The organism is Stenotrophomonas sp. 115C5, from assembly GCF_056861055.1.
Window position 1 is genome coordinate 224,075 of record NZ_JBSPUQ010000004.1, and the last position, 56,020, is coordinate 280,094.

Annotated in this window: 53 protein-coding genes (2 of these 53 cut by a window edge); 33 read left to right on the forward strand and 20 right to left on the reverse strand. The window is 65.8% G+C overall.

Annotated features, from left to right (window positions below; genetic code table 11):
• Positions 1–155 carry the 5' portion of a lasso peptide biosynthesis B2 protein gene (locus tag AC13FN_RS07925; RefSeq protein WP_010485615.1) on the reverse strand. The gene continues 547 nt to the left of window position 1, outside the view, so the window shows 155 of its 702 coding nt (coding positions 1–155); the start codon lies at positions 153–155; its stop codon lies beyond the left edge, outside the window.
• 84 nt (positions 156–239) lie between these two features.
• Positions 240–392 carry a hypothetical protein gene (locus AC13FN_RS07930; protein ID WP_162531805.1) on the reverse strand — a complete coding sequence of 51 codons (153 nt, stop codon included), beginning with the start codon at positions 390–392 and terminating at the stop codon, positions 240–242.
• A gap of 192 nt (positions 393–584) precedes the next feature.
• On the opposite strand from AC13FN_RS07930, the gene AC13FN_RS07935 reads away from it, so the two are divergent.
• A complete protein-coding gene (locus AC13FN_RS07935; protein WP_329764435.1) occupies positions 585–1,511 on the forward strand; it encodes a hypothetical protein in 927 nt (308 codons plus the stop codon).
• A gap of 68 nt (positions 1,512–1,579) precedes the next feature.
• Here the strand turns inward: AC13FN_RS07935 and AC13FN_RS07940 are convergent, their stop codons facing one another.
• Complete coding sequence (locus tag AC13FN_RS07940) at positions 1,580–2,323, reverse strand: FadR/GntR family transcriptional regulator (protein WP_032127248.1); 744 nt, start codon at positions 2,321–2,323, stop codon at positions 1,580–1,582.
• 102 nt (positions 2,324–2,425) lie between these two features.
• A complete protein-coding gene (locus AC13FN_RS07945; RefSeq protein ID WP_413408130.1) occupies positions 2,426–5,317 on the reverse strand; it encodes a TonB-dependent receptor in 2,892 nt (963 codons plus the stop codon).
• A 241-nt stretch (positions 5,318–5,558) separates the two neighbouring features.
• Between AC13FN_RS07945 and AC13FN_RS07950 the strand changes: the two genes are divergently transcribed.
• From AC13FN_RS07950 to AC13FN_RS07975, 6 genes are read left to right on the forward strand one after another with little or no spacing between them, the layout of a single operon-like run.
• Entirely contained in the window at positions 5,559–6,998 is a 1,440-nt protein-coding gene (locus AC13FN_RS07950; RefSeq protein ID WP_482984448.1) for a polysaccharide lyase 6 family protein, read from the forward strand.
• On the forward strand, positions 6,995–9,223 hold the full coding sequence (locus tag AC13FN_RS07955) for an oligoalginate lyase (RefSeq protein WP_478412561.1): 2,229 nt from the start codon (positions 6,995–6,997) through the stop codon (positions 9,221–9,223). The genes AC13FN_RS07950 and AC13FN_RS07955 overlap by 4 nt, the downstream gene beginning before the upstream one ends.
• Positions 9,220–10,524, forward strand: a complete 1,305-nt coding sequence (locus AC13FN_RS07960; RefSeq protein WP_049409651.1) for an MFS transporter — start codon at positions 9,220–9,222, stop codon at positions 10,522–10,524. Before AC13FN_RS07955 ends, AC13FN_RS07960 begins: the two co-directional genes overlap by 4 nt.
• Before the next feature lie 60 nt (positions 10,525–10,584).
• Positions 10,585–11,337 (forward strand): SDR family NAD(P)-dependent oxidoreductase, encoded by a 753-nt coding sequence (locus tag AC13FN_RS07965; protein WP_049409649.1) that lies wholly within the window; start codon positions 10,585–10,587, stop codon positions 11,335–11,337.
• Between the two features lie 14 nt (positions 11,338–11,351).
• Positions 11,352–12,539 (forward strand): GDSL-type esterase/lipase family protein, encoded by a 1,188-nt coding sequence (locus tag AC13FN_RS07970; protein WP_482984447.1) that lies wholly within the window; start codon positions 11,352–11,354, stop codon positions 12,537–12,539.
• A 10-nt stretch (positions 12,540–12,549) separates the two neighbouring features.
• Positions 12,550–13,569, forward strand: a complete 1,020-nt coding sequence (locus AC13FN_RS07975) for a sugar kinase (RefSeq protein WP_482984446.1) — start codon at positions 12,550–12,552, stop codon at positions 13,567–13,569.
• 10 nt (positions 13,570–13,579) lie between these two features.
• Here the strand turns inward: AC13FN_RS07975 and AC13FN_RS07980 are convergent, their stop codons facing one another.
• The 3 genes from AC13FN_RS07980 to AC13FN_RS07990 form a co-directional block, all read right to left on the reverse strand.
• The gene (locus tag AC13FN_RS07980) at positions 13,580–14,437 is read right to left on the reverse strand and encodes a retropepsin-like aspartic protease (RefSeq protein WP_482984445.1); all 858 of its coding nucleotides are present in this window, start codon (positions 14,435–14,437) and stop codon (positions 13,580–13,582) included.
• Positions 14,438–14,596: 159 nt separating this feature from the next.
• Entirely contained in the window at positions 14,597–16,048 is a 1,452-nt protein-coding gene (locus AC13FN_RS07985) for a S41 family peptidase (protein WP_482984444.1), read from the reverse strand.
• 87 nt (positions 16,049–16,135) lie between these two features.
• Positions 16,136–17,710, reverse strand: a complete 1,575-nt coding sequence (locus tag AC13FN_RS07990; protein ID WP_482984443.1) for a S15 peptidase family protein — start codon at positions 17,708–17,710, stop codon at positions 16,136–16,138.
• Between the two features lie 187 nt (positions 17,711–17,897).
• On the opposite strand from AC13FN_RS07990, the gene AC13FN_RS07995 reads away from it, so the two are divergent.
• The 3 genes from AC13FN_RS07995 (at position 17,898) to AC13FN_RS08005 (ending at position 21,001) form a co-directional block, all read left to right on the forward strand.
• Complete coding sequence (locus tag AC13FN_RS07995) at positions 17,898–19,169, forward strand: hypothetical protein (protein WP_482995104.1); 1,272 nt, start codon at positions 17,898–17,900, stop codon at positions 19,167–19,169.
• A gap of 291 nt (positions 19,170–19,460) precedes the next feature.
• Entirely contained in the window at positions 19,461–20,201 is a 741-nt protein-coding gene (locus tag AC13FN_RS08000) for a DNA/RNA non-specific endonuclease (RefSeq protein ID WP_049433772.1), read from the forward strand.
• Positions 20,202–20,305: 104 nt separating this feature from the next.
• The gene (locus AC13FN_RS08005; RefSeq protein WP_482984442.1) at positions 20,306–21,001 is read left to right on the forward strand and encodes an HAD family hydrolase; all 696 of its coding nucleotides are present in this window, start codon (positions 20,306–20,308) and stop codon (positions 20,999–21,001) included.
• Between the two features lie 7 nt (positions 21,002–21,008).
• Here the strand turns inward: AC13FN_RS08005 and AC13FN_RS08010 are convergent, their stop codons facing one another.
• Genes AC13FN_RS08010 through AC13FN_RS08025 form a run of 4 tightly spaced genes read right to left on the reverse strand, consistent with a single transcriptional unit; the run spans position 21,009 to position 23,056 of the window.
• A complete protein-coding gene (locus tag AC13FN_RS08010) occupies positions 21,009–21,239 on the reverse strand; it encodes a hypothetical protein (protein WP_010485559.1) in 231 nt (76 codons plus the stop codon).
• Positions 21,236–21,661: a VOC family protein gene (locus AC13FN_RS08015; protein WP_460132575.1), complete on the reverse strand. Its 426-nt coding sequence runs from the start codon at positions 21,659–21,661 to the stop codon at positions 21,236–21,238. The genes AC13FN_RS08010 and AC13FN_RS08015 overlap by 4 nt, the downstream gene beginning before the upstream one ends.
• Before the next feature lie 10 nt (positions 21,662–21,671).
• A complete protein-coding gene (locus AC13FN_RS08020; RefSeq protein ID WP_482984441.1) occupies positions 21,672–22,133 on the reverse strand; it encodes a helix-turn-helix domain-containing protein in 462 nt (153 codons plus the stop codon).
• Positions 22,130–23,056 carry a LysR substrate-binding domain-containing protein gene (locus AC13FN_RS08025; RefSeq protein ID WP_054171811.1) on the reverse strand — a complete coding sequence of 309 codons (927 nt, stop codon included), beginning with the start codon at positions 23,054–23,056 and terminating at the stop codon, positions 22,130–22,132. The genes AC13FN_RS08020 and AC13FN_RS08025 overlap by 4 nt, the downstream gene beginning before the upstream one ends.
• 92 nt (positions 23,057–23,148) lie before the next feature.
• Here AC13FN_RS08025 and AC13FN_RS08030 point away from each other — a divergent pair, with 92 nt between their 5' ends.
• The 5 genes from AC13FN_RS08030 (at position 23,149) to AC13FN_RS08050 (ending at position 25,973) form a co-directional block, all read left to right on the forward strand.
• The gene (locus tag AC13FN_RS08030) at positions 23,149–24,189 is read left to right on the forward strand and encodes a hypothetical protein (protein WP_049433775.1); all 1,041 of its coding nucleotides are present in this window, start codon (positions 23,149–23,151) and stop codon (positions 24,187–24,189) included.
• Positions 24,186–25,067 (forward strand): TolB family protein, encoded by an 882-nt coding sequence (locus tag AC13FN_RS08035; RefSeq protein WP_049433776.1) that lies wholly within the window; start codon positions 24,186–24,188, stop codon positions 25,065–25,067. Before AC13FN_RS08030 ends, AC13FN_RS08035 begins: the two co-directional genes overlap by 4 nt.
• 68 nt (positions 25,068–25,135) lie before the next feature.
• Positions 25,136–25,489, forward strand: a complete 354-nt coding sequence (locus AC13FN_RS08040) for a GFA family protein (protein WP_482984440.1) — start codon at positions 25,136–25,138, stop codon at positions 25,487–25,489.
• Between the two features lie 27 nt (positions 25,490–25,516).
• A complete protein-coding gene (locus AC13FN_RS08045) occupies positions 25,517–25,672 on the forward strand; it encodes a hypothetical protein (RefSeq protein WP_482984439.1) in 156 nt (51 codons plus the stop codon).
• Entirely contained in the window at positions 25,665–25,973 is a 309-nt protein-coding gene (locus tag AC13FN_RS08050) for a DUF6958 family protein (RefSeq protein ID WP_049433778.1), read from the forward strand. The genes AC13FN_RS08045 and AC13FN_RS08050 overlap by 8 nt, the downstream gene beginning before the upstream one ends.
• Here AC13FN_RS08050 and AC13FN_RS08055 read toward each other — a convergent pair whose 3' ends face one another.
• Positions 25,974–27,329: a sigma-54 interaction domain-containing protein gene (locus AC13FN_RS08055; RefSeq protein ID WP_312383216.1), complete on the reverse strand. Its 1,356-nt coding sequence runs from the start codon at positions 27,327–27,329 to the stop codon at positions 25,974–25,976.
• A gap of 397 nt (positions 27,330–27,726) precedes the next feature.
• On the opposite strand from AC13FN_RS08055, the gene AC13FN_RS08060 reads away from it, so the two are divergent.
• The 6 genes from AC13FN_RS08060 to AC13FN_RS08085 all read left to right on the forward strand — a co-directional run bounded on the left by AC13FN_RS08060 (position 27,727) and on the right by AC13FN_RS08085 (position 33,137).
• Entirely contained in the window at positions 27,727–28,257 is a 531-nt protein-coding gene (locus tag AC13FN_RS08060; protein WP_482984438.1) for a hypothetical protein, read from the forward strand.
• A complete protein-coding gene (locus tag AC13FN_RS08065) occupies positions 28,254–28,871 on the forward strand; it encodes a hypothetical protein (RefSeq protein ID WP_217013414.1) in 618 nt (205 codons plus the stop codon). Before AC13FN_RS08060 ends, AC13FN_RS08065 begins: the two co-directional genes overlap by 4 nt.
• Positions 28,872–28,914: 43 nt before the next feature.
• Positions 28,915–30,231: a hypothetical protein gene (locus tag AC13FN_RS08070; RefSeq protein WP_053443090.1), complete on the forward strand. Its 1,317-nt coding sequence runs from the start codon at positions 28,915–28,917 to the stop codon at positions 30,229–30,231.
• Positions 30,232–30,331: 100 nt separating this feature from the next.
• Positions 30,332–31,036, forward strand: coding sequence for a C39 family peptidase (locus AC13FN_RS08075; RefSeq protein WP_053443091.1), 705 nt, complete (start codon positions 30,332–30,334; stop codon positions 31,034–31,036).
• A gap of 12 nt (positions 31,037–31,048) precedes the next feature.
• Positions 31,049–31,798 carry a hypothetical protein gene (locus tag AC13FN_RS08080; RefSeq protein ID WP_053443092.1) on the forward strand — a complete coding sequence of 250 codons (750 nt, stop codon included), beginning with the start codon at positions 31,049–31,051 and terminating at the stop codon, positions 31,796–31,798.
• A gap of 46 nt (positions 31,799–31,844) precedes the next feature.
• Positions 31,845–33,137: a transporter gene (locus AC13FN_RS08085; RefSeq protein WP_482984437.1), complete on the forward strand. Its 1,293-nt coding sequence runs from the start codon at positions 31,845–31,847 to the stop codon at positions 33,135–33,137.
• Between the two features lie 61 nt (positions 33,138–33,198).
• On the opposite strand, the gene AC13FN_RS08090 is transcribed toward AC13FN_RS08085, so the two are convergent.
• Positions 33,199–34,458: a phage exclusion protein Lit family protein gene (locus AC13FN_RS08090; RefSeq protein ID WP_049433519.1), complete on the reverse strand. Its 1,260-nt coding sequence runs from the start codon at positions 34,456–34,458 to the stop codon at positions 33,199–33,201.
• Positions 34,459–34,462: 4 nt separating this feature from the next.
• Entirely contained in the window at positions 34,463–34,771 is a 309-nt protein-coding gene (locus AC13FN_RS08095) for a Pepco domain-containing protein (RefSeq protein ID WP_049433520.1), read from the reverse strand.
• Between the two features lie 251 nt (positions 34,772–35,022).
• Here AC13FN_RS08095 and AC13FN_RS08100 point away from each other — a divergent pair, with 251 nt between their 5' ends.
• From AC13FN_RS08100 to AC13FN_RS08110, 3 genes are read left to right on the forward strand one after another with little or no spacing between them, the layout of a single operon-like run.
• Positions 35,023–36,162 (forward strand): SPFH domain-containing protein, encoded by a 1,140-nt coding sequence (locus AC13FN_RS08100; RefSeq protein WP_049433787.1) that lies wholly within the window; start codon positions 35,023–35,025, stop codon positions 36,160–36,162.
• Positions 36,163–36,182: 20 nt separating this feature from the next.
• Complete coding sequence (locus tag AC13FN_RS08105; protein ID WP_401740448.1) at positions 36,183–37,535, forward strand: TFIIB-type zinc ribbon-containing protein; 1,353 nt, start codon at positions 36,183–36,185, stop codon at positions 37,533–37,535.
• The gene (locus AC13FN_RS08110; protein WP_049409605.1) at positions 37,532–37,789 is read left to right on the forward strand and encodes a hypothetical protein; all 258 of its coding nucleotides are present in this window, start codon (positions 37,532–37,534) and stop codon (positions 37,787–37,789) included. The genes AC13FN_RS08105 and AC13FN_RS08110 overlap by 4 nt, the downstream gene beginning before the upstream one ends.
• A gap of 98 nt (positions 37,790–37,887) precedes the next feature.
• Here AC13FN_RS08110 and AC13FN_RS08115 read toward each other — a convergent pair whose 3' ends face one another.
• On the reverse strand, positions 37,888–38,784 hold the full coding sequence (locus tag AC13FN_RS08115; protein WP_049487021.1) for a tyrosine-protein phosphatase: 897 nt from the start codon (positions 38,782–38,784) through the stop codon (positions 37,888–37,890).
• 17 nt (positions 38,785–38,801) lie between these two features.
• Entirely contained in the window at positions 38,802–41,090 is a 2,289-nt protein-coding gene (locus AC13FN_RS08120) for a TonB-dependent receptor (protein WP_482995105.1), read from the reverse strand.
• 123 nt (positions 41,091–41,213) lie between these two features.
• Between AC13FN_RS08120 and AC13FN_RS08125 the strand changes: the two genes are divergently transcribed.
• A complete protein-coding gene (locus AC13FN_RS08125; RefSeq protein ID WP_482984435.1) occupies positions 41,214–41,858 on the forward strand; it encodes a TetR/AcrR family transcriptional regulator in 645 nt (214 codons plus the stop codon).
• A gap of 47 nt (positions 41,859–41,905) precedes the next feature.
• Here the strand turns inward: AC13FN_RS08125 and AC13FN_RS08130 are convergent, their stop codons facing one another.
• Positions 41,906–42,160, reverse strand: coding sequence for a hypothetical protein (locus AC13FN_RS08130; protein ID WP_109814193.1), 255 nt, complete (start codon positions 42,158–42,160; stop codon positions 41,906–41,908).
• A 226-nt stretch (positions 42,161–42,386) separates the two neighbouring features.
• Here AC13FN_RS08130 and AC13FN_RS08135 point away from each other — a divergent pair, with 226 nt between their 5' ends.
• A complete protein-coding gene (locus AC13FN_RS08135) occupies positions 42,387–43,346 on the forward strand; it encodes a cation diffusion facilitator family transporter (RefSeq protein WP_482984434.1) in 960 nt (319 codons plus the stop codon).
• A 233-nt stretch (positions 43,347–43,579) separates the two neighbouring features.
• A complete protein-coding gene (locus AC13FN_RS08140) occupies positions 43,580–45,289 on the forward strand; it encodes a sensor domain-containing diguanylate cyclase (protein ID WP_482984433.1) in 1,710 nt (569 codons plus the stop codon).
• 25 nt (positions 45,290–45,314) lie between these two features.
• Here AC13FN_RS08140 and AC13FN_RS08145 read toward each other — a convergent pair whose 3' ends face one another.
• Positions 45,315–47,258: a MacB family efflux pump subunit gene (locus tag AC13FN_RS08145; RefSeq protein WP_312391301.1), complete on the reverse strand. Its 1,944-nt coding sequence runs from the start codon at positions 47,256–47,258 to the stop codon at positions 45,315–45,317.
• A gap of 2 nt (positions 47,259–47,260) precedes the next feature.
• Positions 47,261–48,442 carry an efflux RND transporter periplasmic adaptor subunit gene (locus AC13FN_RS08150; RefSeq protein ID WP_312391300.1) on the reverse strand — a complete coding sequence of 394 codons (1,182 nt, stop codon included), beginning with the start codon at positions 48,440–48,442 and terminating at the stop codon, positions 47,261–47,263.
• A gap of 350 nt (positions 48,443–48,792) precedes the next feature.
• Here AC13FN_RS08150 and AC13FN_RS08155 point away from each other — a divergent pair, with 350 nt between their 5' ends.
• The 4 genes from AC13FN_RS08155 (at position 48,793) to AC13FN_RS08170 (ending at position 52,209) form a co-directional block, all read left to right on the forward strand.
• Positions 48,793–49,236 (forward strand): hypothetical protein, encoded by a 444-nt coding sequence (locus AC13FN_RS08155; RefSeq protein ID WP_228354556.1) that lies wholly within the window; start codon positions 48,793–48,795, stop codon positions 49,234–49,236.
• 47 nt (positions 49,237–49,283) lie between these two features.
• Entirely contained in the window at positions 49,284–50,000 is a 717-nt protein-coding gene (locus AC13FN_RS08160) for a response regulator (protein WP_482984432.1), read from the forward strand.
• A 4-nt stretch (positions 50,001–50,004) separates the two neighbouring features.
• Positions 50,005–51,081: an ATP-binding protein gene (locus AC13FN_RS08165; RefSeq protein ID WP_482984431.1), complete on the forward strand. Its 1,077-nt coding sequence runs from the start codon at positions 50,005–50,007 to the stop codon at positions 51,079–51,081.
• Between the two features lie 201 nt (positions 51,082–51,282).
• Positions 51,283–52,209, forward strand: a complete 927-nt coding sequence (locus AC13FN_RS08170) for an ABC transporter six-transmembrane domain-containing protein (RefSeq protein ID WP_049437428.1) — start codon at positions 51,283–51,285, stop codon at positions 52,207–52,209.
• A 93-nt stretch (positions 52,210–52,302) separates the two neighbouring features.
• On the opposite strand, the gene AC13FN_RS08175 is transcribed toward AC13FN_RS08170, so the two are convergent.
• Positions 52,303–52,917: a TetR/AcrR family transcriptional regulator gene (locus AC13FN_RS08175; protein ID WP_049437431.1), complete on the reverse strand. Its 615-nt coding sequence runs from the start codon at positions 52,915–52,917 to the stop codon at positions 52,303–52,305.
• 170 nt (positions 52,918–53,087) lie between these two features.
• Between AC13FN_RS08175 and AC13FN_RS08180 the strand changes: the two genes are divergently transcribed.
• Both AC13FN_RS08180 and AC13FN_RS08185 read left to right on the forward strand, forming a co-directional pair.
• The gene (locus AC13FN_RS08180; protein ID WP_482984430.1) at positions 53,088–53,924 is read left to right on the forward strand and encodes a siderophore-interacting protein; all 837 of its coding nucleotides are present in this window, start codon (positions 53,088–53,090) and stop codon (positions 53,922–53,924) included.
• A 194-nt stretch (positions 53,925–54,118) separates the two neighbouring features.
• Positions 54,119–56,020: the 5' portion of a TonB-dependent receptor gene (locus AC13FN_RS08185; protein ID WP_482984429.1), read on the forward strand. It continues 276 nt past the right edge of the window; the window shows 1,902 of its 2,178 coding nt (coding positions 1–1,902); the start codon lies at positions 54,119–54,121; the stop codon falls past the right edge of the window.

Consider the following 56,020-nt stretch of genomic DNA (forward strand, 5'->3'; position numbering starts at 1 on the left):
GGCCAGTCCTGCACCAGCCCGCCAAGCGCCGCCGCTCCGCGCCGATCGATGGAGAGATAGCTGCCGGAGGCCTGATCAAGAATGACCATTGCGTCACCGGTCACACAGACATGTGCGTGCTTCGAAAGAAAGTAGGTGGTTTCAGGCTGGTCCATCGCGAGCGTGATCTCATGCTGCTGCAGGCATCAGAGCGGTGCATGCGGGGGGCATGCACCGCAGGTCATGCAGGGTGCGATGGATCAGGGCGAGGTGGTCGGGAAGACGCCATCCCACAACGTGCCGTGGTTGTGCGCCTTCGTTTCGGAAACCACCGAGCCCAGCTCGATCAGTTCACTCTGATCTTCGTGATTCTGCTCACCAGCCACTACGCCCAGCTCAATCAGTTCGTTCATGAACATCTCCTCTAGTCAGTGGATGCACCCACGCGATGCAGCGAATGCACAGCGGCCAAGCCAGCGTCGCCCTGCGTGTTTCAGGACGATTGCCGCCAAGGCACGTAAATGTTACGATATAACATATTATTTTGGTGTGACGGCCGACCGTGATCGGGCGTCGCTGCAGCGACTCCCAAGAGAGCGAGATGGATGCCCACCGAGATCAATGACGATGGCCTTGATTCCACCCTTCTGCTGAAGGGCCTGTTTCCGCTGCCGAAGTTCATCCGCTTCGTCAGGGAGCGTTGCCCACCAGGAAGCTTTGACGAAGCGATGCTGGTGGAGCAGTGGCGGGAAGCCCGCGCCCTGGTGCGTCGCCTTCATCACGACGAAGCAGACCACGCCGATGCCATGGACGTCCTCGCCCTGCCGGAAGAGATGCGGCCACTGGCCGAGCAGGCGCTTCGCCAACCCTCGATGCACCGCATGACGAGCGTGGTGCCCCGCAGTTGGCAGATGGTGGAGATCGACCGGCTGGTGGTCTTCCAGGAGTGCATCAACCTGCGCCACATCGATCAGCTTGCAGCGGCCACGGCCGCGTCACCCGATGCATGCGAGATCATGGAACTGGTGGCGCGACGTGGACGCCACGCACATCCGGAGGTGCGCTTTACCCAGTCCGATGGCAGCTACACTTTCGCATCTGCGTCCAATGACCTGCGGTTCCTCGACGTGGCGACGATCGACCCTCGCACCATCGCCGGTTACGAGCCGTTCGGCGCGGCCAGCCACGCCCTTGTCATCTATCTCGGTTTCAGCGACAACCTGATCAGCGCCACACGTATTGGCCGCCGGATCATCCTGACCAACGGCTCGCACCGGCTGTACCTGCTGCGCAGGCTCGGCTTCCGCCATGCCCCCTGCCTGGTGACCGATGCGTCCGACAGTGATCTGTCCGACGTGTTGCTGCCAGCCGCAGTGAAGCAGGATCGGCCGTTCTATCTGGGCGCTTCGCGACCGCCGATGTTCAAGGACTACCTGGATCCAAGCCTGACCTGCACCGTGCCGGTCACCCGCAAGCACTATGCGCTCAGGGCCAAGCTGGATCTGCAGCGGATCACGGTTCCAGCGGTGTAGAAAGGCCGTGGGCATCAAGCCCGACGGCGGTAGCCAGCCACATCAGGTCGTCGCCCGCAGAACGCCTTTCAGATACGCGTCGTCGCCATGAACCGTTCGCGGTCCTGCTGCGTGCGGCGGCGGATCTCCTCCAGCGCCTGGCTTTCGGTCGCCTGCAGCATGGCTTCGAACAGGCGCTGGAAGTGATGGCGCATGGCATTGCGCGCGGCCACCGGATCACGCGCACGCAAGGCTTCGAAGATCGCCATGTGCTCGTCGGCACGGCTGGCGCCATCATCATGGCAGACCCGTGCATAGACCTCGGTCACCCGCGGCAGTTCGCTGCGCATGCGCCAGATCTGCTGCACGAAAAACTCCACCACCGGGTTACCGGAAAGCCGTGCGATGGCCAGGTGGAAACGGCGATCGTACTCGCCTGCTTCCGCATCGCTCAGGTCGCGACGGCACAGCGCTTCGGCCAACGCCTGCAACTCGGCAATGCCGGCATCATCCAGATTGCTGGCAGCCAGCGCGGCAGCCTCGGCTTCGAATACCGCGCGAGCAGCGGTGAGGTCAAAGGCGCTGACATCCGGCAGCCCGCCGGACGCCTGCGTCGGACGCGGCTTCACATGCACGCCCGATCCGATGCGGATGGCGATCCAGCCCTGTGCTTCCAGTGCGATCTCGGCTTCGCGGATGGTGACCCGGCTGACACCGAACCGTTCGGCCAGTTCACGCTCGCCCGGCAGCCGCGAGCCCGGCGGAAATTCGCCGTCCTCTATCAGCTTGCGGAGCTTGGCGGCGATGGTCTGGTAAAGGCGGTTGGCGGACATGCGGCTGACCCTTGGCGATTCCCTCCGGGTCCCTGCCCTGCCACCGCGGCCGGCAAGGGTCCGGTTGGAGCGACGGCGCGACCACTGGCCGCGCCGCCCTGTTCAGAACTTGTATCGTACACCGAAATACGCACGCCGCCCGTAGGTCACCACTTCGCGGAAGTTCCCATAAAGCGGCTGGTAGGCCACGCGCGGCTCATTGGTCAGGTTCATCATCTCCAGCGACAGCGACAACTGCTTGTTCACCCGGTAGCGCAGGCGCAGGTCCACGCTGGTGTTGTCATCGTAGTAGCGGTTCTGCTGCGCGGTATTGCCGGTGAAGTCCTGGTAGTAGTGCGAGCGGAACTTGCCGATGGCCTGAATGTTGAAACGTCCGACGTCCCAGTAGATCGAACCTGACAGGACGTGCCGCGAGAAGCCACTGAGACCCGCCGGCGGCACGATCGCCGGAATGATCGTGCCATCACTGGCCAGCTGCTCGCCCAGTCGCGAGTCCTGGGTCCGGTAGTCGGCATCGGCGTAGTTGTAACTGACCTTGAAGCCCAGCCCGTCGAACGGCTTGGGCAGGTACGACAGTCGATGGGTGGCGGTCAGCTCGAAGCCGGTCAGCGTGCTGTCCTCGTCGGTGGTTACCTGCTGGCGCACCGGCACGGTCACGCTCTGGCCGTCGATGGTGTAGGTCTCCGGCACCAGCGCCGTGGCGGTGCCGCCGTTGAACTGCTTCCAGTACACCGCGCCGGCCAGCATCGTGTCCGGGTTCGGGTACCACTCCAGGGAGAGGTCACCGTTCCAGGACATCAGCGGCTGCGCAGCGGGGTTGCCACTGGCGCTGATGTCATCGAGCGCGTCGGCCAGATTGCCGTAGGTGGCATCACTGCTCACGTTGATGGTGCGCCCGGCACCCAGCGCGGCGATGTCCGGCCGTGACATCGCGCGGTATGCACCGACCCGCAGCAATACGTCCGGGCGGAGTTCGAAGGCCGCGTTGAGGCTGGGCAGCAGCTTGTCGTTGCCCGCCTTGAACACCTGCGTGCTGTACTCGCCGGTGGGTTGCAGGCGGATCGTCCCGTCACCGTTGTCCTCGATACGCAGACCGGTACGCACGCCTTCGGAGCGGACATCGGTCTTGACCCAGCGCAGGCCGAGGTTGCCGGTCACCGGCAAACCGAACAGGCTGCTGCTGAACTCGCCCATCAGATAGAGCGCGCGCGTCTTCTCGGTGATATCGACATTGTTCGGATCCTGGAAACCCGGATCCAGCCCGCTGTCGAGGCTGCCACGGAACGACTGGTACAGGCAGTTCGGATCGAAGTACGCCCACGAGGAGATCGTGTTGCCGCTGGCGGCATCCATGAAGTCATCCTGGGGGAATGGTGCACGGCAAGCTTGATTGGCAGCGATGATCTTCGCCTTGTCGGTCGCCACGCGCTGGTCGTAGTCGGTTACCAGGGTGTTGTCGCGCAGGCGGTAGTCTGCCTGGCTGGCGCGCACGCCGCCCTTGATGCGGGTGAAGAAACCGGACTCGGGCATGAAACTGGCATCGAAGCGGCCGGCCTTGATCTTATGGTCGTTCTCCGTTGCGCTTGAGGTCACCCGCGCCGCCCCGGTGTAGGCGTCCCAGTTGGTGGGGTCGAAGTTCGGCGCCAGGGCAACACTGGGCACTTCGCCGTGCCAGTCCCAGTCATAGTCCACGTAGCCGGTGGCACCACTGCTGATGCCGGGCACGACGGCATTGTTGACGTCGCGCTGGTTGGCGCGCAGGCGGGTCATGCGCTCGCTGTCGAGGCGATTGGTGTGGGAGTACGAAAGATCGGTGGACAGCTCCCAGGCCGGGGTCGGTCGCAGGATCAGGTTCAGCCCACCCCCGGTGTATTCCTCGCCACGCCAGTAGCGGTTTGAGGTGGAATCAATCGAGGTGCTGCCGTGCAGGTGGCGCACGATACCGTCCTCGTCAACCTCGCGCTGGGTGATGCCGCGGCGAGCATTGGACAGGCTCAGATCGCTGCGGTTCTCGTACCAGTTGCGCTCGGTGTGTTCGAAGTCGAGGTTCACTTCAACCACATCATTGGGCCGCCACTGCAGTGCGGCGAACTCGCTCTGCCGGTCGTTGCGCTCCTGCTTGAGCCGGTAGATGCGGCTGCTTGGCACCAGGTAGTACGGCGCGCCGTTGGCGATGGCCTGCGCGGACACTTCATTGCAGTTGGCATTGCCCACGTTCTGCGTGCCATCGCAGGCATACCAGGTGGAACCGCTGGTGATGCTCTCTTCCGGATCAGTACCGTCCAGACGCTGGAAACCCAGCGAAATGCCCAGCTTCTGCCCGTTGCCGAACTCGAACTGGTCGATGTAGCTGGCGGTGCCGCGGTAGCCGATGCCGTCGTCGTCGCGGTACTTCTTGTCATACTCGGCCCAGCTGCCACGCAGATCGATCTGCGCCGAGCGCTTGCCGTATTCCAATGGCCGTACTGTTTCCAGGCCGATGGTACCGGCCACGCCGCCTTCGATGATGTCGGCGCGCTGGGTCTTGTAGATGGCCACCGTATTGATCAGCTCGGCGGGGAACATGTTGAAGTTCACCGAGCGGTCGCCGCTGCCGTTGGTGATTTCGCGGCCATTGAAATTGGTACTGCTGAGGAAGGCGCCGAGGCCGCGGATGGAGATTTCCGAGGCGCCGGTCTTGTCGCGGGTCGAAGCGGCGCCGGTCAGGGTCTCGATCGCATCGGCCAGCGAGGGCGCCGGCAGGTCGCCGATGTCATCGGCCGAGAGCACATCTGCAATGACGGTGTCGTCGCGCTTCTTGTTGATCGAACTCTGCATCGATTCGCGGATGCCGGTGACCTGCACCTGGTCCAGCGTGGTGGGATCCTGTCCTGCCGCGTCCCTGCTGGATTGCGCCTGGGCCGCGGGCAGGCCCGCCAGCACGGCGAGCAACGCCACGATCAGGGGTGTGGGGGACAACGAGATGCTGTGCACTGCTCCGGCGGATCGCCGCATGGTTTCCTCCTCCCAAAGGATCGCCTGCATGCCAGGCGTGGGACGCAGCTTCGGCACGGTGACATGAAAATGTCAACCAATTGGTATGCAAATGTTTAAATGCCTTTGATCCATACCAGTTGATCGCAATTTAATGTGCTTCTGCAGCATGACTTTGCGCGAAGGCTGGCTTACAACAGACCCGAAAGTGGTATGCAGACCCACCCTGAAACGACGGCCGGGCCGTCCCTGGAAGGATTTCATGCGCATTCACTCGCTGGCGCGTCACCCGTCCAACAATCCATCACTGTTTTGCCTGGCCACTGGTCTGGTCATGTGCCTGACCACTTCAGCTGCAAGTGCAACCAGCTGGCTCGTCCACGATGTTGCTGAGTTCACTACAGCCGCCTCGACGCTGCAGCCCGGCGATGAGATCGTGTTGGCTGACGGCATCTGGACCGACGCCCGGTTGCTGCTGAAGGGCCAGGGCACGGCAGCCGCGCCGATCGTGCTGCGCGCGCAGACCGCCGGCGAGGTCGTGCTCAGCGGGCGCTCGGACCTGCGCCTGGCAGGGAGCTACCTTCAGGTGTCCAACCTGGTGTTCCGCAACGGCTACGCACCGGGTGATGCGGTGGTGGCATTCCGCGAGTCGAGCAAGGCCGTCGCCAGCAACAGCCGCGTCACCGGCCTGGTGATCGACGACTACACCAACCCCGATGCCAGCGACCAGGACTACTGGGTTTCCTTCTATGGCAGCCACAACCGCCTCGATCACAGCCAGCTGCGCGGCAAGACCAATGCCGGGCCGACCGTGGTGGTGGTGCGCGATGCCACCCAGGGCCTGGACAACCAGCACCGCATCGACCACAACTGGTTCGGCCCACGCCCAGCGCTGGGCGTCAACGGCGGTGAAACGATTCGCGTCGGCACCAGTGACACCTCACTGAGCAATTCCAACAGCACGGTGGAGAACAACTGGTTCGAAGGCTGCGACGGCGAGACCGAAATCGTCTCCAACAAGTCTGGCGGCAATACCTACCGCGGCAACGTGTTCTATCGTTCGGCCGGCGCATTGACCCTGCGCCACGGCAATGGCAACCGGGTGATCGACAATGTCTTCCTCGGCGATGACAAGGCCGGCACCGGCGGCGTACGCATCATCAACGCCGACCAGACCGTCAGCAACAACTACTTCGAACGACTGGCCGGGTCCAGCAACCGTTCGGCACTGGCGGTGATGGATGCGCAGGCCAATCCGCCGCTGTCCGGCTATGCGCCGGTGGTGAATGCCACGATCAGCCGCAACACCTTCGTGGACGTGGCGAAGATCAGTTTCGGCGTCGGCCATGATGAGGCGAAGGGCATCGTGGTGGCCGCCAGCAACAGCCGCTTCACCGGCAACCTGATCGTCAACCGCACCAGCAGGAACCCGCCCAACGCCGCCAGTTCGCTGGCCGGTATCGACTTCAGTGGCAACGTGCAGTCGCCGGCAGCCAGCACTGTGTTCCCGGGAGGCGTAGAGAGCCGTGGTGTCAGCCTGCAGCAGGCTGATAGCGGATTGTGGGTTGCCACGCCTGCCCTGCCCGCCGTGGGTGCCGATCCTGCCCTGGCGATGACCGCGCGCGAGGCGACCGGCGTTGCCTGGTATCCCAAGGCGGGCGAAGTTGCCCTGTCACGCACCCGCAATGGAGTTGATCGATGAGGTTGCAGCCGCTGTTCGTTTCCCTGGCTTTGGCCGCCCCCTTCGCCCTGCTGCCGAGCGCATCGCTGTTCGCAGCCCCCACTGCTGCCGTGCGACAGGCCGAGGCCGCGCCGGTGCTGGTCACCGCCGCACAGTGGCAGCAGATGGCCAGCGAAGGCCGCCGCTACCCGTGGTTTTCCAAGGAACAGGCGCGCACCGAGGCGACGCTGAAGAAGATGATGAAAGCCGGTATCGACGTGCCGGTACCCAAGGACAAGGGCGGCGGGCGCACCCATGAACAGCACAAGCGCAACTACCAGGCGCTGCTGGCGGCGGGCACGCTGTACCGGCTGACCGGCGACAGGGCCTACGTGGACTATGCGCGCGACATGCTGCTGCAGTATGCCCAGCTCTACCCGACGCTGGGCCCGCACCCGGAAGGCCGTGGGCAGATTCCCGGGCGCGTGTTCTGGCAGGTGCTCAACGATTCGGTATGGCTGGTCAACGCCATCCAGGGCTACGACGCGATCCGCGACGCGCTGTCCGCCAACGACCGCAACACCATCGAATCGAAGGTGTTCCGGCCAATGGCCGAGTTCCTCGTCAGTGAGCCGAAGAACTACGACCAGATCCACAACCACGCCACCTGGGCGGTGGCCGCCACCGGCATGACCGGCTACGTGCTGCGCGACCCTGAGCTGGTGGAGAAATCCCTGCGCGGCAGCCGGAAGGACGATCAATTCGGCTTCCTTCGGCAGATCGACCTGCTGTTCTCGCCCGATGGTTACTACGAGGAAGGCCCCTACTACCAGCGCTATGCACTGGCGCCGTTCCTGCTGTTCGCCAATGCCATAGAACGCAACGAACCGCAGCGGAAAATCTTCGCGCGCCGTGACGGCGTGCTGTTGAAGGCCGTGGATGTGCTGGTGCAGTCCAGCTACAACGGCTTGTTCTTCCCGATCAACGACGCCATCCTGGACAAAGGCATCGACACCGAAGAGCTGGTGGCCGGCATCGGCATCGCCTATGCGCGTACCGGTGATGACCGCCTGCTGTCGGTGGCCCAGCAGCAGAAGCGCCTGCTGCTTTCGCCCGAAGGGCTGGAGGTGGCGCAGGCGCTGGCGGCGAACAAGGCCAAGCCTTTCGACTACAGGCCGATGCTGCTGCGCGACGGCCCTGACGGCGACCGCGGCGGCTTGGCCATTCTGCGCATGAACGGCGAGCGCGGCCAGGCGCTGGTGCAGAAGGACACCATGCAGGGCATGGGACACGGCCACTTCGACAAGCTCAACTGGCTGTTCTACGACAACGGCAACCCGGTGGTGACCGACTACGGCGCGGCCCGCTTCCTCAACGTGGAAGCCAAGCGTGGTGGCATCTACCTGGCCGAGAACCGCAGCTGGGCCAAGCAGACCGTGGCCCACAACACCCTGGTGGTGGACGAGCAGAGCCACTTCAAGGGCGACTGGAAGCGCGGCGAGGAGCATGCCCCGCAGATGCGCTTCTTCCAGGCCGATGCCGATACCCAGATCGCCTCGGCAACGATGCGCGATGCGTATCCAGGCGTGATCTTCACCCGCATCCAGGCGCTGCTGCGCCACCCCGACCTGGGCCTGCCAGTGGTGCTGGATCTGTTGCAGGTACACGGCGACAAGGCCGCCCGCTACGACCTGCCGCTGCACTTCAACGGCCACATCATCACCACCGGCTTCGAGGCCGAACACTTCCCCGCCCAGCGCCCGGTGCTGGGCAAGGACAACGGCTACCAGCACCTGTGGCTGGATGCACGCAGCAAACCCGGCAGCGAACCGCGTTCGCTGGCCTGGCTGTTGGATGGCCGCTTCTACACCTACCGCTTTGCCAGCAGTGCGCCAGCGCAGGCGCTGCTGGTGGAAAGCGGCGCCAACGACCCGGAATTCAACCTGCGCCGCGAACCCGCCCTGCTGCAGCGCGTGGAAGGCCAGAAGGACGTGACCTTCTTCAGCGTGCTGGAGCCTCATGGCGAGTACAACGGCACCGCCGAGTACGTGCACGGCGCCGACAGCCGCATCAAGGATATCGTTCGCGCCCGCAGCAGCGATGCCGAGGTGATCGAGCTGCGCCTTGCCAGTGGAGCCCGCATCGCGCTGGGCGTGGCCGATGACAGCAGCGCCAAGGGCGAGCACAGCGTGACCGTCGACGGCCATGCCTACCGCTGGAGCGGCAGCCACGCGCGCATGGACCGCAGCAAGGGGGACGCGAAATGAACGGCCCTGCGGTGGTGGCCAACCTGCGCAAGGTGCCGGTGCGTTCAGCAGTGCGCTGGCTGATCGTGGGCCTGATCGCCGTGGCTACGGTCATCAACTACATCGACCGCAACGCACTGGCAGTGATGTGGCCGGAAATCGCCAAGGAAGTGGGCGCGACCAAGGATGACTACGCCCTGCTGGTGACGGTGTTCATGCTGTTCTATGCCGCCGGCCAGTTCCTGTTCGGGCGCCTGTTCGACATGATCGGAACGCGCCTCGGTTTCGCCCTGTCGATCAGCGTGTGGTCGATCTCCATTGCGCTGCACTCGATCACCCATTCGATGCTGTCTTTCAGCCTGGTGCGGGCGATGCTCGGCATCAGCGAAGCGGGTGCGTGGCCCGGCGCGGTCAAGGCCAATGCCGAGTGGTTCCCGGCACGCGAGCGCGCATTGGCGCAGGGCGTGTTCAACGCGGGTGCGTCGATCGGCGCGATTGTCTCCGCACCGGCCATCGCCGGCCTGTACCTGTGGCTGGGCTGGCGCGGCACCTTCGTGCTGGTCGGTGCGATCGGCTTCCTGTGGCTGCTGCCGTGGCTGTTTGTCTACCGCGCCGGCCCGGACAAGCACCCGTGGGTGAGCGATGCGGAACGCCGCTTGATCATGGAAGACCAGACCGGGCAGCAGGATGTCGCCGCGCCGAAGGTGAGCGTGCGTTCGCTGCTGGCCCATCGGCAGAGCTGGGGCATGCTCGCCTGCCGCTTCCTGCTGGACCCGATCTGGTGGTTGTTCGTGTCCTGGCTGCCGATCTACCTGGCCGAAACCTTCGGCTTCGACATCAAGCAGATCGGCCTGTTCGCCTGGGTGCCGTTTGTCGGCGCGATGCTGGGCAGCCTCAGCGGCGGCTGGCTGTCCGGGCGGATGATCCGTGCCGGGCACAGCGTGGACCGCGCCCGCAAGCTGGCCATCACGCTGGGCTGCGTGATCATGGCCCCTGCCCTGCTGGCTGCCGTGCTGGCCAACCAGCCGCTACTGGCGGTGCTGGCGATCGCCGCCGTGCTGTTCGGCTTCCAGGTGGCCATCGGCAACATCCAGACCCTCCCCGGCGATCTGTTCGACGGCCGCTCGGTGGGCACGCTGGCGGGCCTGGGGGGCCTGGCCGCCGTGGCCGGCACCTTGATCACCACCTGGCTGGTGCCGGTGCTGACCCGCCACTCCTACGCCCCGATCTTCATCCTCGTTGCCGCGCTGGTGCCGCTGTCGCTGGCTGCGCTGTGGGGGTGGACCGGGCCTATCCAGAAGCTCGACCGCCGCGGCGGCTGAGCCTGGGTCACCTTCTCTTCCAAGTACATCCATTCCCCCGCAAACCAAGGAGTTTTCCGCATGTCGTTCCAGGACAAGGTGGCCATTGTCACCGGCGGTGGCCGCGATATCGGCCGCGCCGTTTCGATCAAACTGGCTGCCGCCGGTGCACGCGTCTGCATCAACTACGCCAATGATGAAGCCAGTGCCCAGGAAACGCTGGCACAGATCCAGGCGGCCGGTGGCCAGGCCATCGTGCATCGCGCCGATGTCACCGATGCCGCTGCCGTCGCCGGCCTGGTCGCTGCGGCACAGGCCGCGTTTGGTGAGCGCATCGACCTGCTGGTGAACGTTGCCGGTGGCATGGTGCAGCGTCGCCCGCTGGCCGAGATCGACCCGGCGTTCTTCCACACGGTGATGGACCTCAACATCACCTCCACCTATCTCACCACGCACGCGGTGGTGCCGCACATGCGCGAAGGCGCGGCCATCGTCAACTTCGCTTCGCAGGCAGGGCGTGATGGTGGCGGCCCGGGCGCATCGATCTACGCCACCGCCAAGGCGGCGGTGATGACCTTCACCCGTGCCATGGCCAAGGAGCTGGGGCCGAAGGGTATCCGGGTAAACGCACTGTGCTGCGGCATGATCGCCACCCGCTTCCACGACGAGTTCACCAAACCGGAAGTGCGCACGGCCGTTGCCGGCGCCACCCCGCTGCGCCGCCAGGGTGCGCCGGACGAGGCCGCTGACGCCGCTGTATTCCTGGCTTCGGATGCGGCGGCGTTCATTACCGGTGCGAATCTGGACGTCAACGGCGGCACCTACTTCTCCTGACTGGAATCCTGCCCATGCAGCGCTGGACACTCCTGCTTTCATTGGCGATCTGTTCCGCCACGGCCACGCCTGCTGTGTGGGCCGCACCCGTGTGGGTCACTGCCTGGACGGCCGCGCCCGCGCCCGACCGCAAGGACGGAACGCCCGATGCGCCGGTACAGTTCGCCGCACAGACCGTGCGCCAGGACATCCGGGTTGGCAGCCGCGGGGATGCGCTGCGGCTGCGCATCAGCAACGAACTCGGCACGGTGCCCTTGCGGGTCGAGGACCTGCGCCTAGGAATGAAGAACGGCAAAGCCGCACCACTGCCGGTAACAGTGGATGGCCGCGCGGTCATCGAGGTGCCGGTGGGTGCCGCACTGCTGAGCGATCCGGTGCGGATGCCGGTGGCGGCACTGCAGGAAATCAGCGTGAGCGCCTATTTCCCGCAGCCTACCCGTCCCGCCGTGCGCCGCACCGAGCTGCGGGTAGCGGATGGCAGGCAGGCAACCGTCGCCGACAGCGTGCGGATGAGCTACCAGCAGAACGTGTTCTCGGCGGTGATGGTGCAGCGTGATGATCGTCCCCAGGTGATCGTGGCGCTGGGCGATTCCATCACGGAAGGCGCCACGGCCCGTCGCGGCACGTTCAACCAGTGGCCAGAGCGTCTGGCGCAGCGGCTGCAGCAGGCCTGCCCGGACAGGTTTGTGGTGCTCAACCAGGGCATCAGCGGCAACAAGCTGCTTGACCATGGCCGCAGCCACAGCGCCCTGTCACGATTGGATCGCGATGTGATCGCGGTGGCCGATGCCGATCAGGCCATCCTGTTCGAAGGCATCAATGACATCCGCCACAGTGGTGGCGCGCAGCCGCTGCCTGGACGCAACGCGGCGGACATGCTGCTGGGCTATCAGCAGGTTGCGGCGCGGCTGCATGCGCACGGCATCCGCGCCTGGCTGGGTACGTTGACCCCATTCGGCGGCTCCGAGCGCTACGAGCCCGTGTCCGCAGCCACTCGCACCACGATCAACCAGTGGGCGCGCGGTGGGCAGACCGGGTTCGATGGCATCATCGATTTCGATGCCGCGCTGCGTGATCCGAAGCTGCCCGAGTCACTGCCGGCCGACATCACCCGCGACCACCTGCACCCCAACGACGAAGGCTACCGGCGCATGGCCGATGCCATCGATCTGCGCATGCTGGGCTGCACCGCCACCGACTAAGAGAGAACCGATGAGCCGCGTCGTTTGTTTCGGTGAATTGCTGCTGCGCCTGGGCGCACCCGGCCGTGAACTGCTGCTGCAGACGCCGCAGCTGCAGGTCCATGTGGGGGGCGCCGAGGCCAATGTGGCCGTCTCGCTGGCCTGCCTAGGCCATGACGTGCAGATGGTCAGCACGGTGCCCGACAACGTACTGGGACGGCATGCGGTGGCCGAGCTGCGGCGGCATGGCGTGGGCGTGGACGGTGTTCGTGAAGTGGATCGCGACCGCATGGGCCTGTACTTCCTGGCCACCGGTGCGGTGCAGCGCGCCAGTGAAGTGGTGTATGACCGGGCGGGCTCTGCATTCGCAAACAGCAGTGCCAAGGATCATGCGTGGCCCACTCTGCTGTCCGGCGCGCACCTGCTGCATGTCTCGGGCGTGAGTCCGGCGCTGGGTGCCAACGTGGCCGAGACGGTGCGGGGGGGCGTGCGTGCGGCTCGCGCGGCCGGCGTCCAGGTGTCCTTCGACGGCAATTACCGTCCCTCACTGTGGCGACGCTGGGGTGGCAACGCAGCGGCGATCCTGCGTGAGATCTTCGCCGAGGCCGACATTGCGTTTGCCGATCATCGGGACATCGAACTGGTGCTGGGGCTGCACTTTCCGCAGGACGATGCGGTCGCTCGAACAGAAGCCGCTGCGGCGGCCGCGTTTGCCACCTTCCCGCACCTGCAGTGGCTGGCCTGCACCCAGCGCGACGTGGTGAGTGCAGATCATCACATCCTGGGCGCGCTGCTGCTTGGGCGCGACGGCACGCGGGCGCAGGCACCACCGCGCCCGCTGCCCGGTATCGTTGATCGCATCGGTGGTGGCGATGCCTTTGCCGCCGGCATCCTGCACGGATTGCTGTCCGGGCTCGACGCAGAAGGCACCGTACACTTCGGACTGGCTGCGGGCGCGTTGAAGCACGCCATTCCCGGCGACTTCAGCCCGGTGGCGGAGGCGCAGGTGCTGGCTCTGCTGGGCAATGCAGGCGCGGATGTCCGGCGCTGAACGCGCGTGATCACTCCGCCGGCGCGGTGACGAAGCGACGATTGGGGCGCAGAAAGATGCTGCCGGAACGGGCATCCAGCAGGATATTGAACTGCTGCAGCACTTCGCTGCCAAGCGTCCCGTCGTCCGTGGATCCTTCGTCATCGACAGTGATCGAGGCTTTCTGCCCTTTCAGTTGCAGGGTCGAAATGCTGGCCTCGGGCACACGCACATCCACCGCGCGTATCTTCCGGCCCGCGCTGCCGCTGAACTGAGACGTTCCAAGTCGTTCCGGGAACGCCTCCTGCAGGCGGTGGGCGGTGCCGAAGGCATAGGACAGGTCGATGTTGCCGTTGCTGCCGGTGTCCAGGGCAAGCCAGGGCGCAAAGGTGCTGCTGCCGTTGCCGAGCGAGACCTGGATCACCGGGACGTTGCCAATCCAGCGCACGTTGGCCCGAACATACCCGGCAAGGTCGGGAACATCGTCGTGCACGCGCAGCAGACTGCGGTCGTAGTCGATTTCCAGGATCTTGCCCTGGAAGAAGGTCCAGCCCAGTACCGCATCGAAGGGTCGCCCCTTGTAGTCGATCACCACCGCTCCCATCGGTCGCTGCACGCTGCCGATCCGGACCGCGTTGTGCGTGCTGTAGTCGAGAAGCGTGACGCCATCGGAACCGGTGTTCTCGCTCTGATCGTCAATGACCAGCTTCGCGTCCTGCTGGATGTGCCTGGCAACCGCCATGGCCGACGCGCCGGTATCGATGAGAAAGCGCAGTGGTCGCGAGCCATTGATCGTACCCTCGACATAGATCCGGTGATCCTTGCCCTGCTCGAAGGGAATTTCGGTGACCGCAGCACCGGCTGCGAAAGGCACCAGCATGATCGACATCGCGCATTGAAGCGCAGTACGAGGCAGTCCGCACATCCGAGGGCTCCTTCCGTCAGTAGAGCCGCAGCGGGTGCCGTGCTCATTGCGGGTTGGATGCCGCGGCCGGTGAAAAGGTTTAATGCATCCGTGCTGCGTCACCGGCAGGCCACCAGGACCGGATCATCGTCCGGAGATCCACGCTTCAAGTGCTGCGGTGTCCCGCATGTCGCCGTCATAGCGACGATCCGGAACATGTGGCTCATTCGAGCCGCGCACCCGGCCTCGGAAAACCTTCATCGGCACGGAGATCCTGGCCAGGCCGCTCGGGAGCCGCTCTGGCCGGACATCCATGTAGAGGCTGTCGGCCGACGTCTCGACGCCGACCTGCATCGCGCCCAGCCGCTTCCACAGGTCCAGCGCATCCAGGCAGGCCGAACCACAGGCGGCATCAGCCACGACCACCACCCTGCCCTTGTGTCCGGGCCCGGCCCGCTCTACCTGCGATAGCGCGGCGGCCGGATCATTGGTGGGTTCCCGCCACAACGGCTGGCCTTGCTCCCTTGCCTGCGCCATCCCTGCGGTTACGGACTCCAGCATATGAAGCAGCGCCGGTGATGCGTCAGGTGCCTGCTCCAGTTTCTGCAGAAAACCACGGAGCTGGGCGATGTTGGGTTCGGACGCCCGCCACTCCACCCAGCTGTCGTCACGCACTGCATCCACGGCCTCGCGCCCCCAGATCAACCGCGCCAGCGCGATGCTCCAGTGCGACGCACCGCCGCTGTTGCCGCGCACATCGAGCACGATCAGGGGCGCCTGCTGCAACGCGTCGGTCGCCGGGGTGAGTTGCTGCAGCATCCGGGTGAGCTCCTGGAAATTGGCCGCAGCGGGATCGGCGTTGAAGCTGCTGGTGGTGATCCAGTAGCCACCGCCTGGCATCGTGTGCCAGCCATTGGCTGGGCGGACGCTGCGGCGGGTATCGGCCAGGCGTTCCTTTCGGCTTCCCGGATCAAGTGGCGCCCAGCGCAGCGTATGGCGCTGTTCTCGACCATTCACACGAAAAACGCAGCTGCTCAGCATGGGCACGAACGGATTGCCCTGCTCCAGCAGCACTTCACCGCCACCATGGATGCGGCTGGCCTGCAGGTTCCAACGCCCGCTGAAGTCACCCACCCGGCGCGCAGCCAGCGTCTGCGCATCGACACCATCACAGGACAGCAATCGAGCCCCAAGCGGCGGATGGCCCGGACCACCATCCACGGCCATGACCACCTGCACATCGCCGTCGAAGCCGGTCAGGAACCCTGGCCATTGCGTTGGAAGATCGGGAGCGTCGGCAAGCGCGTTGAGACTGACATGCCCATCGTTGAAGGACGCCGCATAGCCCTTCATCGCCCACCAGTAGCCCGCGAAGCTGTCGACCCTGCCCGCGCGCGAGCGGGCAAGCGCCGAGGCTGCCTCCAACTGGGGAACGAAGCCGGGATTGCGCCGGTCGACCGTGCCCGGATGACTGTCGCGCATAGCTGCATCGGCTGCATCCAGATCTGCCAGCAGCGTGCGCGACCAGTCGGTTGGAACGCCTTGCGGAATGGGTGTGGCAAGCACCGCGCCCATCAGAAGCCCTGCGATGATCATGCCGGCACCCCTCCCTTGGATCGATCTCCAGTCTCGCAGTTTTCCAGCCTGGCAACCCGCGCCCGCCGCAACGGGCGCGAACGCACATCAATGCAGCGGCACCTTCAATACCGAAGGCGCATTGGCCGGCGAGCTGAAGGTCACCGCCCCACCCAACTGGCTGATGCCCGCATACCGCAGATCCACCGTATCAACCACCAGGGTCAGGCGGCTGCCGGCCGGAACGTTCCAGCTGCTGGCTTCCAGTCGCAGGTCGATGGTCTTCGCCTGGCCCGGTGTGGCACCCCGCAGCGTATAGGGCTTGTGGCTGATCAGCTGGCCGTTGCCCAGCACGTCTTCCGCATAGAGGTAGGCGTACAGCGTGGTGTTGGCGCGACTGGGGATAACCGTCAAACGCACTTCCGGTGCGCCATCCAGGCGCCGCGCGCTCCATTGAACCGGTCCCTGCCAGACGCCGGCCGCGCTGCGGCCAACGAACGGCACATAGGCACCCGGCGGCAGGTTGATCATCTGCAGTGCACCTGAGGCCATCGCCACACCGGAATTGGCGGCGGTCAGCAGGCCACTGCCGATGCGGTAGTTCCAGCCGGTGCTGCCACCGTTCTCCGCCAGCCCACCCGTTGGCAGCAGCAGGCCTTTGGGTGCGGTCAGCGCATAGCTGACGGCGCCCGCATTGGTCGCCTGCCAGTTCGGGTAGGTGCTCCAGCTGCCCTTCTGCGACTTCAGCTGCACTGCAGGCTGCCGGTCGATGCCATTGGCCTCACCCTTGAGGTAATGGTCGAACCAGTCGCCCACCGAATCGTAGACCTCGTTGGGAATACCCAATGCGCCAAAGGCTTCGTTGAGCGCGTGATCACCATGGCGCAGCTGGAGCTGTTTGGGGCCCTTCAGGCGGTTGAAGAAATCGACCAGCTGGCCCGGCGGGAACAGGCTGTCGTTGAAGGCGTTGGCCAGGAACACCGCCGGCTGGTTGGCGTTGATCTCATCGATGCTGGACCCAGGGCTGCGCTGGGCCGCCACCGGCAACAGCGAGTCCACCGCGCCCTGGTAGTTGCCGACCAGCACATTGCGATTGATGGTCGTCAGTTCCGGTCCCGGGCGACCGGTAGCCAATCCTGCGGCCACCAGCAGCGCGATGCCCTGCGCGCTGGGGGTATCGTTGCTGTACAGCGAGGCCTGCAGGTCGGCCCAGCCGCTCAGTGCGGCCACTGCCTTGATGCGAGGGTCGCGCGCCGCCGCCAGCAGGCTGGTGCCGGCGCCGTAGGAGATGCCCGAAACGCCGATTCGTGACGGGTCGGCGCGGGTGTTGTCCAGCGCCCAGTCAATCAGCGCACTGACGTCCTCGACGGTGGCCGGCCCGGCGATGTCGATGCTGCCGCCGGATTCCCAGAAGCCACGCGAGCTGTAGCTGATGACCACATAGCCACGCCGCGCCAGCGACTGCGCCACGCCCACGTATTCCACGCTGGGCACCGCCCAGCTGCTGGGCATCACCAGCAAGGGATACCGCCCGCTGCCCGCGTCCTGCGGTTCGATGACGAAGGCCCCGAGAGGCGTTCCATCCCAGCTGGGAATGGTGCGATGGGTGGTCTTGACCGTGGCCGCCCAGGCGGTGGGCGCCAGCCCGGTCAGCAGGATCAACAGCAGCAATACCTTGCGCATCGTGGTCTCTCCCCGTCGGTGGTGGTGCAACGGATCGGACCGTACCAGTGCGAATGGTGACAGGCACCTTGCGGCGCAGCATGACGTCTGCTGCATTGTCGCAGCCTTTGGATCGATGCTATGACGGGGTACTTCCCAAGGATGGACGGATACCATGAGGCCCCGGCCACTCTCACTTGCCGCCCTGATGCTGGGTGCAGTCGGCCCCGTGTCTGCGGACGGACCCGCGCTGTCCGACGTCGCGGCCGGCGCAGTTTTTGAAGAGGCGGAAGCGCTGTGCCAGGCCGACAACGGTCGACTCTGGGGAGCGTCGCTGTGTGGGCCGATGATGCTGGTAGACCGGACCAGTCGACGGGTCACGGCATCCCATGCAGATGCACAGGGCCGCCTGCAGGTACGTGGAAAGGTCTTCGTCGGCCAGCTTCCGCCGGACGCGATCATCGCCAACACTGCCGTCGAATGGTCCGGCACCCGCTGGACGCAGCTGCTCTGGCCGCTGCCACAGGACGAAAGCCGGCGACGCACGCTGCTGGCCCACGAGATGTTCCATCGCCTGCAACCCGCATTGTCGATCGAAACGCCGGCAGAAGGCGGCAATGAGCACCTCGACACGCTCGAAGGGCGCTATTGGCTGCAGCTGGAATGGCGTGCACTTGCCGCCGCACTGTCCGCAACCGACCCCGGCGCACAGCGCAACGCGATGAACGATGCGCTCGCGTTCCGTGCTGAGCGTTACCGTCACTTCCCAGCCGCCGCCCGGGACGAGGCCGCGCTGGAGTTGAACGAGGGCCTGGCCGAGTACACCGGCGTTCTAGTCGGCAATCCAACTCGCGCTGCGCGCATCGAAGCTGCACTTCATGACCTTCGCGCCCATGTGGGTGATCGCAGCTTCGTCCGTTCGTTCGCCTACGCGACCGGCCCGGCCTATGGCCTGCTGCTGGACCAGGTTGCGCCCGGATGGCATCGCAATCCTGGCCATCCCGCCCGGGATCTCGGCTCACTTCTGGCAGAGCGCACGCACACCACTCCACTCACCGACGAAGCTGCACTGCTCACCACGGCAGCGCGTTATGACGGGCCTGCGCTGCGCGAAACGGAAGTGCAGCGGGAACAGCAGCGCCTTGCGCAGCTTGAACGCAACCAGGCCCGCTTTGTAACCGGCCCGGTACTGCGGCTGGATCTTCGCAGCATGCGCATCCAGTTCGACCCAGGCAACATGCAGCCGTTGCCTGGCAGCGGCACGGTGTATCCCACGATGCGGCTGAGCGACGTATGGGGAACGTTGACGGTCACCGACGGAGCTTTGATGCAGAACGACTGGAAGGCCGTGATCGTGCAGGCGCCTGCATCGGGCGAACTGCCCCTGCAGGATCATGGATGGACGCTGAGCCTGGCGCCCGGATGGTCGCTGGCACCTGGAGCGCGCCGCGGCGACTACGTGTTGCGGGCACAGCCCTGAGCCTGGTGGCGAAGGGGACCGCCCCGCCCTAGCACGCGCGCGTGTCAGCCACGTGCCGCGTGATCTGACACATCACCAGTGCTTGCGGGCTGTCACAGCTTCGTCTTTTCGTCGTTGACCGAAAGGCGACAGCTTGTGACGCTTACGACACCGCAGGGTCGGCATGGCCCCACCCGCTCGGTCACGTCCCACCGCAATCCGCTGCACCCGACTCCGCACCGTCTCCCCATGACCTCGCCCTGCCAGGTCGAGGCGGACGGCTGCGCTCTGAACTTCTGCTGGAGAACCGCAATGCGCCTTGCAAGCTTCTTCCTCGCGTTCGTCCTCAGCGCCGTCGCCGGCGCTGCCCAGGCCCAGGTCGTCACCCTCAACAAGGGCGGCTTCGTGCTCACCTACGACTGCAGCATCCACAGCGCCACCCGCTACGAGTACACGCTCACCGCCGACACCGGCTCGGCCGCGCGCCCGTCCAGCTTCTACAAGGACCCGGACCTGCCGGCCGGCTGCCTCGGCCAGAACAGCACCGCCTCCTACGCCAGCATCAAATCCGGCTATGACCGTGGCCATCTGGTGACCTCCAATCACATGGACTACAACGCGACCTACATCCGTCGCGCCAACTACATGACCAACATCGTCCCGCAGGTCTCCAGCTTCAACCAGGGCATCTGGGTAAAGGCCGAGAACGTGGCCGAGTGCTACCGCGACATCGCGCCGGTGGATGTCTATGGTGGCGTGGTCTATGGCGATGCCTCCAACGACTACTTCCTTTCCAGCCACGGCATCCCGACGCCGGAGTTCTTCTGGAAAACGATCATCACCCGCGACCCGAACACCGGCACGGCCAAGGCGATCAGCTGGATCATCCCCAACGAAGCGAACCTGGGCAGCCTGGACAGCTACCTGGTGACCATCGCCGATCTGGAGGAGCTGCTGGGCGCCAGCTACGTGGCCATCAACGCGCCGGCCTCGCTGAAGAACATGCTGCCGGCGAGCACCTGGCCGCAGCCAGCCGGGTGCGACCTGGGCTGACCAGGCCTGCTGGAATGGCTGGCATCCGGTCCGGGTGCCAGGCCGGGACGACTATGGGAAAATGGCGGGCAATTGCACCATCGCATTGCCCCCTGGAGCTGTAGATGTCCCGTTTCCCGTTTGATGCCGTGCTGTTCGACTGCGATGGCGTACTCGTCGATTCCGAGCCGCTCGTCGCCCGCGTGCTCTCGGAGATGCTGACTGAGCGCGGCTGGCCGCTGACCCCAGCGCAGGCGGGTGAAGTCTTCCTCGGCCAGTCGGTGGCCCATCTGGCCGGGCTGATCGAGGAGCGCACCGGCAAGCCGTTCACCGAGGCGTGGCTTGAAGAGTTCCGCCAGCAGCGCAACCGGGCACTGGAACGTGACCTGGAAGCGATCCAGGGGGCACCCGAGGCCGTGCGTGCGATCGCTGCGGCCACCGGTGGGCGGATCGCCTGCGCCTCCGGCGCCGATCTGCTAAAGGTGAAACTGCAGCTGGGCAAGGTCGGCATCCTCGATGCCTTCGGCGACCACGTCTACAGCGGCCAGGACATGCCGAACACCAAGCCGCACCCGGACGTCTACCTGGCGGCCGCTGCCGCGCTGGGTGTGGATCCGAAGCGCTGCGCGGTCATTGAAGACACCGTGACCGGTGCGACCGCCGGTGTGGATGCAGGTGCCACCGTGTTCGGCTTCAGCGAGGGCGGCCCGCACCACAGCACGCCCGAGGCTCTGCGCGCGGCCGGTGCCCAGGTGATCTTCCAGCGCATGGAAGATCTTCCCGCACTGCTGGCGGCCTACACCGCCGACGCTGCCGCCTGACCCGGCGTCAACCCGCAGCGCCCTGCCCGGCGCTGCGGCACCTGCCGCTGTAGTGCAGCGCAAACAGGTACAACCCGGTGAACAGCTGCAGGAACAACGGCGGCAGCGGCGCATAGGTGATCCACGCCGCCGGCTCGCCCTGCCCCAGCCCGCGCGCCACGAAGTTGGCGATCACGGCCAGGGTGAACACGATCGAGGTCCAACGATGCACGGGCCGTGCCCAGCCACCGCGGCTCATTGCCGGCGCCTCGCCTCGGAACGGGCTTCGATCATCTTCCAGCCATTGCCCGATGGGTCGCGGAATCCGGCATCGATCGCACCGAATCGCTCGATCGGCTCCTGGGTGAATTCCACGCCCTCTGCCAACCACTGCGTGTAACGCGCCTGGCAGTCATCCACAGCCAGCACCAGGGGCGGCATTGCGCCTTTGGCCACCAGCTGCTGCAGCGAAAGCGCGGTGGCCGCATCGTGGGTGGGCGGACCCGGCACGAACAGGCCCAGCTGGAAACCGTCCTGGCCCGGGCTGCGTACCGTCAGCCAGCGGTAGCTGCCATTGCGCACGTCGGTATGCACTTCGAAACCGAGCTTGCCGACGTAGAACGCCAGCGCCTCATCCTGGTCGCGCACATACAGGCCGACCGTGTTCACAGAATTCGTCATGGGACCTCCCTCAGGTAGGGTCCACGTTAGCAATCGCCTCGCGGCGGCGCTTCTCCAGAACTGCGATCTTCAGGTCCGGGCGCTGCGCGGCGCGTGCGTGGCATTCCGGCACACTGGCCGACGCCGCCTGGCCAGCACGCTCACGCTCGCGCACAGTGCCCGGGCTGTCACCGGTGATGTCACGGAAGATGCGGCCAAAGGTACCCAGGCTGCGCCATCCGGTCTGCGCGGCGATTTCGGTCACCGCCAGATCGGTATCACGCAGCAGCGCCACCGCCCGTTCGATGCGGCGGCTGAGCAGATAACGGTGCGGCGGCAGCCCGAAGGCCTGCTTGAACGAGCGGGCGAAGTGCGCCGGCGACACCGCACTGACCTCAGCCAGGCGCGCGACGGGCCATTCCTCATGGCTGGCCCGATCCATCCGGTCCTTGGCGCGCAGCAGGCGCCGCAGCAGTTCGGGGCTCTGGCTCATGGCATTACCGCCCGGGCCAGGTAATGGCGGGCTGCATGCCGCGCCTCGGCGGCCTGCTGGACCAGCCAGTCACGGAATGCAATGACCTTGGCACTGCCACCTCGCGCCGTGGGTGCCACGAACCAGAAGCTGCGACCGTCGCTGGCGACCCCCGGATGCGCCTGCACCAGGCGCCCGCTATCCAGCTCGGCCTGGAACAGGATCGGCGAACCGATGGCAATGCCCTGCCCTGCGATCGCGGCGCCGACATCCAGATGCTCGACGGCAAAGGGCGCGACGAAACTCTCCGGTGCCGGTGGTGGCATGTGCCCGTGCGCGGCAAACCACAGGGCCCACCAGTCCGGCCGCCCGAGCAAGGGAATCTCCAGCACGCTGCTGCCCAGCCCACGCGCCGTCGGCAGCAGCGCCGGCGCACACAACGGTGTGAACACGCTGGGAAACAAAGGAGTTGCCTGAAGACCTGGCCATCCGCCCTGGCCATTGCGGATGGCCGCATCGAAGTGACCGGCGGCCAGATCCTGCGGCGCTGCCGACAGGTCCAGCTCCAGCACGAACTGCCGGTGGCGGGCGCGGAACGTGCCCAGTCGCGGCGTCAGCCAACTGGTGCCCAGCGTGGGCAGTACAGACAGGCGCAGTCGCGCCGCATCCATGTCTGCGGCGCGCATGAAGCTGGCGCGCAGTGCATCGAATGCCCGGGTGGCCTCCTGCGCGACGCTGGCCCCCGTCGCCGTCAGTTCTACGTGCTGTGCATGGCGCAGGAACAGGCAGGTACCGGTCTGGGCCTCCAGCCGCCGCACGTGGTAGCTCACCGATGCCGCGCTGGTGTCGAGCTCTTCGGCGGCACGCGCGAAGCTGCCCAGCCGCGCCGCCGCCTCGAAGGCACGGATGGCGGCAAGCGACGGAAGCTGGCGTTGGGTCACCATAAGTGTGGCTTAGCCTGAGCCCCGATATCTGCGTGGTCAATCCCCCCTCGTGCCCGCAACGATGGAGGCACCTTCGGTAGCGGATCACGCACATGGATCGACGGCAGTTCCTGGCCACTTTGGCCGCCGCGGCAGCGTCCACCGCCCTGCCCTCCGGGTGGGCCCTGGCCAGCCACAGCGAAGATTGGACATGGTTGCAGGGCAACTGGCGGGTCCGGCACCAGCGCCTGAAGGAGCGCCTGGTGGGCGATACCCGCTGGGAGTCTTTCACCGGCTCCAGCGCGGTCTGGCTCACCCTGGGCGGGCTCGGCACCATTGATGACAACGTCATGGCGCTGCCTTCGGGTCCCTACAGGGGGCTGGGCGTGCGTGCATTTGATCCAGTGTCTTCCACGTGGTCGATCTGGTGGATCGATGGCCGCAATCCTGCCCATATCGAAGCCCCCGTGCGCGGGGGCTTCGAGGGCGATGCCGGCAGCTTCCGTGGCACCGACCGGATCGACGGGCGCCCCATCGATGTGTGGTTCCGCTGGCATGACATCCACGGCGAGGAGCCGTGGTGGGAACAGGCGTTCTCCGACGATGCCGGTGCGCACTGGGAAGTGAACTGGCGCAACTGGTTCCGGCGCACTGCTGCGGTCCCCGCTCCGCTTCCGAAGCTGCCGGATGCACCGGGCGATTTTGATTTCCTGGCGGGCCATTGGAACGTGCGCCATCGTCGCCTGCGCGCTCGGCTGGCAGGCAGCGATGCGTGGGACGCGTTCAACGGCACCCTGCACAACTGGCCGGTACTGGGAGGGTTCGGCAACGTGGGTGACAACCTGATGGACGTGCCTGGAGCACCGCTGCGCGGCATGGGCATCCGTGCCTGGAATGCGGCGGAGCAGCACTGGCTGAGCTGGTGGCTGGATGGCCGCGAGCCGACCCGGATCGGCGCGCCACTGCGCGGTAGTTTCGAGGCCGGTGTCGGCCGCTTCTTCGGCGAAGAACAGCACGACGGTCGATCAATCCAGACCCGGGTGATCTGGTCACGCATTACCCCGCATTCGGCGCGCTGGGAACAGGCGGCCTCGACCGATGGTGGACGCAGTTGGGAAACCAACTGGGTCAGCGACTTCGAGCGACAGGCATGAAGGCGCTGTTGGCCGTGGTGCTGCTGGTTGCTGCGTCGCCTCCTGCGTCTCCATCCAGGGTGCTGCAGATCTTCGGCCCGGCCGAGCGCTTTGCCCCGGGTGTTGCATCCACGCGGTACGACGAGATTCGACTGACCTTGAGCCCGGACGGAAAGACCGCGCTGTGGTTCAGCCGCAACCGGCCCGGCGGTCCGGGCGGGTATGACATCTGGGTCGCCCGCAACGATGGGCAGCGCTGGCGGCCGGCGACGCCGGTCTCGTTCAACACGCCGGGACGTGACTTCGATCCCGCCTTTTCCGCCGATGGCCGCGTGGTGTTCTTCTGTTCGGATCGCGCAGGCGGCCAGGGCGGCGACGATCTGTATCGGGTCAGCATGGGGAGCGACGGTCGATTCGGGGAGCCGATCAATCTTGGCCCCGCAGTGAACAGCGCAGCCGATGAGTTCGCGCCGATGCTCTCGCCGGATGCAGGCACGCTACTGTTCTCCAGCGATCGCGCAGGCGGTGCGGGTGGTCATGACCTCTACATTGCAGCGATGGTCCGTGGCATGGCGCAGCCGGCACGGCCGCTGCCGGGAGACCTCAATACCGCAGCGCAGGAGTTCGATGCCACCTTCCTCGGTGACGGCCGCACGGTGGTGTTTGCCCGCGCCCTGGACTTCGGCAGTGCACCGGTGCGCCAGTTCATTGCCTACGAGCGTGGAGGCCGTTATGACGCCGGCCATGCGTTGCCCTCCCCCTTGAACGAGGCCTCCGGCGACAGCTACGGCGCGATGCTGGATGGCTCGCAACCCGGCAGCTTGACCTATTCGGCGCGGCGCGCGGACGGTGCAGGGTTGGACCTGTACCGCGTCCGCTACCGGATGAAGCGCCCTTGAAGGCGGATGGTGTCGATTCCCGGCGCCCCGGTTCGTCGAGAGGATGACCACCCAAGGAGAAAATGCAGATGCCCTCCCATCAGTTCCTTGCCTGCACCTGCGGCCAGGTCCGCCTGACCGCCACGGGCCGTCCCATTGCCACCGTCGAATGCTGCTGCGACAGCTGCCGCAAGGCCGGCGCCATGCTGCAGGCGCTGCCCCGCGCACCGGACGTACTGGGCCCGCATGGCCAGTCGCTCTTCGTAATGCATCGCAAGGATCGCGTCAGCATCGATGCCGGACATTCCATGCTGCGTGCTTTGCGGTTGTCCAGCAGGGGCGGCAGCCGCCGCGTACTGGCGGGATGCTGCAATACGCCGCTCTTCCTGGAGTTCAGCGGCGGCCATTGGCTGAGCCTGTATGGCCTGTTGTGGCCGGCATAGACAAGACCTGCCGTGGAGATGCGGACCATGGTCAGTGATCTTCCTGATGCGTCTGTGCTTCCCGACGATGTGCCGAACCTGAAGACCCGGTCGCTGCGCTTCTATGCCCGGTTGATGAAGGCGTGGATCGCCATGGGCTTCCGCAGCCCACGCATCGAGGTCGCGGGAGATACCCATGCCTGAGCCCGAACGGATCGAGATCGAAAGCATCACCACGCCCGGGCACATCCAGCGCGTGGATCGCGCCAAGTACCTCGCCATGCGCCATGCCTTGCTGCGGGCGCTGCCTGCGCAACCGCCCGGCCTGACCGTTGCGCAGGCGAAACAGGCACTGCTGCCGCACCTGCCCGCCGCGCTGTTCCCGGCAGGTGCGACCGCCGGCTGGTGGTTGAAGGCCGTGCAGCTGGACCTGGAAGCCAAGGGCGTGATCGAGCGCGTCGCGGGCAAACCGTTGCGCCTGTTCAAGCACCTGGCGGCCGGCTGATCAGCGCTGTGCAGGTAGTTCCAACCGGTGCTTGCGGCACAGGCGATACACCGTGACCCGCGATATCTGCATCTGCCGCGCGCACTCGGAGACGTTGTAGCCGGTCTGGCGCAGGGTCTGCAGCAGTACATCGCGCTCGGCCTGGCCGCGCGCATCGTGCAGCATCGCCGCGGGCAGGACCGCTACCGATGCGCCCAGCTCCAGGTCACGCTCACTGATCAGCTCGCCTTCGGCCATGATCGCTGCACGCTGCACACGGTTCAGTAGTTCGCGTACGTTGCCGGGCCAGTCGAAGCGCCGCATCGCCTGCAGTGCAGCCGGTGCGAAGCCGCGCGCACGCACGCTGTGGCGCAACCGGAAGCAGCGCAGGAAGTGCTCGGCCAGCAGCTGCACGTCGGCACCGCGCTCGCGCAGCGGTGGCATCAGCAGGCGCAGCACGTTCAGGCGGTAGTAGAGATCGCTGCGGAACCGCCCCTGCGCCACCGCGTGTTCCAGTTCGACGTGGGTCGCGGCAAGTACCCGCACGTCCGCGCGCAGCGGCTGGCTGCTGCCCACGCGCTCGAAGGTTCCTTCCTGCAGCACGCGCAGCAGGCTGGTCTGCGCTTCTGCCGGCAGATCGCCTACCTCATCAAGAAACACCGTACCGCCATGGGCGGATTCGAACACGCCGATCTGCCGCTTGTCGGCACCGGTGAACGAGCCGCGCTCGTGTCCGAACAGCTCCGACTGGACGAGGTTGGCCGGAATCGCACCACAGTTCACCGCAATGAAAGGCCTGCCGGCGCGCCCCGACAGCGCATGCAGCGCATGTGCAGCCAGTTCCTTGCCTGTACCGGTTTCGCCGGTGACCAGCACCGGCAGTTCCACCGGCGCGAACTTGTGCAGCACCGTGCGCACCGCATGCAGCGCAGCGCTTTCGCCAATCAATGCGTGCGGTCCGTACCCACTGCAGGTTGCATCGACAGGCGGATCATCCGCATCGAACTGCTGACGCATCGCGCAGACCAGGTCCTGCAGGCCGAACGGCAGCGTGAAGCGCGCGCCGCATCGCTGCAGCAACGGCAGCCAGGCCGGCGATGTGGGTCCGGCCCCCGGAGGCAGTACCGCCAGCCAGGGCAGATGCTGGTGCTGCTCGATCCACGGTGCCAGCAGCTGCAGCGCCGCCGCATCGAGATGGCGCAGATCGAGTACGGCGAGCAATCGATCGCGCCCACGCAGGCCTATCGCCATGGCGGGATCGGGATGGATGCTGCGCACATACCAGCCCGCTGCCGCCAGCGCACTGCGCTCGTTCGCCAACGGCTCGCCAAACCAGAGCACGCAACGTGACGTAGAAGCCTCCGGGACCGCTGCCATGCTTCCCCCAGCATCCGGACACCGTCGGCGGACTGTCAGGCAATCGCCGGCGTGCCGCCCCCCCGCCGGGACCTCTACGGCCACCGGGGCGGCCTTTGTTGGGCGGATCCTAGCGCTTCCCTAAACGGCGGCGCAATGAGCAATGCGTCAAGAAATTTGTGGATGAACCGGCACCGTTGCAGACGGCGGCGCCACCTGTAACACCCATGCAACAGTTGCACGCCGCCCTTGCCCTGCGGTGCCTGGGGCTTCGAAATCCCAACGATTCCCCGACGTGCCTGTAACACCGTGGCAGCAGCACGGTCAGGAGCTGCAAGGTCCCGACATTGGCGGGTGGGCACTTCCAGGTTGGCACGGTTGATGCGTGGTTCCGCCGCACCCACCGCGGGAGATCGGCATGGACGGCACCACCCTGATTCGCGGCCTGGCCGCAGCACTGGCAATAGCCCTGCTGTCGGTTGGCGCGGGCGCATCCGCGTCCGGCGCCCGCCAGGGCGTGAAGGCACAGCCGGGCGAAATCGTCCTGTTGCGGGACGTATCCGCGCGGCCGGCCTATCGCATGGCGCCACCGGGCATGGCGCTGATTGCCGACCCGAAGCCACAGCGCGAGATCGCCACCGCATTGGGCGCCGGTGGCACGACGAACGGCATGGACGAGTTGAGCGATGAGGACTATGCCGGCATGGGTGCCGGCCAGGCAGCGTCCGTCGCGACACCGGGCGGCACTACCGTTGAACGGGTCACCCAGCAGGCCCTGGGCGGCACGCTTGGCCGCGGTGGTGATGGCATGGTCGGCAGCAACCTGGGAGGCGCCATGAGTGGTCCGCTCGGTGCGGTGGGCAGCAGCACCCGCGGTATCGCCAATACCGTGCGCGGCGCACTGGCCCAGTTCCCCCTGCAGGGCACGGCCCCGGCAGGTGGAAAATGAAGGCCCTGCACGGCTTGCTTCTGCTGCTCGCTGCCGCGCCCTGGGCGACCCGGGCCGATGACTACAGCGGCATGCTCGCCTATCTCGACGTGGCCCGCATCGACGGCCACGCACTGGCCGGGGCGACGGGTGCCATCGCCGTGAACCAGGCCGCCGGCGACCTCAACGTGCAGGCCAACCTGCGGGGCCTCGCCAAGGGCGATCGCGCCGACGTGGCGATCAATGCCCGGCAGCTGCAGCAGGGGAACCGCGTGCTGTCCGGGCCGCTTCAAGCCACCGCGTTCATTGGCGGTGACGCACTGGCCGGTGCCAGTGGCATCGCATCCATCAACCAGGCCAGCGGCATCGCCAACACGACGCTCAACGTCGTCAGCGCGACGCTGGCCCGACAGGGCATACGCGAAACCGACGATACGGCCTTGGCCGCCGAGGGTTCCGCGTTGGCAGGGGGGCGGGACGACACCGGTCGCGGCGTCGCGACGGGCACCCGCAGCGCCGGTGTAGCCAGCACCGCACTGCGGGGATTCGACGGGGTCCTGCAACTCAATCAGATCGCGGGCAACGGCAACGACACGGCCAACGTACTGGGCCTGGTCGTGCACGACCGCCCGTGACAACCACCCAACCGATGCACCACCTGATGAGAGAGAGGGCACCATGAAAGCGACCGTCAAACAGACCATGCTCGCCATGGCGATTGCCACTGCCTCGACCGCCGCTGCGGCCAATGGCTGGGACAACCAGAACGCCAACGCGAACATCAACCACAACCACACCGTCAGCGAGACCCGCAACGACACGCACAACCATACCGACAACGACGTGCGCAACCGCACCGTCAACGTCAATGTGCAGAAGCACAGCAACATCCAGGCCGACGAACGCAAGGAAAAGAACAACCACGGCGTCGACGTGAACCTGGAGAAGGACCTGCGGCTGAGCACCGACATCAATTTCTCCGGCGACCCGAACATCACCGGCGACATCGACCTCGACTCGGCGGCCATTGCCGTGATCGACAACCGCCAGTCGATCAGCAACAACGCCACCAGCAACAGCCTGGTCACCAACAGTGCGTCCATCGGTGACAGCGTGGGTGCCGGCGCATCGGGCAATCTCGGCTTCAACGTGGTATCCGGCGACAACAACGCCCAGGACAATGCCGCGTCGTTGTCCGCTGCCGATGCGTCCTTCAGCTTCGGCATGGCCGACGCCGAGGTGTTCGTCAACCAGGCCGGCTTCGGCAACGCCACCATGAACTCCGGCGTCACCAACGCCGCAGGTCTCGGCGGCAACGCCTTTGGCGGCGCGTCCGGCAACATCGGCGTGAACATCGCCTCGGGCAACAACAATGAGCAGAAGAACGCGCTCGCGGCCTCGGTAGCGACCACGGCGGTGGCCCAGTCGAGCATCAGCTCCAACCAGGTCTCCACCGGCAACACGGTCAGCAACGCCGGCTTCGTGCAGTCCTACACCGATACCGTGCAGGTCGGCATGCGTGGCGGCGTCAGCGGCCTGACCCTGGCCTATGGCGCGGGCACTTACCGCGGCACCGGCAACGCCTACCAGATGGCCAATTACTACCTGGATACGTGGAGTGGCGAGCTGCCGCACCCGGGTGGCAACAGCACCGGCCATATCGATCTGGACAACCAGATCCAGAACGCCACGATGAACCCCAACCGGCCGGGGGTGGGCGGCCTGGGCTTCGATACGCGTGAGAGTGGCACCAGCCAGTTCGTCGAACTGGGCGTGGCCGACCTGTATGCCAGCCTCAGCGGCACGGTCAGCACCACGCGCTGGGTGAACGTCAACGCGACCAACACCTCGGCGTTGTCCGGCAGTGCCTTCTCGGGCGCCTCCGGCAACATCGGCGTGAACGTTGCTGCGGGCACCGGCAACCTGCAGGCCAACAGCCTGGCCCTGGCAGTCGCCCAGCCCAGCACCGGCGGCGGTGGTGGCAGCGGCGAGTAAGCGCAACACCCCGGCCGTCCGCCAATGGCCGGGTCCCCGGGAGCCCCTGTTCCTCCTCCCCCTTGGGACAGGGGCTCCCCCCTGCTGCTGGAGAACGTAGATGATCCGTTGCCCTCCATCGACGCGCCTGCTGGCCTTCCTGTTGCTGATGGGCACCGCATCGGCATGGGCGGGCGAGGTCCACTTCGCCGGCGTGCTGCCCAATGGCGCGCTGCTGCAGCAGAAGGTGGAAAGCATGCAGGAGCGGCGCTACCGCAACGTGGTGCGCCAGCACACCGATTACAGCTGCGGGGCGGCCGCATTGGCGACCATCCTGCGCCATGCCTATCACCTGCAGACCGACGAAGCGACGGTGATCGAAGGAATGATGGGGGTTTCCGATCCAGCGCTGGTGGCCGAGCGCGGATTCTCCCTGCTCGACATCAAGCGCTACGTGGAATCGCTGGGCATGCGTGGCCGGGGCTACCGCATCGATGAAACACGACTGCGCACCCTCCGCGTGCCAGGACTGGTGCTGATGGACGTGCGCGGCTTCCGCCATTTCGTGGTGCTCAAGCAGGTCCGCAACGGCATCGTGGAAGTGGCCGACCCGATCCTCGGCAACCGCAGCCTGACGCTGCCGGAGTTCCTGGCTGCCTGGCCATCGCGTGCGGTCTTCGTGGTGATCGGCAGCGACTTCGATCGCAATACCGTTCTTCTGCAACCCAGCGAACGGCCAAGTGCCCGCGCACTCTACGCGCGGCAAGGGCCGATCACCGATGCCGAACTGGTCGACTTCGGCTTCAGCCACGCCGACCTGTTCTGAGGAGGTACGACCATGTTCCGTCAACACGTATGGATGGCGCTGCTGCTGATGGCCCCTGCCCTGCCCCTGCAGGCCGCCGACGGCAGGACCGGGCGTGGACTCACGGAAATCCCCGACCCGGAGCTGAGCCAGATGCGGGGGCGCTACACCGTGGGCGGCAACAACGTTGCCTGGTTCGGGGTCACCATGGTGTCGCAGTGGCAGGCCAGCAACGGCACGACCCTGCAGGGCAGCCTCACCCTGGGCATGGACTTCCGTGGTGGTGGCGCGCCGAAGCTCAGCTTCCAGCCCAGCGTGCATGTCACGGCAGCCGATGCGCCGCTGCCCGATACCCGCGGACGCAGCATCGACAGCAGCGGCCTGGCCAACGCCAGCGGCCTTGTGCAGAGCGTGCAGGTGGCCGGCGATGGAAATGTCGCGCGCAACGTCACCACGCTGACCGTCCGCGAGGGTGGCGTACCGGCTGTTCTCTCTGATGGCGCAGGCAACGTCACCGCGCAGCGGGCCGGCGCCAGCGCGACGGCCGTGCTGGAAGGCAACCAGGCACGCCTGCTGCTGCAGGTGGATGGCCAGGGGCTGGTGCAGCAGTGGATCCGCAATGGCAGCGTCGGCCAGGGCATTGCCCTCGCCGGTGACGGCCAGATCGCCAGCAACCAGCTGCGGCTGGAGCTGGTGCGCAACGCCGTGGGCGGCAACCTGCCGTTGAGCCAGAACGTGGCCCAGGCGATTGCGTTGAACCGCGGCATGGGGCCGGGCCAGTAGCAGGGCCTGGCATTGGGGGAAACGCTCCACAACGCAGGACACGAACATGCACACCCTGATGAGGATCACCCCGTTGGCGCTGGCGGCGCTGGCGGGCACCGCCCTTGCCGCACCGCCGACGCCTGACGATGGCGCGGACGTGCAGGCCCTGGCCAACCAGCTGGAACAGCTGAAAGCCAACTACGCACAGGAAGTGCGGCGGCTGCGCGAACTGGACATGCAGGTGCAGGCCATGCAGGCACGCCTGGGCGGGCGGGTTGGCCCAGCCTCGACCCCACCGGCCGCGCCATTGGCGCAGGCGGCGGCTGCCGCGGTTCCACCAAGCAGCGAGGGCTACGCCAGTACCACCGCCGAAGCCCAGCAGGCCAAGCAGGAGTCGCGGCGCAGCGTGGACGACGTGAAGCAGCAGCAGTCGGCCCTGTTCTCCCGTCGCTTCACCGTCGAGAACAGCCTCACCTACGCCCGCTACGACCGCAAGCAGCTCACCCTCAACGGCTTCCTCGCGTTGGACGCCATCTTCCTCGGCAATATCGCCATCGAGAACGTGGAGTCCGACTCGCTGACCTACAACGTGGCGGCCCGCTGGGGCGTCAGCCCGAACCTGACCCTCAACCTGGATGTGCCCTACCTGGCGCGGCGCACCGTATACCAGAAAGGCGGCGCCGGCGGTGCAGCGGCCGCCATCGCGCAGGAGCAGACCAACGGCAACGGCCTGGGCGACATTGGCCTGAGCGCGAACTACCGGCTGTTCGGCGAACGCGGCTGGCGCCCGGAGACCGTGCTCACGGCCGGTGTCACTGCCCCCACCGGGCGCGCGCCTTACGGCCTGGACTGGAAGGTGATCGAGCGCGATGTCGACGACTACATCCGCTTCGCCGTGCCGCGCGAGCAACCCACCGGCAACGGCGTATGGCAGGCCAACCTCGGCCTGTCGATGGTGAAGACCGCTGACCCGGCCATCCTGTTCGCCAACATCGGGTACGTGCACTCCATCCCTCGCGGCTTCAGCGACATCGACAGCAATCCGGATACGGTCAACCCAGGCGACGTGAAGCTGGGCGGCTCGGTGTACTTCGGTGCAGGTGTTGCCTTCGCATTCAACGAGCGGACCAGCCTGAGCCTGTCCTTCAGCGACCGCATCAGCGCCCGCGCCTCCACCCGCTTCCAGGGTGGCAAGTGGATGAAGGTGATCGGCAGTGACGCCAATGCGGCATCACTGAACCTGGGCGTGACCTATGCGTTGAACCAGCACACCACGCTGGTGACGCTGCTGGGCATCGGGCTGACCCCGGATGCACCGGACTTCACGCTGGCGTTCAAGATTCCTTACATGTTGTAGCTACTTGACCAGCTCGTCCCAGCCAGTCATCGGCATGGCTGGGCCGGCTGCCCTGCCCTCATTATCGGTATCGGCTGAATACACACTCCAGAAGTGTGTCCATCGGCTTTGAATAGTTTCCCTGCAGACTATAGAGGAGCTTCATCCGGCGAAAGCGCCGCTTGATCTCTTCATCAGAGAATTCAGGCGATCCCGATCGATTCGCGAGGAAGAATCCATCGATCACCGGACTCAGCACTGCCTCGACAAGCTTCACCGGATAACCACGTCCCAGAATGGGCCTGATCTCTTCCCGGAATCGGGCGTAGTCAGGGACGTCTTCGAGTGAGCACTCATCAAGCAGTGCATGGATGTCGTCTGCGAATGCATTGGCCTCGGCGGAGAACCGCACTTCGATGTCTGGCAGCAGATCAGCAGCCCTGGAGAACGCACTATCGATCAGATCTGCAACCAAGACGATCTGTTCGAACGCCGCGTCATCCTCACAGCAATCGCGCAGAGCCCTTCGCATCGCCGCAAGCCGATCGGGGAGAGCAGGATGAGTGCCGGCATCAGCCGCACGATCGCCCAGGCGTTCCAGCAAGGACCACGACTGCAGCGCGAACTCCGCAGCGGCATAGCTGAGCATGTGGAAATTCGGATCATCATCACGCGCCAAACTGGCGTGCATCGAGAGCTGCACCGCGATGTAGTCGCAGACAAGCTCCTCCTCCACGGCGCCGACGGCTTCTGGCCGCTCCTCTCGCAGCTTATCCTCGACGTCACACATCACATGCGCGAGTTCATGTGCAACCAGAAAACGCTGAGCACGCATGGCGAGCTCGCTGGCATAGATGCGCTGATGCTTTGAGATTTCGTAGTCAGGACCGAAACTGCCCTCGCACTGCCACCAGACAATTTCGCTGAGAATGCGTGCCAGCTCGTCAAGCTCAAGCCCCATGGAAGGATTGCTTTCAAGACGAATGAGCGCACTGGAAAGAGGTCTTGCGACCCGATAGAGGTACTCGGGGAGCGCTGAGGTCATCACGATGCCGTAACTCCCGTCCTGGAACGTCTGGACGTATACGGCAGGGTTGTGCTCGCAGATCTCCGCAGCTGAGATCCGGCCATCGTCAAGGCGGCTGATGATGGACTCCGGAAGAAGCGGCCGCAGATCTCGAAGAACCATCTGAACCCGGCAGATGGCATCTGGCAAGCCAGTTGCCACAGGTAGTTCCAGCTCCTCGGCAATCTCAGCGATCAGTTCGGGACGCACTTTTCCGAGCGGGTGATCCTGTTCCTGCTTCCGACGTTCGATGAAACTGCTGGCTTGAGTGCTCATCCCATCAGCCCTTCCGTTTGAGCTTGAGCTTGAGCCCCGCCTGGGTTCCGGCCGAGAACTTCCCGAGCAGTTCAACGCCGCCGCTTGCAGTTACGGCCAACGAAAGTTCGATTTCGTCCACAACGACTGAAGTCGACGCCAGAAAGCCATCCTCCAGCATCTTCGAGAAATGATCGGCCATCTTTCGGACACTATCGTCCATTTCCATGGCACCTACTTCAACCACACGTGCCATGCCGGAGCGCATCGATGCCAGGCCGTTTCTTACATTGCCCTCGGAAGGCTCTTCAACCAGAACGCGAATAACATCCATGAATCCCCCTGTTCTTCCGTTGATACTCTGAAGTTCATATTGCCTTATTTGAGGCAGGCTGATTATGTCCCGGTGGTGCGCCTGAATGCCAGATCAATCTACTGCCCGGACGCGCTGAGCCGATCTCGGCGCAAGCGATCGAAGGCACCGACGGCATTCACCCACCGGCACCACAGCTGCCCCCGGCCACTGCTATATTCAGTCCAGCTCGGCAGGCATGGTGCCTGCCCTCGAATCACAGGGAGTTGGTCATGGGTCTGGTACAGGCGGTGAAGGGTGCGGTTGGCGGTGTGCTGGCCGACCAGTGGAAGGACTTCTACACCGTGCCGGCGGGCCTGCCGTCCACGGCCGCCCTGTTCGCGGCGGTGCCGCAGGGCACCAATGCCGGCCGCGGCTCCAACACCAGCGGCTCGTCCAACATCATCAGCAACGGCTCGAAGATCATCGTGCCGGAGGGCTACGGCCTGCTGCTGTTCCAGGACGGCGCGATCACCGCGTTCGTCGCCGAGCCGGGTGGCTACGAGTGGCGTTCGGACGATCTGAATTCGCAGTCGATCTTCGCCGGCGACGGCCTCGTCAGCACCTTCATCAAGCAGAGCTGGGAACGCTTCAAGTTTGGCGGCCAGCCGGGCTCGCAGCAGGCGGCCTACTTCGTCTCGCTGAAGGAACTGCCGGACAACCGCTTCGGTACTCAGTCGGAAATCTACTGGGACGACGGCTTCCTCAATACCCAGGTGGGTGCGGTCACCCGTGGCTCGTACACGCTGAAGATCGTCGACCCGATCCTGTTCGTGAAAAACTTCGTGCCGGCCAGCTACCTGCAGCCGGGCCAGGTGTTCGACTTCACCGATCTGGACAACGCCGCCGCCAGCCAGTTGTTCAATGAAGTGGTCGGTTCGCTGGCGCCGGCCTTCAGCCTGTATACCAACGATCCGGGCAAGGGCAACCGCATCACCAAGCTGCAGCAGGACTCGCTGGGCTTCGCGCAGAGCCTGTCGGCCGCCGTTGAACAGGGCTACCAGTGGAAGTCCGACCGCGGCCTGGCCATCGTCAAGACCGCCATCGTCTCGATCGAGTACGACGCCAACACCCGCGAGCTGCTGAAGACCGTGCAGCGCGCCGATGCGCTGTCCGGTTCGCGCGGTAATTCCAACCTGCAGGCCAGCGTCGCCCAGGGCATCCAGTCGGCCGGCGAAAACGGCGGCGCGGCAGGCCTGGTCGGTGTCGGCATGGCGTCTGGCATGTTCGGTGTCGGCGGCATGCAGCAGCCGGTCACACCGGCCGCAGACGATCCGGTGGCCAAGCTGAAGAAAGCCAAGGAAATGCTGGACCTGGGCCTGATCACGCAGGGCGACTATGACGCCCTGAAAGCCAAGGCACTGGGCCTGTAACGGCAGGACGCACACCCAACATGTCCGATCCCCGAAACGGCCCACCGCCGCTGCCCGGATCCGCGCCCGCGACGCCGCCGCCCTTGCCGGCGGCGTCGTTGGATGGGCCCGGTTCGCCGCAGGACGTCCCTCCCCTGCCCGGCAGCTTCCCGCTGGACACCTCGAAGCTGCCGCAGGCCATCCGCGATGAAGTGGAAGCGCCCGACCCTGTGGCCATCGATACCTCGGCCAGCGAGCTGAAGGACGGCCTCAACCGCTGCCCGAAGTGCGGCGCAACCGACATCCGGCCGAAGGCCGGGACCGATATCCTGGTCTGCCTGTACTGCCGTCACGAATGGCATGGCGCGCGGGTCGAGGAAGAATTCGGCCTTGGCGAAGCCATCGACCAGCTGCGCGGTACGGTCATCGCCTCTGGCGCACGTGACATCGATGCCGACACCTCGGCACTGATGACGTTCAAATGCACCGGTTGCGGCGCCGAAGTCACGGTCAATACCGAGAGTACGATGACGGCGCGCTGCCACTGGTGCCGCCACGTCTTCGGCGTCAACGAGCAGATCGCCAATGGCGCGGTGCCTGATGCGGTGCTGCCCTTCCATATAAAGAAGGACGATGCGGTCGCGCGCATCCGCCAGTTCGTCGACAAGCGCCGCATGTTCGCGCTGAAGGCATTCAAGGACCAGTTTACCCCGGAAAACGTGGTGGGCGTGTTCCTGCCCTACATGATCGTTGACAGCAATGTCAGCGCGGCTGTGGCCGGCAAGGGCGAGATCCAGACCCGGCAGTACACCGTGGGCAGCGAGAAGAACAAGCGCACCCTGTATGACGCCGACGTCTACCAGGTCGAACGCCAGGTCGATTTCACCGTCGACGATCTTCCGCTGGAATCCTCGTCCGAGCGCGGTAATCTGGATACCCGCGCCAATACCAACAACATCATCAACACCATCCTGCCGTTCGATACCAAGAACGCGGTGAAATGGAACGCTTCGTACCTGGCCGGCTTCACCTCTGAGAAGCGCAACCTCGACGTGGAGAAGCTGCGGCCGCGGCTGGAAGACCAGCTGCTGTCAATTGCCCGCGCACAGGTGGAAGGTTCGGTGAAGCGCTACAACCGTGGCGTGCGCTGGGAACAGGAACAGCTGGAGGTGCATGGCACCCGCTGGGTGTCGATGTACCTGCCGGTTTGGTTGTATTCGTACCACCAGCCCGGCAGGAACGGCGGCATGCTGCACTACATCGCAGTGAACGGCCGTACCGGCGAAACCATGGGCAGCGTGCCCGTGCAGCAATGGAAGATGCTGCTGGCGGCCCTGGCCACCGGCACCGTCATTGAAGCCCTCGCAATTGCCTTCCTGGTGGCATCGACATGAGTGACGACAGTGGCCTCTGGCTGTTGGCGGCAGGTCCAGCCGGCGCGACCGCGCTGTACTGGGCGCTGTACCGCTATTACCGCAACACCGACAAATCGCATTCCTTCGAGCACGAGACCGAAATCGAGGCGCAGCCCGTGACCGGTTCGGACCAGAAGGTCGACCGGATCACCGGCACCGAGGACAAGCGCATCCGCGGTGACAATGTGTATGAGTACCGGAAACGGGTGGTAAGGGTGAAACCCGATCAGTAGAGCCAGGCCGCCTGGCTGCGGGTAATGCCGGCCGCTGGCCGGCATTCCTTCGGTCTCTGGACGTCAAAGGGGAGCCGGCCAGCGGCCGGCAATACTTATCAGCCGGCCTGCCCCAGCCGCACCTTCAGCTGCTGGATCTCCTGCTCGCTGACCCCGATCGCCTTCAGGTAGCCCTCCGCTCCACCGTACTGGCTGTGCAGCGCCGCCAGGAACTGCTCCATGTTGCCCGGCGCGGTACCGGCCATGCCCGCCATCTTGCGGCCGATCTCCGGGTTCTGCTTGACCAGCGCCATGATCTGCGCGTTCATCGCGCTGTCCTTCGGCTGCCCCTCCAGGTAATGCGCGGAGATCGCGTAGTTGTGCACGATCTCGGCCTTCGGCACGCCGGCCAGGTCCAGCAGCAGCCCGGCGATGATACCGGTGCGGTCCTTGCCGGCCGTGCAATGGAACAGCACCGCACCGTCCTGCTGCGCGGCGATGCGCTGGAACACCTGCTTGAACTGCGGCTGGCTATGGCCCAGCCACTGCACGTAGGCTTCGCCCAGCGAATCCGGGAAGCTGGTCATCATCTTCTGCAGGTCCATCTTCTCGGTACCCATCAGCGAGATGCGCTGATAATCGAAACGATCATCGCGGGCCAGGAGGTCCGGCGACTGTGCTTCCTCATCGGCGGTGCGCAGGTCGATGTCCAGCTTCACGCCCGCGGCAACCAGGGCATCACGGTCGGCATCGGTCAGGCGGCCGAGGTCGGCGGTACGCACGAATGCGTCGGCCGGAATCGGGCCGTGGCGGCCTTGAAGGCCGGCGAACGTACGCACGTTCCAAGCGCCCTGCAACGGGATCACGCGCTGCGCATCTGCCGCAACAGGCTTCACATTGGCGGCGGCGGGCACCTTCGTGGAAACGGCCTGCGGCGCATCAGCGGCAACAGCCGTCGCGGCCATCGGCAGGCTCAGCATCAGGGCCAGGGCGAGTTCGGTATGGCGGGTCTTCATGGGGCTCTCCGTTGGAATCAGAAATTGACGGCCACTTCCAGGCCGAAAGTGCGCGGGTCGTTGAAGATGCCGCTCTGGCCCAGCGCCGCGCTGTTGATCTTGTAGAACAGGTGCTGCTCATCGAGCAGGTTGCGTGCCCACAACGAGAACGACATCGTGGTGCCGGTGCTGTTGACCGGAACATCCACCAGTGCCACCCGTGCATTCACCACGAAGGAGCTGTCGGTGAGCATCTGGTCGTACTCGCTGGTGTAGTAGCCATCGGACCAGTTGCCATCCACATGGAACTTCAGCGCCGAGAAGTTGGCGAACGGCACCAGGTAGTCCACCGACAGGCTTCCTGCATTTTTCGGGGCCAGCAGCGGCTGCACGGTCACCTGCACGCCGGCGCCGAACGGGTCCGTTGCGGTCTGCGCATCGATCTTCGTGTAGGCGTAGTTGAGGCCGAGCGTGAGGTTGTCCATCGGCATCACGTTGAACTCCAGCTCCGCACCCCGGGACTTGCCATCGCTCAGCGCATTGGTGGTGACCATGGTGGTGCGGGTTTCACCGCTGTTCGGGTCGAACGGCAGCGAGAAGTCCATCTGCTTGTGCGCGATGGTCGAATCGAACACGGCCAGGTTCAGGCGCGCACGGTTGTCCCAGAACTGCGATTTGAAGCCCAGCTCATAGGCCGTCGCTTCCTCTGGACCGAATGCCGAGTAATTGGTCGAACGCGAGTTGGCGCCACCGGCCTTGAAGCCGGTGCTGTACTTGGCATAGACCATCGCGTGTTCACCGAGGTCATAGGCAATGTTGACCATCGGGTCGAAGCGGCTCCAGCGGTCCTTGAAGGCAAGGTTCGTTGCCGCGCCATTGACGATGTACAGGCTGCCTTTCTTGTCATCACGGGTGTAGCGACCACCCGCCGTCAGGTGCAGGCGCTGCAGCGCTTCAGGCGTCCAGGTGGCCTGGCCGAATACACCCAGGCTGTCGGTCCACGCCTTGCTGGCGCGGTCGATCCGTACGCGGGAAAGATCCAGCGGGTTGGTCGCCGGGTTCACCGTGTAGCTGTTGCCGCCCGGCCCCCACACCAGCATGTTCGGCGTCTGCGCGTTGTCGCCTGCGGTTTCGTGGTAGTAGAACGCGCCGCCGAGGAACTGCACCTGCGAGGTGTTGCCGATCAGCTGGAGCTCCTGGCTGTACTGGTGCTGGTAGACCTGCGCCAGGCTGTAACGGCCGAAGGGCGTGCCGGCGCCGCCGTAGGCCGAAATCGCATCGACCAGGCCCATGTCGAACTGGCCCTGGGTCAGTTCGCGGTAGGAACTGATCGATTTCAGCTCAAGGTTGTCATTCAATACCCACGACAGGTTCAACAGATGGCCACTGGTGCGGCCGATGTTGTCTTCCTGCGGTCCACCCAGAATGGCGCTGCCGCGACGGTCCTGGCTGGCACCGGCCTTCTGCAGCGGGCTGAGGTAGGCGCCCGGTGCCAGCACCTGGGTGTGGTACGGCGTGGTGGCATCGTAGGAGCGGTCGAAGGCGTACAGCAGCGAGAAGTCATCGCTTGGCTGCCACAGCGCGCTCAGGCGGGCGCCGCGCTTGTCATAGCTGTTGAAGTCACGCTCGCCGCGCATCGGGTTGTCGGTGGTGCCGCCGCGCTTGGCCTGCACGGCGTCGATCTTGAAGCTGACATCGCCCACCTTGGGCAGGTCCAGGTGCAGCGCGCTGTTGTAGCCGCTGAAGTTGGACACCCCCGCGCTGACGCTGCCGCCGAACTCGCCGGTCGGCGCCTTGGTTACGATGCTCACCGCACCGCCTTCGGTATTTCGGCCGAACAGCGTGCCCTGCGGGCCCTTCAGCACTTCGATGCGCTCCACGTCGTAGAGCATGCTGCCCAGGCCCTGCGCACGGCCCATGAACACACCGTCGACGTAGATGCCGACGCCGGCATCGCGTGCGGGTTGGTTGGCGTCGCCGGAGGCGCCGATGCCACGGATGCCGATGTTCAGTGCAGAACTGCGGGTGGCGAACGGTGTGACCCGCAGCGACGGGATGGAACCATCGGACAGGCTGCCCAGCGAGATCGCGCTGCGATCCTTCAGCGCTTCGGCATCGACCACCGACACCGAGATCGGCGTCTCCTGCAGGTTGGTAGCGCGCTTCTGCGCGGTCACCATCACCTGGTCGAGGGCGACCACGGTGCGCGCTGCATCAGCGGATGCGCTGGCATCTGCGGTTGGACTTTCTTCGGCAAGGGCCAGCGCCGGCAGAGCGGCAGCGATGGCGAGGGTGAGCAACGGGCGGTGCAACGTGGCGTGGCGCATCGGACTCATTCGCGGAAGGAGAAGGCCGGCGCAGTCTGGGAGGCGGGAATTACAAATGAATGACCGTTCATTCACACTTTTTGTGACGTACTATCCCGCCTCTGGACGCCCTGACCTCACACAATGACGCCGAAATCCGCCGTAGCCCTGACCTCCGAAGATCCCGCTGCGACCCATGCCGAGGCCCAGCGCCGCCGCATCCTCGACGCCGCGCAGAAGTGCTTCATCACCCGCGGCTTCCATGCCGGATCCATCGGCGACATCGCTGCCGAGGCCGAGATCAGCCAGGGGCTGATGTACCGCTATTTCGCCAACAAGCGCGCCCTGATCCTGGCCCTGATCGAGCGCCAGCTGCGCCACGACCAGGCCTCGATCAGCGAGATGCCCGCAGCCTCCGACCTGGTCGACGGGCTGCTGGAGTGCTACCAGCAATGGGCGCGTGGTGAGGTACTGCCGATTCACGGCAACGCGATTGCCAGCGTTGCGCTGTATGCGGAGATCAATGCCGAGGCCCATCGCGATCCGGAGCTGGCCGCTGTGCTGCGTACCCACGACAAGCAGACCAGCGCCGCCATCCAGGCCTGGCTGCGACAGCGTGATGCGAGCCTTGGCCGGGCGCTGGACGAAGAACGGATTGCCGGCCGCACCCTGTTGCTGCGGTTGCTGGTGGAGGGACTGGCGATGCGTGCCGTGCGCGATCCGGACCTGCCGCCGGCGCGGGTACGCACCCTGCTGGCCGATGCCATTGGGCGTGTGATGGCCGATTGAACGGTAGTGCCGGCCGCTGGCCGGCACCCCGGGCCCAAACGGTGGTATCAGATGAAGAAGCGGACCGGCAGAGCCTTCTGCGCGGCATTCGCGCGCGCGCCGAAGTACCAGGTCGCCAGCGCGAGGAACCCGATGACGATCAGCAGCCCGTATCCAGGGCGTCCCCAGCTTGCGATCGGGGCTGCACCTGCCACTGCAACAAACGTGCGACCCGCAATGTACAGCAGGGTGCTGGAGATCGATGCGACGGTAGCGCAGAGCGCCAGGCTGATAAGGGCGTACCAGGGAGATTTGTGATTCATCGATTTCTCTTCAGGTTAGGGAAAATAGCCAACGTCGTTTCGAACAGGATCGGCAACGAGGACTGACCCCCAGCGTAGGGCCTGGCGTCCGCAGTCACGTCGCCTAACCGGCTTGATCGCAGCGGCAGTTAGGTCCTGCCCGGCCCCGGCACATCGGGCACCTGCACATCCCGGGGACATGCCCGTCCGGAAGATCAGGCAGCCACCTGCCCTCCCCCTTGCCTTCATGTCTGCCCCCACCGGTTCCCGTCTGGTCATCTACGCCGCCCTCGCCGGCAATCTGGCCATTGCCATCGCCAAGTTCATCGCAGCCGGCATCTCCGGCAGCTCGGCCATGCTCAGCGAGGGCGTGCATTCGCTGGTCGACACCCTTAATGAACTGCTGTTGCTGTATGGACTGCGCCGTGCCGGAAAGGCACCGGACCCGGCACATCCATTCGGCTATGGCCGCGAACTGTATTTCTGGAGCTTCATCGTCGCCCTGCTGGTGTTCGCCGCCGGTGCCGGCGTTTCGGCCTACGAAGGCATCCAGCACATCCGCCGGCCGGAGCCAGCTACCAACCACGCGTTGAGCTACAGCGTGCTGGGCATTTCCATCCTGTTCGAGGGCGTTTCCTGGTGGGTGGCGTTGCGGGAGTTCCGGCGTACAAAGGGCAGACTTGGCTACTTCGAAGCCTTCCGTCGCAGCAAGGACCCGTCCACCTTCACCGTGTTGCTGGAGGATAGCGCGGCCCTGCTGGGCCTGGGTTTCGCACTGACCGGACTCGTGGCCGCCCAGGCCCTGGACATGCCGGTGCTTGATGGTGTGGCGTCGCTGTGCATCGCGGGCGTGCTTGCCGCCACCGCCTTTCTTCTCGCACGCGAAACCAAGGGACTGCTGGTGGGTGAGCCGGCCCATCCTGCGGTGGCTGAGCGGATCATGGCCGTGGCCGAAACCGATCCAGACCTGCGCCGCGCCAATGGCGTGACCACCATGCAGATGGGACCACAGCAGGTCGTGGCCATGCTCAGCGCGGAATTCGAGGATGACCGGCGCACGCCGCAGATCGAGGCCTGCATCACCCGCATCGAAACTGCAGTGAAGCAGGAGTTTCCGGAATTGGTGGCACTGTTCGTCAAGCCGCAGACGCCGGAGGTCTATGCTGCCCGGCGCGCTGCACTGGCCACGCCGCCAGCACCGGACTGATGATGTCTCTGTACGCGCTTTGCCCTGCAGATCCTCCGATGCAAGCTCCGCCGGCGTGCGCTCGTTCGCGACCACCGTCACGCTTTTTCACCCCTCGCGTGCAGTTCGCAAACGCAGGCGGAAGCGCGTCACGTCGGCATCACCTCACCGTAGCGATACATAACGTGGTGCGCACTAGCGTAGTACCTGACAGCCGCCGAAGCCGCCCTCGCCACCCAGCCCTGCAAAGCGCCATGGACGAAGCCGACCGCCTGCTTGAAATCGACCGCCTGCACCTGCTCGACACGCCGGCCGAACCGGTGTTCGATGCAATCGTTGCTGCCGCCCGCGCAGCTACCGGCATGACCATGGGCCTGATCTCGGTGGTGGCCGAGGAGCGCCAGTGGTTCAAGGCCAATATCGGCCTTGAAGGTGTCAGCGAGACTGCACGCGACATCTCGTTCTGTACTCATGCCATCGAGCAGGACGAACTGTTCGAGATCCCGGATGCCCGGCAGGACCCGCGATTCTCCACCAACCCCCTGGTGACCGGTGGCCCGCGCATCCGCCACTACGCGGGAATCTCGCTTGGGTCGGCGCAGGGTGCCCGTATCGGAACACTGTGCCTGCTCGATCCGATGCCGGGTGTACTGTCGCCCTCGCAGCGCGAACTGATGGTGCATCTGGCGCGGGTCACCACCCAGGTGCTGGAACAGCGCAGCACCCTGATGGCACAGGTCGGCCAGGCCAAGGCACTGCACCGCGAACTGAAACGCAGCGAGGACTTCCTGGAACGCACCAACCGCGCGGCACGGGTGGGCGGCTGGGAGATGGACCTGCTCTCCCACGAAGTGCGCTGGACCCGCGAAACCAAGCAGATCCACGGCGTGCGCGGCAACTATCAACCCACGTTCGACACCGCACTGTCCTTCTATCGGGAGGACAGTCGCAACATCATCCGCAGCGCGGTCCAGCGCTGCATCGAGGAAGGCACCTCATGGGAAGTGCAGCTGCCGATGACCACCGCCGATGGGCGCTCCATCTGGACCCGGGTGGTCGGTGGCCGTCAGCAGGTGGATGGGCACCCTCGCCTGGTCGGCGCCATCCAGGACATCACCGAGGAGCGTGCCGCGCTGGATGCCCTGGAGGCGAGCGAGACGCGCTACCGGTGCCTGTTCCACTACAGCCTCGGCCTGATCTGCACGCACACGCTGGAGGGCGTGCTGACATCGGTGAACCCGGCCGCCGTGCAGTCGCTGGGCTTCGATGAGACTCATATGATCGGGCGCAGCCTGTGCGATCTGATGCCTCCCGAGAAGCGTGCTGCATTCAAGGCCTATCTCGCGCGGATCACGGTCAACCACACCGATGCCGGCGTCATCGAACTGATCGCCGCCGATGGCACCCGCCATTTCTGGGCATATCACAACGTGCTCGACAGCGAGGCGAACCCTCCCTATGTGCTGGGCCATGCGCAGGATGTGACTGCACTGCGGATGCAGGAGCAGCAGCTGCGCGAGATGTCCTTCAAGGATCCGCTGACCCAGAGCTACAACCGCCGCTTCCTGCCGCGCCTGGACGAGCTGGTTGATCAACCCTGGGCCTGCCTGATGTTCGATCTGGATCATTTCAAGCAGATCAACGATACGCAGGGCCACGCGCGGGGGGACACTGTGCTGGTCGAGTTCGCCGCCTTCCTGCGCGCTCCACTGGGGGCGATGGAAAGCGTAGTGCGCATGGGCGGCGACGAGTTCATGGTGGTGCTGACCTGCCCGGAGCCGGGGCGGTTGGCCGCGCTGGAGCAGTGGTATACGCAGCAGGCCGGTCGATCACCCACGCCCTTCTCACTGGGTGCGACCCACCACGCCCCGGGTGAGTCGGTGGCCGACACCCTGCAGCGTGCCGACAGTCGCCTGTACCGCGAGCGCGCACGCGTGCGCACGCACCCGCGACCGGCAACCTGAGACTCTCCCCGCAGCGGGCGCGACCCTACTCCGCCGCCAACGCCTGGATGGGGTCCAGCTGTGCGGCACTGCGCGCCGGGAAGTAGCCGAAACCCAGCCCGATGGCAGACGAACATGCCAGCGCGGCGAGCACCGGCCCAGGCGTGAACAGGAACGGCACCCCCAGCGACAGCAGGCTGGACAAAGCGCCCACAGCCAACGCGAACAACACCCCCAGCACGCCGCCGAACAGGCAGATCAACACGGCCTCGATCAGGAACTGGCGCAGGATGTCGCCCTGACGGGCACCCACCGCCAGCCTCACACCGATCTCGCGCACGCGCTCCTTCACCGACACCAGCATGATGTTCATCACCCCCACGCCACCGACCACCAGCGCCACCGCAGCAATGGCCGAAACCAGTGCCGCCATGGTCTGGCTGGACTTCATCACCGCCTTGCGGATCTGGTCGGCGTTGTAGATGAAGAAATCACGCCGGCCGTGCAGGCGTTGCAGCTCCGCGCCCAGCGAGGCCTCAGCGGCGGTGGTTGGCACGTCATCCCGCACGCGTACGGTGATGCTCTCCAGCCGCTGGCTGCCAAGCAGGCGCGAGGACGCGGAGGTGTACGGCACATAGACCGTCGGCGTCGCTCCGCCGGCGAATGCGTTGGGGCCGACCACGCCGATCACTTCCACCGGCATGCCGCCCAGCAGCACCGTGCCGCCGATCGGATTGCCGTTGAACAGTACCTTAGCCGCCTTCTGGTCGACCACGCCCACCGCGCGATGCGCATCCACCTCGGCATCGGTGAAGAACCGGCCCGCCCTCAGCCGCAGCCCGCGCACACGCGGTAGATCAGCGCCCACGCCAAGCACCTGCGTGTTGGCGCGCCGGTTGCCCTGCAGTGCCGCCACCGAACCGCTCAGGTTGGGGCTTACGCTGTCTACGTAACTCAATGCGGCCAGGTGATCGGCATCGTCCACGACCAGCGTTTCGATCTCTGCCGAGCGCGGGTCACCAAAGTCCGCGCCCGGGAAGATGTCCAGCGTGCTGGCACCCAGTTCGTTGATCTGTGACTCGACCTGTGCCTGTGCGCCCTTGCCCAACGCAACCACGGTCACCACCGCAGCCACGCCGATGATGATGCCCAGCATGGTCAGCAGGGTGCGCAGCCGGTGGGCCAGCATCGAACGCACCGCCATCCGTGCAGCTTCCCTGATTGCATCCAGGCGCGCGCGGCGCTCGGCGGCCGGTTCTGGACGGCGCTCGGGCACAGCGGCACTGCGTGCAACCGCAGGATCACCCATGCCACGGTCGGATACGACCTGACCGTCTGCGATCTCGATCACGCGTGAAGCGTGCGCGGCAATCGCTGCATCATGGGTCACCAGGATCACGGTATGGCCCTGTGCATGCAGGCGCTTGAGTTCCGTCATCACCTGCCGGCCGCTGGCATGATCCAGCGCGCCGGTCGGCTCATCGGCCAGCACGATGGCGCCGCCATTCATCAGCGAACGCGCAATGGAAACGCGCTGCTGCTGGCCGCCGGACAGCTGGCTGGGCCGATTCGTGGTGCGCTCACCCAGCCCCAGCGTTTCCAGCAGCATGCGGGCACGGGCGGTGCGCGCATCGGCATCCACGCCCGCATAGACTGCCGGCAACGCCACATTCTCCGTGGCGCTCAGGTTCTCCATCAGGTTGTAGCGCTGGAAGATGAAGCCGAAATGCTCGCGGCGCAGGTGCGCCAGTTCGTCGGGTGACATCTGCTCGGTTGCCACGCCCTGCACGCGGTAGCTGCCTTCGGTCGGCCGGTCCAGGCAGCCCAGGATGTTCATCAGCGTGGATTTGCCCGAGCCGGACGGGCCAATGATGGCGATGAACTCGCCCGCCTCGATGCGCAGCGACACGTCCTTCAACACCACCACCTCACCGGCGGCCGAGCAGTAGGCGCGCGATACGCCATGCAGTTCCAGCAGCGCGTCGGCCATGTTCACATCCCCAGCAGGCTGGTGGGCTCGGCTTCCGCGCCGCTTGGCGCCTGCCCGACCACCACGTTCTCGCCCGCCTTGAGGCCGGACAGGATCTGCACCGCAGTAGCGGTACGCAGGCCGGTCGTCACCGCGCGCTCGTGGGCACGGCCCTTGGCATCGATCACCTGGACGGTCGCGCGGTTGCCCGCCTTGTCGTCGCGCTCGGACACTGCCGTCAAAGGCACCTGCAGCGCATTGGCGGCACGCGCCAGCTGGATCGTCACCTTCACCGTCATCGACGGCTTCAGTTTCAGGCCTGGATTGGGTACGTCAAACAGCCCGGCGTAGTACACCGCCTTCGGCGTCTGCGCCGATCCGCCGGTGTTGCCGGTGGCCACGTCGGCAATCGACGACGGCGCAGGTTCAAGCTGCTGCAGATGCGATTCGTAGCGGCGTCCACCCGGCCCCAGCGTGGAGAACCACAAGGGTTGGCCAGGCGCGATCAGTTCCACATCGGCCTCCGCGATCTCGGTGCGAACCGTCATCGTGTCCATCTGTGCCAGCATCACGATGGTCGGCGTGGTCTGCATCGAGTTCAGCGTCTGCCCGGCCTTGGTGACGATGGCCACGATGTAGCCGTCGGAAGGTGAGACGATGCGGGTGTAGCCCAGGTTGATCCGCGCGGTTTCCACCTGGGTCACCGCCTGGTCGATCTGGGCCTGCAGCGCTGCGACGTCCGAGCGCGCCGCTTCGCGCGCCACCCGTGCGGTCTCGAAACCTTCCTGCGAAACAAGCCGCGACACCACCAGCTGCGCCTGGCGCTCATGCACGCGGATGGCCTGGGCGTAGCGCGCCTGGCTGGCCGCGTGCTGGGCACGCAGCGTGTTGGCAGCCGCTTCGGCGCTGCGCAGGGCGATGCGCTGCGGCTGCGAATCCACTTCGGCAATCAGGTCGCCAGCGTGCACGCGCTGGCCCAGCACCACATGCAGGCGCGTGACCTGGCCCGAAACCTGCGCGCCCACCGCCACCAGTTCCTTGGGGTTGACCCGGCCGACTGCCTGCACAGTCTTTTCCAGGTCCGCCACCCTTGCCGGGGCCGTGATCAGCGCGGCATCATCACCTTCGGCGAACAGCCACCCACCGGTGCCGCCTGCAAGAAGTACAACGATTGCGGCAATGATCCAGGTCCTGCGGTTGTTCATCGGAAGGCTCGCATGCACGCAGCCACCGGATGTGACCGCAGAAGCCGCAGTCTGGAAGGTGGTGGTGGATGTTTCTTGGAGCCACTGTGGAGATTGCATGGAGGCCGCACATCCGTTCAGGCACGGGGCCCGCTCCTGAACGGCACGGATCGCGTCCACGAAATCTCGACACAATCTCGACCAAGTCTCCATCAACGGCCCCTAGCCTTGTCGGCCTCGCCGACTGCGCCCCCGCCGTGTCCCTTCCGTTTCCAGACCTGCCTCCCATCAATGTCCGCCGCGCCTACCTTGCCTGGTGCGCGCCTTCCCCGTGGCTGCTTGCACTGGTTCTGGCGTCGACCAGTGCCTGGATGCTTGCCAGCGCGAACCCGGCGCCGCCCCTGCTGGCGGGCGCCGGTGCCGCCGCGTTGGTGTGGTTCCGCAGCGAAGGCCCCGGTCATTCGGCGCGCGCGGGCACCCTGGCGTCGGCGTCGCTGATCGGCCTTGCGGCCTGGTCCGCCTCCGCCGCTGACGTGAGCCTCATGCCGGCAGGGATGGCGGCTGTCCTGGTGGCTGCGTTGCTTGCCCTGCGCCTGCGGGCCGTGGTCCGCATGGCCCGTCGCCTGCAGGACCGGGTGGACGCAACGGGCATGCAATCGCGGTGGAGCAAGCTGCCTGCGGCCGTATCGACCCTGCTCGCACAGCACCTGCGCGCCACCACAACACTGGCGCCCGCCCTGCAGCACACGCTGGTGCTGGCCACCCTGGCCTGGGCCGCCCACGAAGAAGCGCAGACCCTGGAACGGCCACGATGACACCGTCGCCGGCGTTTCCCATTCCTCACTTGAAACCGCAGCATGCAATGAAATCCGACGCCCGCACGCGCCAGGCGCCCCTGGTGCTGATTGCCGAAGATGAGGGCGAAATTGCCGACATTCTCGGCGCCTACCTGGCCCGCTCCGGGCTGCGCAGCGCCCGTGCCTCCGACGGCGAAGCCGCCCTCACCAGCCACCGCCAGCTGCGCCCCGACCTGGTGCTGCTGGACGTGCAGATGCCGAAGATGGACGGCTGGCAGGTGCTGAGCGAGTTGCGCCGGCGCGGCAACACCCCAGTAATCATGCTCACCGCACTGGACCAGGACGTGGATAAGCTCACTGGCCTGCGCGTCGGTGCCGACGACTACGTGGCCAAGCCATTCAATCCGGCCGAGATCGTCGCCCGCATCCAGGCGGTGCTGCGCCGTAGCGCGAAGCCCATTGCAGAAGAACCCAACGGGCTGATCCGGCAGGGACCGTTCGAGATCGACCTGCGCAGCCATGAGGTCACCGTACGCACCGATGACCACGTGCATGCTCTGAGTTTCACGCTCACCGAGTTCCGTCTGCTGGTACACATGGCGCGCGCACCGCGCATGGTGCACAGCCGGCTGGATCTGCTCCAGACCTGCCTGCCGGAAGGCGATGCACAGGAGCGCACCGTGGACAGCCATGTCAGCAAGCTGCGACGCAAGCTGGAGGAAGTAGGCGTCATCGGCATTCCCGCCACCATCCGCGGTGTCGGCTACCGCTTCCTGGACTGAACCGATGAACCCCAAAGGCAAGAGCATCGGGCGCCAGATAACGCTGTCCATCACGGTCGCGTCGCTGTGTTCGACCGTACTGTCGATCAGTGGTTTCTACCTGTTCTATTACCTGATGGAGGTGTTCTATCCACGCTGGTACGACGAACCGGAAACCATCATGCCGTCAGGCCTGGAATGGCTGTGGATCGGCCTGACCGCCGCCGTGGTCGTTGCGCTGGCAACATTGATCGCCTCGCGCCTGACCCGGCGCATCATCACCCCGCTGAACTCGGTCGCCGAAAGCCTGCGTCGCGTCGCCAGCGGTGATCTGGAGGCGCGCGCACGCGGCGGCGACACCTCGATGGTCGAGGCAGCCACGCTGGTCAGCGACTTCAACTCCATGGCCGAACGGCTCAGCCGGATGTCGGAGAACCGCGTGTTCTGGAACGCAGCGATCGCGCATGAGCTGCGCACGCCGATGACCATCCTGCGCGGCCGCCTGCAGGGCATCGCCGAGGGCGTATTCGAGCCGGGGCCCGAGCAGTTCAACAGCATGCTCACCCAGCTGGAGGGACTGACCCGCATCATCGAGGACCTGCGCGTGGTCAGCCTGGCCGAGAGTGGCCACCTCGATCTGCGCCTGCAGCGCAGCGATGTCAGCGTGCAGGTGGCGGCGGTGGTCGAAGCGATGTCGGAGGCGCTGACCGAGAGTGGTTTCTCGGTGACGTTGGACGCACGGTCTTCGCTGGCCGACTGCGATCCGGGGCGCATCCGCCAGGCGGTGCTGGCACTGCTGGAAAACGCTCGCCGACATGCCATTCCCTGCCCGCTGCGAGTACACGTGACGCTGGCTGAAGGCCATTGCACCGTAAGCGTTGAGGATGGTGGCCCCGGTGTGCCGGACGACCTTCGCGACAGCATCTTTGAAGCCTTCCAGCGCACCGATGTATCGCGCTCGCGGCAGAGCGGCGGCTCCGGGCTCGGCCTGGCGGTGGTGCGGGCGATTGCCGTGGCCCATCACGGAACCGCGCGATGCCGGGCTACCGAACGTGGCGGCAGTGCCTTCGAAATCCGCTGGCCGGTGCACGCGCGTCGTTGAGAGCACTGCGTTGCGGCAGACGCTGCTCTGGTAGCGGCCCACCTTGGTGGGCACCACGCCCTCCACTGAACGCCACCGGTTTCTCCACGCAATCTCCATCGTCCCTCCATGCCCGCTCCAAAGGGCTGCAGATACTGGGCGCGACCCGGGAGATCGCAGGCATCCGTCCCCTGCCCAATCCCCGACCCACCCAGGCATCCCATGAAACACCCCCATGATCCAGCGGCCGCCGCCGGCAGCATCGGCCAGCAGAATGCGGCCGCCACCCTGAAGGCCATCCTGCGCACCTACCCCTGGCAGCTCACCGGCACGTTCTCGCTGGTGGCACTGGAGAACACACTGCTGCTGGCCTATCCCTTGTTCGCCGGCTTCGCGGTGGACGCGATCATCAGCGGCAACATCGGCCATGCCGTCTCCTATGCCGGCGTGGTGCTGCTGTTCTGGTTGGTCGGTGCCGCCCGTCGAGCGGTCGATACGCGCACTTTCACCCGCATCTATGCCGATCTGGCGGTGACCGTGGTGCAGGCGCAGCGCCGGCTGGGCCAGGCCACGTCCACCTCGGCGGCGCGCGTGGTGCTGGCCCGCGAGTTCGTCGACTTCTTTGAAAAGCACGTGCCGATCATCGCCACCGCACTGGCATCGATGTTCGGTGCGGTGGCCATGCTGCTGGCGATCGAGCCAATGGTCGGTGCCGCTGGCCTGGTCACCCTGCTCGGCGCCCTGCTGGTGCTGCCCTCGTTCGCACGCCGCAACGAGCAGCTGCATGGCCGCCTGAACAACCGCCTGGAACACGAAATCCGACTGGTCGACCGGGTCAGTCCCTCGGTGCTGCGCCGCCACTACACCACGCTGTCGCGCCTGCGCATCCTGTTGTCCGACCGCGAAGCGGGTGCCTACGTGGTGATCGGACTGGCTGCGGCGGCATTGTTCGCGCTGACCATCGGCCGCCTGGCCACCAGTGAAGGCGTCACGCCGGGCCATGTCTATGCGGTGATGACCTATCTGTGGACCTTCGTCGGCAGCCTGGACGATGCGCCGTCGATGGTGGACCAGCTTGCACGGCTGAAGGACATCGGCCGACGAGTCAGCCCCGGGATGGACGACACGGAGCACAAGGACGCTGCTTGACCGGTAGATGCCCACCTTGGTGGGCAACGGTGTATCGCGGCGCCAACCAAGGTTGGCGACTACCGGGGCAACGGTGCCAATCAGGATTGGCGGTTACCTCGCGCCTGCCGTGCGCCCGCACATTGCCAAGGCACCGATGATCAATGCCTGCATGCTGCGGTCGAACTCGACATCCTGCGCCGCACGGTCCAGTGGCCGTCGCGTGGCGTCCGCCACGGCATGCCGCGAGTACACGGTGTCGGCCAAAGCCACAGCGTGATAGGCCACCGTCGACAGCAGCCATGCTGCCTGTTCCTGCGGAAGATCATGTACACGACTGAACTCGGCATGGTGGCGCTGGATGCGCGCCACCATCTCCGGCGTCTTCGCGCCGTGGCTCACCAGGAACGGGGCCAGGCCGGGGTTCTCGTCCACGAGCATCCGCAGGGAACGCTGGAACGCGTACAGATCGTCGTTGATGCTACGTCCCGCGCCGGCATCCAGCGGCGGTGCCTGCCAACGCTCGAAGATCGCTTCTGCCACCAGCTCGCGCAGCGCCGCCAGATTCGCCACATGCTTGTACAGCGCGATGTGGCTGACCCCCAGCGCTGCCGCCACGCCCACGAAGCTGAGCCCCGGCAGCGTCATCGCGATGCCAGCGTCGGCGATGCGCTCTCGGGTGATGGTGGGTGGTCGCCCACGGGCAGCGGTCTTCTTCGGTGCAGCCATCGCTGTTGCGGTTCCTGGGCGGCGCGCTGGCAAGGCCTGTCATGGTGGTCTGCGGCAACGCAATGGTCAACGCGCTGCATACGCTTCCAGCAGGCCTGGGTTGCGGGACGATCAATTTAGTTTACTATGATGTAACTAATTCGCATTCGCAGCCTTCTGGATCGTTGTCGATGTCCGCGCCTACCCTTTCCACCACCCCGGCCGGGCCGCTGCGCAGCGCCGAACACGACCGTGGCCTGCAGGCGCTGCGCGTCCACGTGGTTGACGTCACGCAGCCCTGCGCGAGCCTGCTTCGGCTGGTCGTACAGCTGCCGCCACAGGCCGAGCTGGCACCCTGGCAGCGTGCCAACACCGCCGTTCGCATCCAGCTGGGTGCCGCGTTTACCGATGTGTCACGGATCTACACCGTGCGCAGCGTCGACGCGCAGACGCGCCGTTTCACACTGGACGTGGTGCTGCACGAGGCTCCGGGGCCGATGCTGGCCTGGGTGCGCGCACTGCAGCCCGGCGACGCCTTCGATCTCACCGGTCCACGCCCGCATCTGCAGGTGCCGCATCACGAAGGTAGCGTTGCCCTGCTGTTCGCCGATCAAAGCGCCATCCCGGCCCTGTTCGCCTTGCTGCAGCAATGGCCCGGCGGCCTTCGCGCGCAGGCCTGGATCGCCTCGGAGGATGCCTTTCCGGTAAACGAACTACCCACCATCGAGGGCGTCTGCGTGCACCGCCTCGCCGCCGGTGACGCGCCCTTGCTGCAGCAGGCGCGCCGACTGCCCCCGGAACCCAGCTGCACGGTCTGGGCGGCCGGCGAGCGCGAGGAAATGCGCGCCCTGCGCCGCCACTTCATCGAAACGGTCGGCCTGCCGCGCACCGACGTTGCCGTTGCCGGCTACTGGAAGCGTGGCGAGACCACCACCGAAACCGACCAGCGTCGCCGCCGCAACTACGAACGCGTGCTGGCCCGCGGCGGCGGCCTGCAGGACCTCGACGACCTCGCCGACGATATCTGATACCCCCCGCAGCATCCGCGCCCTGCACTTCGCTTCACCCAGCCACAGATCGCCGAAGCACCTCGCGTGCAGCCTGCCCCAGCGGCAGTGCCGTGCCCTCTGCCAGCCATTCCACAGCCCGCGTCGTCCTGCCCGTGCAGGTCATCGACGGCGCCGTGCTGGCCGATTGCACGCCCCATCACACGAGAACTGCCATGTCCCTCCCCCTTCGAGCCCTGTCCCTCCCACGCCGCTCCGCGCTGCCCCTGGCCGCACGTGCCGCGTTGCTGCCCACCCTGCTGATCGCCACCGCCGCCCACGCTGACGACGCGCCCGACGGTGCCCGCCAGCTGCCTACGGTGAACGTGCGCGCCGACAAGACCACGCCCACCGATGCCTATGCCGGCGGCCAGGTCGCCCGCGGCAGTGGCGTCGGCCTGCTCGGCGAGCTCGACTTCATGGACACCCCGTTCAACACCACCCGCTACACCGCCGGGTTCATCGAGAACATCCAGGCACCGGATCTGGTAAGGGTGATCGCGCTGACCGATCCCAGCGTCTACAGCAGTGGATCCAGCGGTGGCATCACCGACTACTTCAACATCCGTGGCTTCGGTGTTGCCTCGTCGGATATCGGCTTCGGCGGACTCTACGGCCTGATCCCCTACTACCGAGTCACCCCCGAACTGGCCGAGAGCATCGAAGTACTCAAGGGGCCATCGGCACTGCTCAACGGCATGCCGCCGGGTGGCTCGGTGGGCGGTGCGGTGAACCTGGTACCCAAGCGCGCAGGTGATACGCCGTTGACCCGCTTCACGGCCAGCTACAGCAGCGACGCGCAGTCCGGCGGCCATCTGGATGTTGGTCGTCGCTTCGGCGCACAGCAGCAGTTCGGTGTGCGCCTCAATGCCGTGCATCGCGATGGCGACACCGCCACCGATCACCAGCAGCACAAGACGCAGCTGGCGTCGCTGGGCCTGGATTGGAGGGGTGAGCGCTCGCAGGTCTCGCTGGACCTGTTCAGCAGCCGTGACCATGTGGATGGCCTCAATCGTGGCGTTTCGCTGGCCACCGGCCTGGCCGTGCCCCGCCCGCCGAAGGCCAGCACCCTGTTCGCACCGGATTGGACCTTCAGCAACGTCAAGGACTCGGCCGCCGCGCTGCGCTGGTCGTTCGACATCAATGACCACCTGCAGGCGCACGCCAGCTACGGCCACGGCCATACCGATTTCGATTCCATCGCCAGTGCCACCACGCTGATCACCAACACCGCCGGCGATTTCCGCAACAACTTCGCCCACCAGCGCTTCATCTACAGCAAGGACACCGCCGAAGCCGGCCTCTCGGCACACTTCCGCACCGGCGCGGTCAATCACGCACTGGCGATCAGTGCCGCCTGGTACCAGCACGACCAGAAATTCGGTTTCAAGCGCAATCTGCTGGCCCGCGACTGGGTGACCAACCTGTACGACCCACAGTGGGGCCCCGCCATCGATCGCAGCTTCAGTGACGCGTCGCTGCCGAAGACCGCAGAAGTGCGTACCACCAGCTTCGGCATCGCCGACACGTTGTCCTTCATCGATGAGCGCGTGCAGCTGACCCTGGGCATCCGTCACCAGACCGTGCTCAGCGACACCTTCGACGGCAGCACCGGCAAGCGCACCGCGCGCTACGACGCCAGCGCCAATACCCCGGCCGGTGCACTGCTGTTCAAGGCCAGCGATCGACTGTCGCTGTACGCCAACTACATTGAAGGCCTGAGCCAGGGCAGCACCGCCCCGGTCAGCGCAGCGAATGCGGGCGAGGTGTTCCCGCCGTTCAAGACCCGCCAGCGTGAGGTCGGCGCCAAGTTCGACTTCGGCCGCCTGGCCAGCGCATTGAGCGTGTACGAGATCGAAAAGCCCAGTTCCTATACCGACCCGACCACCAATGTGTTCTCGTTCGGCGGCCAGCAGCGCAATCGTGGCGTGGAATGGGCCGTGTTCGGCCAGGCGACCGAACAGCTGCGCGTGCTGGGCGGCATCGGCTGGCTGCAGCCGAAGCTGACCCGCACCCAGGGCGGCATCAACGAAGGCCGGCTGGCCACGGCCACCCCGCAATGGCAGGGCAAGCTGGGC

Bases quoted from the DNA above. Each gene is read 5' to 3' on its own strand.
- AC13FN_RS08065 (WP_217013414.1), top strand. From the start codon at position 28,254: ATGAAGGCCCTGCACGGCTTGCTTCTGCTGCTCGCTGCCGCGCCCTGG.
- AC13FN_RS08060 (WP_482984438.1), top strand. From the start codon at position 27,727: ATGGACGGCACCACCCTGATTCGCGGCCTGGCCGCAGCACTGGCAATA.
- AC13FN_RS08090 (WP_049433519.1), bottom strand. From the start codon at position 34,458: ATGAGCACTCAAGCCAGCAGTTTCATCGAACGTCGGAAGCAGGAACAG.
- AC13FN_RS07985 (WP_482984444.1), bottom strand. From the start codon at position 16,048: ATGATCATCGCAGGGCTTCTGATGGGCGCGGTGCTTGCCACACCCATT.
- AC13FN_RS08145 (WP_312391301.1), bottom strand. From the start codon at position 47,258: ATGGCCGACGCGCTGCTGGAACTGCATGGCGTATCGCGCGCCTACTGC.
- AC13FN_RS08050 (WP_049433778.1), top strand. From the start codon at position 25,665: ATGCCTGAGCCCGAACGGATCGAGATCGAAAGCATCACCACGCCCGGG.
- AC13FN_RS07935 (WP_329764435.1), top strand. From the start codon at position 585: ATGCCCACCGAGATCAATGACGATGGCCTTGATTCCACCCTTCTGCTG.
- AC13FN_RS08155 (WP_228354556.1), top strand. From the start codon at position 48,793: ATGCTTGCCAGCGCGAACCCGGCGCCGCCCCTGCTGGCGGGCGCCGGT.
- AC13FN_RS08075 (WP_053443091.1), top strand. From the start codon at position 30,332: ATGATCCGTTGCCCTCCATCGACGCGCCTGCTGGCCTTCCTGTTGCTG.
- AC13FN_RS08130 (WP_109814193.1), bottom strand. From the start codon at position 42,160: ATGAATCACAAATCTCCCTGGTACGCCCTTATCAGCCTGGCGCTCTGC.
- AC13FN_RS08045 (WP_482984439.1), top strand. From the start codon at position 25,517: ATGGTCAGTGATCTTCCTGATGCGTCTGTGCTTCCCGACGATGTGCCG.
- AC13FN_RS07955 (WP_478412561.1), top strand. From the start codon at position 6,995: ATGAGGTTGCAGCCGCTGTTCGTTTCCCTGGCTTTGGCCGCCCCCTTC.
- AC13FN_RS08150 (WP_312391300.1), bottom strand. From the start codon at position 48,442: ATGAACAACCGCAGGACCTGGATCATTGCCGCAATCGTTGTACTTCTT.
- AC13FN_RS07995 (WP_482995104.1), top strand. From the start codon at position 17,898: ATGCTGGGTGCAGTCGGCCCCGTGTCTGCGGACGGACCCGCGCTGTCC.
- AC13FN_RS08115 (WP_049487021.1), bottom strand. From the start codon at position 38,784: ATGAAGACCCGCCATACCGAACTCGCCCTGGCCCTGATGCTGAGCCTG.
- AC13FN_RS07930 (WP_162531805.1), bottom strand. From the start codon at position 392: ATGAACGAACTGATTGAGCTGGGCGTAGTGGCTGGTGAGCAGAATCAC.
- AC13FN_RS08005 (WP_482984442.1), top strand. From the start codon at position 20,306: ATGTCCCGTTTCCCGTTTGATGCCGTGCTGTTCGACTGCGATGGCGTA.
- AC13FN_RS07945 (WP_413408130.1), bottom strand. From the start codon at position 5,317: ATGCGGCGATCCGCCGGAGCAGTGCACAGCATCTCGTTGTCCCCCACA.
- AC13FN_RS07950 (WP_482984448.1), top strand. From the start codon at position 5,559: ATGCGCATTCACTCGCTGGCGCGTCACCCGTCCAACAATCCATCACTG.
- AC13FN_RS08040 (WP_482984440.1), top strand. From the start codon at position 25,136: ATGCCCTCCCATCAGTTCCTTGCCTGCACCTGCGGCCAGGTCCGCCTG.
- AC13FN_RS07990 (WP_482984443.1), bottom strand. From the start codon at position 17,710: ATGCGCAAGGTATTGCTGCTGTTGATCCTGCTGACCGGGCTGGCGCCC.
- AC13FN_RS08175 (WP_049437431.1), bottom strand. From the start codon at position 52,917: ATGGCTGCACCGAAGAAGACCGCTGCCCGTGGGCGACCACCCACCATC.
- AC13FN_RS07975 (WP_482984446.1), top strand. From the start codon at position 12,550: ATGAGCCGCGTCGTTTGTTTCGGTGAATTGCTGCTGCGCCTGGGCGCA.
- AC13FN_RS08085 (WP_482984437.1), top strand. From the start codon at position 31,845: ATGCACACCCTGATGAGGATCACCCCGTTGGCGCTGGCGGCGCTGGCG.
- AC13FN_RS07980 (WP_482984445.1), bottom strand. From the start codon at position 14,437: ATGTCGATCATGCTGGTGCCTTTCGCAGCCGGTGCTGCGGTCACCGAA.
- AC13FN_RS08070 (WP_053443090.1), top strand. From the start codon at position 28,915: ATGAAAGCGACCGTCAAACAGACCATGCTCGCCATGGCGATTGCCACT.
- AC13FN_RS08105 (WP_401740448.1), top strand. From the start codon at position 36,183: ATGTCCGATCCCCGAAACGGCCCACCGCCGCTGCCCGGATCCGCGCCC.
- AC13FN_RS08180 (WP_482984430.1), top strand. From the start codon at position 53,088: ATGTCCGCGCCTACCCTTTCCACCACCCCGGCCGGGCCGCTGCGCAGC.
- AC13FN_RS08125 (WP_482984435.1), top strand. From the start codon at position 41,214: ATGACGCCGAAATCCGCCGTAGCCCTGACCTCCGAAGATCCCGCTGCG.
- AC13FN_RS08135 (WP_482984434.1), top strand. From the start codon at position 42,387: ATGTCTGCCCCCACCGGTTCCCGTCTGGTCATCTACGCCGCCCTCGCC.
- AC13FN_RS08100 (WP_049433787.1), top strand. From the start codon at position 35,023: ATGGGTCTGGTACAGGCGGTGAAGGGTGCGGTTGGCGGTGTGCTGGCC.
- AC13FN_RS07960 (WP_049409651.1), top strand. From the start codon at position 9,220: ATGAACGGCCCTGCGGTGGTGGCCAACCTGCGCAAGGTGCCGGTGCGT.
- AC13FN_RS08160 (WP_482984432.1), top strand. From the start codon at position 49,284: ATGAAATCCGACGCCCGCACGCGCCAGGCGCCCCTGGTGCTGATTGCC.
- AC13FN_RS08080 (WP_053443092.1), top strand. From the start codon at position 31,049: ATGTTCCGTCAACACGTATGGATGGCGCTGCTGCTGATGGCCCCTGCC.
- AC13FN_RS08030 (WP_049433775.1), top strand. From the start codon at position 23,149: ATGGATCGACGGCAGTTCCTGGCCACTTTGGCCGCCGCGGCAGCGTCC.
- AC13FN_RS08120 (WP_482995105.1), bottom strand. From the start codon at position 41,090: ATGCGCCACGCCACGTTGCACCGCCCGTTGCTCACCCTCGCCATCGCT.
- AC13FN_RS08020 (WP_482984441.1), bottom strand. From the start codon at position 22,133: ATGAGCCAGAGCCCCGAACTGCTGCGGCGCCTGCTGCGCGCCAAGGAC.
- AC13FN_RS08055 (WP_312383216.1), bottom strand. From the start codon at position 27,329: ATGGCAGCGGTCCCGGAGGCTTCTACGTCACGTTGCGTGCTCTGGTTT.
- AC13FN_RS07940 (WP_032127248.1), bottom strand. From the start codon at position 2,323: ATGTCCGCCAACCGCCTTTACCAGACCATCGCCGCCAAGCTCCGCAAG.
- AC13FN_RS08110 (WP_049409605.1), top strand. From the start codon at position 37,532: ATGAGTGACGACAGTGGCCTCTGGCTGTTGGCGGCAGGTCCAGCCGGC.
- AC13FN_RS07965 (WP_049409649.1), top strand. From the start codon at position 10,585: ATGTCGTTCCAGGACAAGGTGGCCATTGTCACCGGCGGTGGCCGCGAT.
- AC13FN_RS08165 (WP_482984431.1), top strand. From the start codon at position 50,005: ATGAACCCCAAAGGCAAGAGCATCGGGCGCCAGATAACGCTGTCCATC.
- AC13FN_RS08095 (WP_049433520.1), bottom strand. From the start codon at position 34,771: ATGGATGTTATTCGCGTTCTGGTTGAAGAGCCTTCCGAGGGCAATGTA.
- AC13FN_RS07970 (WP_482984447.1), top strand. From the start codon at position 11,352: ATGCAGCGCTGGACACTCCTGCTTTCATTGGCGATCTGTTCCGCCACG.
- AC13FN_RS08140 (WP_482984433.1), top strand. From the start codon at position 43,580: ATGGACGAAGCCGACCGCCTGCTTGAAATCGACCGCCTGCACCTGCTC.
- AC13FN_RS08015 (WP_460132575.1), bottom strand. From the start codon at position 21,661: ATGACGAATTCTGTGAACACGGTCGGCCTGTATGTGCGCGACCAGGAT.
- AC13FN_RS08035 (WP_049433776.1), top strand. From the start codon at position 24,186: ATGAAGGCGCTGTTGGCCGTGGTGCTGCTGGTTGCTGCGTCGCCTCCT.
- AC13FN_RS08010 (WP_010485559.1), bottom strand. From the start codon at position 21,239: ATGAGCCGCGGTGGCTGGGCACGGCCCGTGCATCGTTGGACCTCGATC.
- AC13FN_RS08000 (WP_049433772.1), top strand. From the start codon at position 19,461: ATGCGCCTTGCAAGCTTCTTCCTCGCGTTCGTCCTCAGCGCCGTCGCC.
- AC13FN_RS08025 (WP_054171811.1), bottom strand. From the start codon at position 23,056: ATGGTGACCCAACGCCAGCTTCCGTCGCTTGCCGCCATCCGTGCCTTC.
- AC13FN_RS08170 (WP_049437428.1), top strand. From the start codon at position 51,283: ATGAAACACCCCCATGATCCAGCGGCCGCCGCCGGCAGCATCGGCCAG.